50 protein-coding genes, 1 tRNA gene, 1 pseudogene and 1 other annotated feature (1 of these 53 running past the window's edge) are annotated in these 57,671 nt (G+C 27.5%); of the genes and pseudogenes, 11 read left to right on the forward strand and 41 right to left on the reverse strand.

The features are described 5' to 3' along the window. The 3 genes and pseudogenes from Q1J78_RS06040 to Q1J78_RS06050 all read left to right on the forward strand — a co-directional run. Nucleotides 1-242 (forward strand): annotated as a pseudogene (locus Q1J78_RS06040) (hypothetical protein); the annotation flags it as partial. Nucleotides 243-262: 20 nt separating this feature from the next. Then, complete coding sequence (gene ytpR, locus Q1J78_RS06045) at nt 263-877, forward strand: YtpR family tRNA-binding protein (RefSeq protein ID WP_300277595.1); 615 nt, start codon at nt 263-265, stop codon at nt 875-877. Nucleotides 878-906: 29 nt separating this feature from the next. Beyond that, nucleotides 907-1,446 (forward strand): hypothetical protein, encoded by a 540-nt coding sequence (locus Q1J78_RS06050; RefSeq protein WP_300277598.1) that lies wholly within the window; start codon nt 907-909, stop codon nt 1,444-1,446. A gap of 264 nt (nt 1,447-1,710) precedes the next feature. On the opposite strand, the gene Q1J78_RS06055 is transcribed toward Q1J78_RS06050, so the two are convergent. After that, nucleotides 1,711-3,261: an ABC-F family ATP-binding cassette domain-containing protein gene (locus Q1J78_RS06055; RefSeq protein ID WP_300277601.1), complete on the reverse strand. Its 1,551-nt coding sequence runs from the start codon at nt 3,259-3,261 to the stop codon at nt 1,711-1,713. A 208-nt stretch (nt 3,262-3,469) separates the two neighbouring features. Here Q1J78_RS06055 and Q1J78_RS06060 point away from each other — a divergent pair, with 208 nt between their 5' ends. Further along, on the forward strand, nt 3,470-6,148 hold the full coding sequence (locus Q1J78_RS06060) for a transglycosylase domain-containing protein (RefSeq protein ID WP_300277604.1): 2,679 nt from the start codon (nt 3,470-3,472) through the stop codon (nt 6,146-6,148). A gap of 146 nt (nt 6,149-6,294) precedes the next feature. On the opposite strand, the gene Q1J78_RS06065 is transcribed toward Q1J78_RS06060, so the two are convergent. Next, nucleotides 6,295-7,908: a DEAD/DEAH box helicase gene (locus tag Q1J78_RS06065; protein WP_300277607.1), complete on the reverse strand. Its 1,614-nt coding sequence runs from the start codon at nt 7,906-7,908 to the stop codon at nt 6,295-6,297. 470 nt (nt 7,909-8,378) lie between these two features. Between Q1J78_RS06065 and pflB the strand changes: the two genes are divergently transcribed. The 3 genes from pflB (at nt 8,379) to Q1J78_RS06080 (ending at nt 12,086) form a co-directional block, all read left to right on the forward strand. Next, nucleotides 8,379-10,613, forward strand: a complete 2,235-nt coding sequence (gene pflB, locus Q1J78_RS06070; protein ID WP_300277611.1) for a formate C-acetyltransferase — start codon at nt 8,379-8,381, stop codon at nt 10,611-10,613. Between the two features lie 48 nt (nt 10,614-10,661). Further along, nucleotides 10,662-11,402, forward strand: a complete 741-nt coding sequence (gene pflA, locus Q1J78_RS06075; RefSeq protein WP_300277614.1) for a pyruvate formate-lyase-activating protein — start codon at nt 10,662-10,664, stop codon at nt 11,400-11,402. A 135-nt stretch (nt 11,403-11,537) separates the two neighbouring features. Beyond that, complete coding sequence (locus Q1J78_RS06080) at nt 11,538-12,086, forward strand: nitroreductase family protein (RefSeq protein WP_300277617.1); 549 nt, start codon at nt 11,538-11,540, stop codon at nt 12,084-12,086. Between the two features lie 100 nt (nt 12,087-12,186). Here the strand turns inward: Q1J78_RS06080 and thiI are convergent, their stop codons facing one another. The 20 genes from thiI to Q1J78_RS06180 all read right to left on the reverse strand — a co-directional run bounded on the left by thiI (nt 12,187) and on the right by Q1J78_RS06180 (nt 33,619). Further along, nucleotides 12,187-13,362 (reverse strand): tRNA uracil 4-sulfurtransferase ThiI, encoded by a 1,176-nt coding sequence (gene thiI / locus Q1J78_RS06085; protein ID WP_300277620.1) that lies wholly within the window; start codon nt 13,360-13,362, stop codon nt 12,187-12,189. A gap of 19 nt (nt 13,363-13,381) precedes the next feature. Continuing rightward, nucleotides 13,382-14,536 (reverse strand): cysteine desulfurase family protein, encoded by a 1,155-nt coding sequence (locus Q1J78_RS06090; protein WP_300277623.1) that lies wholly within the window; start codon nt 14,534-14,536, stop codon nt 13,382-13,384. A gap of 435 nt (nt 14,537-14,971) precedes the next feature. Further along, nucleotides 14,972-15,697 carry an amino acid ABC transporter ATP-binding protein gene (locus Q1J78_RS06095; RefSeq protein WP_300277625.1) on the reverse strand — a complete coding sequence of 242 codons (726 nt, stop codon included), beginning with the start codon at nt 15,695-15,697 and terminating at the stop codon, nt 14,972-14,974. A 27-nt stretch (nt 15,698-15,724) separates the two neighbouring features. Then, on the reverse strand, nt 15,725-16,396 hold the full coding sequence (locus tag Q1J78_RS06100) for an amino acid ABC transporter permease (protein ID WP_300277628.1): 672 nt from the start codon (nt 16,394-16,396) through the stop codon (nt 15,725-15,727). Between the two features lie 32 nt (nt 16,397-16,428). After that, nucleotides 16,429-17,244, reverse strand: a complete 816-nt coding sequence (locus Q1J78_RS06105) for a transporter substrate-binding domain-containing protein (protein ID WP_300277631.1) — start codon at nt 17,242-17,244, stop codon at nt 16,429-16,431. Nucleotides 17,245-17,300: 56 nt separating this feature from the next. Further along, complete coding sequence (locus tag Q1J78_RS06110) at nt 17,301-18,131, reverse strand: transporter substrate-binding domain-containing protein (protein WP_300277633.1); 831 nt, start codon at nt 18,129-18,131, stop codon at nt 17,301-17,303. Between the two features lie 212 nt (nt 18,132-18,343). Further along, nucleotides 18,344-18,555, reverse strand: a binding site (T-box leader). Between the two features lie 81 nt (nt 18,556-18,636). Continuing rightward, nucleotides 18,637-20,508, reverse strand: a complete 1,872-nt coding sequence (locus tag Q1J78_RS06115) for an ATP-dependent helicase (RefSeq protein ID WP_300277636.1) — start codon at nt 20,506-20,508, stop codon at nt 18,637-18,639. 50 nt (nt 20,509-20,558) lie between these two features. Continuing rightward, nucleotides 20,559-22,163: a ClC family H(+)/Cl(-) exchange transporter gene (locus Q1J78_RS06120; RefSeq protein WP_300277639.1), complete on the reverse strand. Its 1,605-nt coding sequence runs from the start codon at nt 22,161-22,163 to the stop codon at nt 20,559-20,561. A 106-nt stretch (nt 22,164-22,269) separates the two neighbouring features. Continuing rightward, nucleotides 22,270-22,363 (reverse strand) — tRNA-Ser (locus tag Q1J78_RS06125). 137 nt (nt 22,364-22,500) lie between these two features. Further along, complete coding sequence (gene hisJ / locus Q1J78_RS06130) at nt 22,501-23,283, reverse strand: histidinol-phosphatase HisJ (RefSeq protein WP_300277642.1); 783 nt, start codon at nt 23,281-23,283, stop codon at nt 22,501-22,503. A 465-nt stretch (nt 23,284-23,748) separates the two neighbouring features. Beyond that, nucleotides 23,749-23,940 (reverse strand): hypothetical protein, encoded by a 192-nt coding sequence (locus Q1J78_RS06135; protein WP_300277644.1) that lies wholly within the window; start codon nt 23,938-23,940, stop codon nt 23,749-23,751. 228 nt (nt 23,941-24,168) lie between these two features. Then, nucleotides 24,169-25,029: a bifunctional 5,10-methylenetetrahydrofolate dehydrogenase/5,10-methenyltetrahydrofolate cyclohydrolase gene (locus Q1J78_RS06140; protein WP_300277647.1), complete on the reverse strand. Its 861-nt coding sequence runs from the start codon at nt 25,027-25,029 to the stop codon at nt 24,169-24,171. Between the two features lies 1 nt (nt 25,030). After that, the gene (locus Q1J78_RS06145; protein ID WP_300277648.1) at nt 25,031-25,663 is read right to left on the reverse strand and encodes a cyclodeaminase/cyclohydrolase family protein; all 633 of its coding nucleotides are present in this window, start codon (nt 25,661-25,663) and stop codon (nt 25,031-25,033) included. Between the two features lie 205 nt (nt 25,664-25,868). After that, nucleotides 25,869-26,387 (reverse strand): hypothetical protein, encoded by a 519-nt coding sequence (locus Q1J78_RS06150; protein ID WP_300277651.1) that lies wholly within the window; start codon nt 26,385-26,387, stop codon nt 25,869-25,871. Nucleotides 26,388-26,400: 13 nt separating this feature from the next. Beyond that, entirely contained in the window at nt 26,401-26,916 is a 516-nt protein-coding gene (locus Q1J78_RS06155; RefSeq protein WP_300277654.1) for a YcxB family protein, read from the reverse strand. A 143-nt stretch (nt 26,917-27,059) separates the two neighbouring features. Further along, nucleotides 27,060-28,736, reverse strand: coding sequence for a formate--tetrahydrofolate ligase (locus Q1J78_RS06160; protein WP_300277657.1), 1,677 nt, complete (start codon nt 28,734-28,736; stop codon nt 27,060-27,062). A gap of 138 nt (nt 28,737-28,874) precedes the next feature. Further along, nucleotides 28,875-29,795 carry a bifunctional enoyl-CoA hydratase/phosphate acetyltransferase gene (locus Q1J78_RS06165; protein WP_300277660.1) on the reverse strand — a complete coding sequence of 307 codons (921 nt, stop codon included), beginning with the start codon at nt 29,793-29,795 and terminating at the stop codon, nt 28,875-28,877. A gap of 168 nt (nt 29,796-29,963) precedes the next feature. After that, on the reverse strand, nt 29,964-30,647 hold the full coding sequence (locus Q1J78_RS06170; RefSeq protein WP_300277663.1) for a YczE/YyaS/YitT family protein: 684 nt from the start codon (nt 30,645-30,647) through the stop codon (nt 29,964-29,966). Between the two features lie 34 nt (nt 30,648-30,681). Further along, on the reverse strand, nt 30,682-31,827 hold the full coding sequence (locus tag Q1J78_RS06175) for a tetratricopeptide repeat protein (RefSeq protein WP_300277665.1): 1,146 nt from the start codon (nt 31,825-31,827) through the stop codon (nt 30,682-30,684). A gap of 37 nt (nt 31,828-31,864) precedes the next feature. After that, nucleotides 31,865-33,619 (reverse strand): B12-binding domain-containing radical SAM protein, encoded by a 1,755-nt coding sequence (locus tag Q1J78_RS06180; protein WP_300277668.1) that lies wholly within the window; start codon nt 33,617-33,619, stop codon nt 31,865-31,867. Between the two features lie 167 nt (nt 33,620-33,786). Between Q1J78_RS06180 and Q1J78_RS06185 the strand changes: the two genes are divergently transcribed. After that, complete coding sequence (locus Q1J78_RS06185; protein WP_300277671.1) at nt 33,787-33,990, forward strand: hypothetical protein; 204 nt, start codon at nt 33,787-33,789, stop codon at nt 33,988-33,990. A gap of 12 nt (nt 33,991-34,002) precedes the next feature. Here the strand turns inward: Q1J78_RS06185 and Q1J78_RS06190 are convergent, their stop codons facing one another. The 4 genes from Q1J78_RS06190 to Q1J78_RS06205 all read right to left on the reverse strand — a co-directional run bounded on the left by Q1J78_RS06190 (nt 34,003) and on the right by Q1J78_RS06205 (nt 39,784). After that, a complete protein-coding gene (locus Q1J78_RS06190; protein ID WP_300277674.1) occupies nt 34,003-34,929 on the reverse strand; it encodes a hypothetical protein in 927 nt (308 codons plus the stop codon). 63 nt (nt 34,930-34,992) lie between these two features. After that, entirely contained in the window at nt 34,993-36,690 is a 1,698-nt protein-coding gene (gene argS, locus Q1J78_RS06195) for an arginine--tRNA ligase (RefSeq protein ID WP_300277677.1), read from the reverse strand. A gap of 160 nt (nt 36,691-36,850) precedes the next feature. Continuing rightward, nucleotides 36,851-37,324, reverse strand: coding sequence for a 2-thiouracil desulfurase family protein (locus Q1J78_RS06200; protein WP_300277680.1), 474 nt, complete (start codon nt 37,322-37,324; stop codon nt 36,851-36,853). An 81-nt stretch (nt 37,325-37,405) separates the two neighbouring features. Beyond that, nucleotides 37,406-39,784 carry an endonuclease MutS2 gene (locus tag Q1J78_RS06205; RefSeq protein WP_300277683.1) on the reverse strand — a complete coding sequence of 793 codons (2,379 nt, stop codon included), beginning with the start codon at nt 39,782-39,784 and terminating at the stop codon, nt 37,406-37,408. A gap of 291 nt (nt 39,785-40,075) precedes the next feature. On the opposite strand from Q1J78_RS06205, the gene Q1J78_RS06210 reads away from it, so the two are divergent. Continuing rightward, nucleotides 40,076-41,536 (forward strand): aminoacyl-histidine dipeptidase, encoded by a 1,461-nt coding sequence (locus Q1J78_RS06210; protein WP_300277686.1) that lies wholly within the window; start codon nt 40,076-40,078, stop codon nt 41,534-41,536. 863 nt (nt 41,537-42,399) lie between these two features. Here Q1J78_RS06210 and Q1J78_RS06215 read toward each other — a convergent pair. From Q1J78_RS06215 to queG, 5 genes are all read right to left on the reverse strand, one after another. Continuing rightward, nucleotides 42,400-43,410, reverse strand: coding sequence for a BMP family ABC transporter substrate-binding protein (locus tag Q1J78_RS06215; RefSeq protein WP_300277689.1), 1,011 nt, complete (start codon nt 43,408-43,410; stop codon nt 42,400-42,402). 20 nt (nt 43,411-43,430) lie between these two features. Next, a complete protein-coding gene (locus tag Q1J78_RS06220) occupies nt 43,431-44,276 on the reverse strand; it encodes a DegV family protein (RefSeq protein ID WP_300277692.1) in 846 nt (281 codons plus the stop codon). A gap of 17 nt (nt 44,277-44,293) precedes the next feature. Continuing rightward, nucleotides 44,294-44,764, reverse strand: a complete 471-nt coding sequence (locus Q1J78_RS06225; protein WP_300277695.1) for a tRNA (cytidine(34)-2'-O)-methyltransferase — start codon at nt 44,762-44,764, stop codon at nt 44,294-44,296. Between the two features lie 82 nt (nt 44,765-44,846). Then, nucleotides 44,847-45,488 (reverse strand): endonuclease III, encoded by a 642-nt coding sequence (gene nth / locus Q1J78_RS06230; protein ID WP_300277698.1) that lies wholly within the window; start codon nt 45,486-45,488, stop codon nt 44,847-44,849. Next, complete coding sequence (queG, locus tag Q1J78_RS06235) at nt 45,488-46,414, reverse strand: tRNA epoxyqueuosine(34) reductase QueG (RefSeq protein ID WP_300277701.1); 927 nt, start codon at nt 46,412-46,414, stop codon at nt 45,488-45,490. The genes nth and queG overlap by 1 nt, the downstream gene beginning before the upstream one ends. Before the next feature lie 110 nt (nt 46,415-46,524). Between queG and Q1J78_RS06240 the strand changes: the two genes are divergently transcribed. Next, nucleotides 46,525-46,971 carry a RusA family crossover junction endodeoxyribonuclease gene (locus Q1J78_RS06240; protein ID WP_300277704.1) on the forward strand — a complete coding sequence of 149 codons (447 nt, stop codon included), beginning with the start codon at nt 46,525-46,527 and terminating at the stop codon, nt 46,969-46,971. A gap of 61 nt (nt 46,972-47,032) precedes the next feature. On the opposite strand, the gene Q1J78_RS06245 is transcribed toward Q1J78_RS06240, so the two are convergent. The 7 genes from Q1J78_RS06245 to Q1J78_RS06275 all read right to left on the reverse strand — a co-directional run bounded on the left by Q1J78_RS06245 (nt 47,033) and on the right by Q1J78_RS06275 (nt 54,263). Next, the gene (locus Q1J78_RS06245; RefSeq protein ID WP_300277707.1) at nt 47,033-47,860 is read right to left on the reverse strand and encodes a deoxyribonuclease IV; all 828 of its coding nucleotides are present in this window, start codon (nt 47,858-47,860) and stop codon (nt 47,033-47,035) included. Between the two features lie 69 nt (nt 47,861-47,929). Then, nucleotides 47,930-48,481: a helix-turn-helix domain-containing protein gene (locus Q1J78_RS06250; RefSeq protein ID WP_300277710.1), complete on the reverse strand. Its 552-nt coding sequence runs from the start codon at nt 48,479-48,481 to the stop codon at nt 47,930-47,932. Nucleotides 48,482-48,737: 256 nt separating this feature from the next. Further along, a complete protein-coding gene (locus Q1J78_RS06255; protein ID WP_300277713.1) occupies nt 48,738-50,399 on the reverse strand; it encodes a nucleoside kinase in 1,662 nt (553 codons plus the stop codon). 20 nt (nt 50,400-50,419) lie between these two features. Beyond that, on the reverse strand, nt 50,420-51,214 hold the full coding sequence (locus tag Q1J78_RS06260) for a sugar phosphate isomerase/epimerase family protein (protein WP_300277716.1): 795 nt from the start codon (nt 51,212-51,214) through the stop codon (nt 50,420-50,422). 15 nt (nt 51,215-51,229) lie between these two features. Next, nucleotides 51,230-51,883, reverse strand: coding sequence for a signal peptidase I (gene lepB, locus Q1J78_RS06265; RefSeq protein WP_334304968.1), 654 nt, complete (start codon nt 51,881-51,883; stop codon nt 51,230-51,232). Nucleotides 51,884-51,959: 76 nt separating this feature from the next. Then, nucleotides 51,960-53,261, reverse strand: a complete 1,302-nt coding sequence (locus tag Q1J78_RS06270; RefSeq protein ID WP_300277719.1) for an RsmF rRNA methyltransferase first C-terminal domain-containing protein — start codon at nt 53,259-53,261, stop codon at nt 51,960-51,962. Nucleotides 53,262-53,429: 168 nt separating this feature from the next. Next, entirely contained in the window at nt 53,430-54,263 is an 834-nt protein-coding gene (locus tag Q1J78_RS06275) for a MerR family transcriptional regulator (RefSeq protein ID WP_300277721.1), read from the reverse strand. An 84-nt stretch (nt 54,264-54,347) separates the two neighbouring features. On the opposite strand from Q1J78_RS06275, the gene Q1J78_RS06280 reads away from it, so the two are divergent. Next, nucleotides 54,348-54,974: a GNAT family N-acetyltransferase gene (locus tag Q1J78_RS06280; protein WP_300277724.1), complete on the forward strand. Its 627-nt coding sequence runs from the start codon at nt 54,348-54,350 to the stop codon at nt 54,972-54,974. A gap of 77 nt (nt 54,975-55,051) precedes the next feature. On the opposite strand, the gene Q1J78_RS06285 is transcribed toward Q1J78_RS06280, so the two are convergent. From Q1J78_RS06285 to Q1J78_RS06295, 3 genes are all read right to left on the reverse strand, one after another. Continuing rightward, nucleotides 55,052-56,038, reverse strand: a complete 987-nt coding sequence (locus Q1J78_RS06285) for an ornithine cyclodeaminase family protein (protein WP_300277727.1) — start codon at nt 56,036-56,038, stop codon at nt 55,052-55,054. Nucleotides 56,039-56,072: 34 nt separating this feature from the next. After that, on the reverse strand, nt 56,073-57,110 hold the full coding sequence (locus tag Q1J78_RS06290; protein WP_300277729.1) for a DUF4118 domain-containing protein: 1,038 nt from the start codon (nt 57,108-57,110) through the stop codon (nt 56,073-56,075). A 129-nt stretch (nt 57,111-57,239) separates the two neighbouring features. Beyond that, nucleotides 57,240-57,671 carry the 3' portion of a threonine/serine exporter family protein gene (locus Q1J78_RS06295; protein ID WP_300277731.1) on the reverse strand. Its footprint extends 48 nt past the window's final position, so 432 of the gene's 480 nt are visible here — the last part of the coding sequence; its start codon lies beyond the right edge, outside the window — the gene reads right to left on this strand; it ends in the stop codon at nt 57,240-57,242.

Raw genomic sequence — 57,671 nt, forward strand, 5'->3', positions numbered from 1 at the left:
CAGCAGAAACGCATGGTATTCCTTACCAGTACTTTGTCTCTAAAGGTGGAACAGACGCAGGTGCAGCTCATCAGTTAAATGAAGGGATACCTAGTGCTGTCATAGGGATGTGCGCGCGCTATATTCACACACATCAAACAATGTTCCGTATTGATGATTATGACGCAGCTTTAGAAATGATAAAGCAAATAATCTTAACATTTGATCAAAGCACATTAGAAACAGTACGACCAAAAAATTAAACTAAAAAAGAGGGTATAAGATGTTAGTCACAAGTTATAATAATCAAGCATTTGAAGATTTATTAGTCATTCAATTAAAAAATACAACAGTAGAAGAACAATCATTTGAAAGAAAAGGTGATATTACTCGTCTGGCAAATAAAAAAACTGGTGAAGCAGTAGGCTTCAACTTTTTTAACGCCTCAAAATGGTTAAAACTAGATGAAAGTGGACCAGTAATCTTATCAGAAGAAGAGGTAAACTCTTTAAACAAAGCATTAGCAGAAGCAGGTTTTGAAGATGAGCTTGTTGCAGATCCTTCACCTAAGTTTGTTGTTGGATATGTTCAAGAGTGTGAGCCAATGGAAGATTCAGATCATCTATCTATTACGCAAACAGAGATTGATAATGGAGAAGTATTACAAATTGTCTGTGGAGCAGCAAATATTGCCAAAGGACAAAAAGTTGTGGTTGCCAAACCGGGTGCAACGATGCCAGATGGAATGGTTATATGGCCTGGAGAACTTAGAGGAACAAAGAGTGTAGGAATGATTAGTTCTGCTAGAGAATTAAATATCGATGTTCCAGAAGAAAAACAAGCAGGTATCTTAGTACTCGATGAAGAGTTGGAAACTGGTTCAGCATTTGAATTTTAAAGAATAAAAATGGAAAGGGGAGTTTACAGATGAACTATGATGGGCCGAGTTTCTATAAGAAAAGAGAGCGAGAACATTCAGAGGAAAAGAGTCAAGAGATTGAAACTCCTCTAGACCGCCTAAATAAAGAAGAGAAAAGAAGAAATCGATTGAGTGAAGAAAAATTGAGTAAGAAAAAAATAAAAGAGACACGACCAGCGAGTTATTATTTTAGAAGTACACAGATCCCTAAGAGCTTACAAAGTAGAGAGGGCTGGAAAAAAGAGACATGGGACCAAGAGTTAGTCGGTGAGTTAGAAAAGCGCGTAAGAAAAGGACCAGCAGACTATTTATTGTTTTCAGATAACCCAAAACCTGAAGAAATGATCGGAAATAAGGAAAAAAGGACAGTAGATACGTCTGCCAAGGCTATGCGAATTAAAGAGATGGTTGCTGAGATTGAGAGTACATTAGATACGGTCGCTCTTGTTCAACAGGATATGAAACCTGATTTGACCAAGCCAAATACTGGACTGCATCGAACTTTATCCAATCTGAATGAAGAGCATAAGAATAAATTAAAAGGTTAGAAATGAAAAGTACTGAAATAAAGGAAACTAAAAATAAGAGGTTAGGCAATTCATTTCTAGCTATTAGCTAGTTTTTGCTTTAATATTAGACCTTGAAAAAATAAGCCAGTATAATTATTGGAGGAATTAAAATTAATCACGAATCAATTTATAATTTTGTATTAATTAAATTTTAAAAGGTACTCTTTATACAACTAAGTATATTGAGTACCTTTAATTTTATATCTTAATTTTATTTGTTATTGTATTATCTGACTAATTTAATTATACTATTTTAGTTGTAAAATCTTCAATATTCCATACATCATCTACAAAGTCCATATAAAATTCTGGTTCATGTGATACTAGTAAAACTGTTCCTTTAAATTCTTTAATCGCTTTTTTAAGTTCATCTTTTGCATCTACATCTAAATGATTTGTAGGTTCGTCCAGTACAAGGAAGTTTATTTCTTTTAACATGATTTTACATAATCTAACTTTTGCAGCTTCTCCTCCACTAAGAACTCTAACTAAACTTGTTATATGTTCATTAGTTAATCCACATTTTGCAAGAGATTGTCTTACTTCATAATTTGTTAGTCCAGGATATTCTTGCCATATTTCTTCCATTGCAGTATTATTATTTTCACTTGAGCTTTCTTGTTCAAAATAACCTACTTCTAAATAATCCCCTAATTTAACTTCTCCATCATAAGGTTTTATCATTCCTAAAAGAGTTTTTAATAGTGTTGATTTACCTATACCATTCATACCTTTTAGAGCTATTTTTTTTCCTCTTTCTAATTGGAAATTAAGAGGTTTTGTAAGAGGTTCTCCATAACCTAAAACAAGATCTTTTGTTTCAAAAACAATTTTTCCTGATACTCTAGCATTTTTAAATGCAAATGTAGGTTTTATTTTCTCTTTTGGTCTTTCAAGTATTTCCATCTTATCTAATTGTTTTTGTCTTGAGTTTGCCATACCTCTTGTAGCAACTCTAGCTTTATTTCTAGCTATAAAATCTTCTAATTTTTCTCTTTCTTTTACTTGTTTTTCATATGCTTGTTCTTCTTGTCTCTTCTTAATTTCATTTAATCTTTCAAATTCATCATAATTACCTTTATATCTATTCAATTCTCCATTTTCAAGATGATAAACTACATTACAAGTGTCATTTATAAAGTTTATATCATGAGAAACTAAAACAAATGCATTTTCATATTCTTGTAAGTATCTAGTAAGCCAAATTATATGTTCTTCATCAAGGTAGTTTGTCGGCTCGTCTAGTATTAGAATTGTTGGATTTTCAAGAAGTAATTTAGTTAAAAGTACTTTTGTTCTTTGACCTCCACTTAAATCAGTTACATCTCTATCAAGTCCTATTTCTCCTAGTCCTAATCCATTTGCAACTTCTTGTATTTTGGCGTCTATTGTGTAAAATCCACTATGTTCAAGTATTGTCTGTATTTCAGCTGTATCTTCCATAAGAGCTGACATTTCTTCATCAGATGCCTCTCCCATTTTTTCATACATCTGTAACATTTCTTGCTCTAAATCAAACATTGGTTTGAAAGCTTCTCTAAGAACTTCTCTTATTGTTTTTCCTTGGCCTAATACAGTATGCTGGTCTAAATATCCAACCGTTACTCTTGAAGACCATTTTATATTTCCAGCATCAGGCATTAATTTTTTAGTTATTATATTTAAAAAACTTGATTTACCTTCTCCATTAGCTCCTACTAGTGCTATATGCTCCCCTTTTCTTATTCTAAATGATACATTCTCAAGTATTACCCTAGCACCAAAGCCATGACTAACATTTTCTACTACTAACATTTTTTCCTCCTCAAATAATTCTTTATATCAATTTCATATTTTCAAAATACATATATATTGTATTAAATAATTCCTAACTTACATTATAATATATTTTTTTTGGCTTTATTTCAAGACTTACAGTTACTTTATTTGTTTTTCTCTTATAATACCAATCATTTTATATTTATGTTATAATATTATCCTAGAGTAAGGAGGTAAACTACTTATGAAAAACGATAATAATAATGATAATAAGATAAGAAAGAAAAGAGTTAGTTCTTCTAATTCTCAATCTAAATCTACAGTTAGAAAGTCTTCTTATACTAGAAGTAGTGGTAGTAGCTCTTCTTCCAAAAGTAGTAGAGGGTCTAGTACTGTAAAAACTTCTAATGTAAAAAGAAAAAGAAGAGTTCCATCTCGCAGAAAAAAAAGAAAATTTTCAAAAACTAAAATAGCATTTTCAGTATTTTTTGCGGGTATAATTATTTCTTTCTCAATTATTTTAGCAGTAATTTTCTCTTCTCTTAGAGATGTTAAACCTGTGACACTTGCAGATTTAAACAAAAGAACTTATGTAACAACTACTCTTTTATACTCTAATGGTGAAAAGATGTCTACTGCCCCTAGTATAGGTAAAAAGACACCTGTACCATTGTCAAAAATGTCACCTTACCTAAAAAAAGCTATTGTATCTATAGAAGATGAGCGTTTTTATGAACACCATGGATTTGATTTTAAAGGTTTAGTTCGTTCTGGTGTTATGACACTTTTAGGAAAAAGACAGGGTGGTTCTACAATTACTATGCAGGTATCTAAAATGCTTTTAACAAGTACAGAACAAACTATAGATCGTAAAATTAGAGATCTTTATTATTCTACAGAGCTAGAAAAAAAACTTACTAAGGAACAGATTCTTGAGCTATATTTAAATAACTTCTTTGTAGGTAAAGGTCTTTCTGGTGCTGAAGCTGGTGCGAGGGGATATTTTGATAAATCTGCAAAAGATCTTACTTTAGCAGAATCTGCTCTTTTAGCTGGGTCAACAAAAAATCCAGCTGCATATTCAGCTTATAAAAGTGATAAATTAGATGGTACTGAGTCAAAAGAAGACTTAGATCATCGTATTCTTACTTTTGTAAATACAAAAGATGATAGTTTTGATGATCCTTCTGAAACTGAGTTAAAAATGATAGATAAACTTTATAATTGGGGTCTTATAAATGAAGGTGTTTATAAGCAAGCAAAAAGTGGAGCTATTGTAATAAGAAAAGCTGTAAATAATCCTAAAGCTAAAGAAAGACAAGAAACTGTTCTTGGAAAAATGAAAGAATTAGGATATATTACTCAAAAAGAATATACTGAAGCTTTATCAGAAAAAATAGTTATAAAATTACCAGAAGAATCTAAAAAAGTGTCTAATTCTGTTGAAGATTTAGTTGAAAGTGAAGTTATTTCTTCACTTATGGAACAAGGTAATACTAGAGAAGAATCTGAGAATATGTATTACAATGGTGGTCTTATAATAAATACTACTATTGATCCAAAAATACAGGAAGCTATAGAATCAGAGTATAATAATTCAAGTAATTTCCCTGGAAATATTTTAGGACCAGATGGAGTTTATCAACCTCAATCTGCAACAGTTATTATAGATTATAAAACTGGACAAATAAAAGGTCTTGTTGGTGGTAGAAATATTTCTGGTAGAAAAACTTTAAATAGAGCTACTACTCCTAGACAGCCTGGTTCTACCATAAAACCTCTTGCAATATATACTCCTGCAATAGATACGTTGTCTATAACTCAGGCAACTGCATTTAGTGATGCTAGAGGTGGATATAGATTTGAAGAAAATAGAAAATGGAACCCTAAAACAACTACTAATGGTAGTGGTTCTATGAGTTTAAGATTGGGACTTGCTAAGTCATCTAATACTGTTGCTGTAAAAGTTGCAGAGCTTCTAGGTAATTCTTACGATGAATCTGTTGATATTATGATTGATTACCTTAAAAACTTTGGTATAACATCACTTGCAGATAATAAGGCAACTTCAGATTCTAATAATACTGATAGACGTTTCCCTGCCCTTACACTTGGTGGTCTTACTTATGGTATATCACCTTTACAATTAACTACAGCATATGGTGCTTTAGCTAATGGTGGACAGTATATAGAACCTACAATATTTACAAGTATTAAATCATTTGACGATCAATCTATTGTACAAAGTAACCCTGAAAAGAAAAGAGTTGTCGATCCTCAGGTTGCATATGTCATGACTGATATGCTAAAAGCTGTTATAACAGAAGGTACTGCTGGTAAAGCTGCACTTCCTAATAAGATGCCTACTGCTGGTAAAACTGGTACTACAAATAGTTCTAAAGAAGCTTGGTTTGTTGGTTATACACCTTATTATGTTGCTGCAACTTATATTGCCGATGACGCTGGTGTAAGAACTCCTGATGGAAAAATAGTAAAAACAAGAAATATCGGTGGTGGTAGTTCATCTTCAGCTATATTATGGCAAAAAATAATGTCTAAAATTCATAAAAATTTAAAAGTAAAGGATTTTGAAAAACCAGATAAAATTTACTTTACAAAAATAAATTTAAGAGATGGTGGTGCTTCATCATATGGTGTAAATGCTGCATTCATAGATGGAACATCTACAGATAGAGTTTCAACTGCACCTATCGAATCAAAAAAAGAATATAATCATGAATCAGAAAATAAACCTTCTGGAAATAATGATGGTAATTCAGGTGATGGTAATAATAGCAACAATGATAATAAACCAGCTCAACCTGATAATAACAATAAGCCAGCTCAACCTGATAATAACAATAATCAGAATAATGCTGGAAATAATAAACCAACTCAACCTGATAATAACAATAATCAATAAAACTAATAAAAAAAGGCTAAATCCCAAAAGATTTAGTCTTTTTATTATATATTTAAACTATCTTTAATATACAAAAAGAACACTATCTAAAACAGTGTTCTTTTTATTGTTAATATCTCGATATATTTATTAAAATTTATATTTAATTATTTTTTCTTTTTATTTGCTTTTTCAATATTTAATTTGTTACCTTTGATTTTTTTATTTTTCATTTTTTCAATTATAACTTTTGCTTTTTTCTTTGGTACTTCAACAAAAGTAAATTTATCATATATATCTATAGTTCCTATTGTTTTTCCAGGTACTCCAGCTTCTCCTGCTATTGCTCCAAGAATATCTTTAGCCTGTACTCTCTGTTTTTTACCTACATTTATAAATAATCTAACCATTCCATCTTTTCCAGAAGATTCATCTCTTCTTCTATTTTTCTTTGGTTTTTCTTCTATTATTTCTTCTTTTTCTTCTTCACCCATAGATAATTTTAAAAGTGCTGCAGCTATATCTACTATAGAATATTCTGTTTCTTCATTTTCACAGAAGTTTTCTAGCCATTGTATTTGTTTTGCAAGTTTACCTTCTTCTACTACTCTTTTAACTTCTTCAAAGTAAGCTCCAACTTTCTTTTCTTCAACATCTCCTACTGTAGGTATTGGATGTTTTTCTAATTTAGATTTAGTATATCTTTCTATATCTTTCATTTTTCTCATATCTCTACCATATACAAATGAGAATGAAAGACCTTCTCTACCAGCTCTACCAGTTCTACCTATTCTATGAACATAATACTCTTCATCCTGTGGAAGATCAAAGTTAAATACACATTCAACATCATCTACATCTATTCCTCTAGCAGCAACATCTGTAGCAACTAATATGTCTATAGTACCATTTCTAAATTTATCCATTACTATATCTCTTTGTACCTGTTTTAAATCTCCATGTAAGGCATCTGCAAAATATCCTCTACCCTGTAATTCACCTACAAGTTCATCCGCACCTTTTTTTGTATTACAGAAAACTACAGAAAGTTTTGGATTATATACGTCTATTAATCTTGAAAGAACTTCTATTTTATTAGATGATCTAGTTTCTATATAATACTGTTTTATATTTTCAACAGTTAATTCTTTTCTAACTACCTTTATATGTTCCGGTTCATTTTGATATTTTTTAGTAAGTTCTAAGATAGCTTTTGGCATTGTAGCTGAGAAAAATGTAGTCTGTCTATCTTCTGGTACATTTTCAAGTATAGTTTCTATATCTTCTCTAAATCCCATATCTAGCATTTCATCTGCTTCATCAAGTACTATCATTTTTACATTTTCAGGTTTTATTGTTTTTCTTTTTATATGATCTATTGTACGCCCTGGAGTTCCTATTATAACTTGTACTCCACCTTTTAATGCTTTTATCTGTCTATCTATAGGCTGACCACCATATATAGGTAGAGTTTTTATTCCATGCATATATTTAGCAAGTTTTCTTATCTCCTGAGAAACCTGTATTGCAAGTTCTCTTGTAGGACAAAGTACTATTGCTTGAAGTGATTTATCTTTTGGGTCAACTTTTTCAAGTATTGGTATTGAAAATGCTGCTGTTTTACCTGTACCTGTTTGTGCTTGACCTATAACATCTTTTCCTTCTAAAATAACTGGGATTGATTTTGACTGAATTGGAGATGGCTCTTCAAATCCCATTTCAGCTATTGCTTTTTTTATATTTTGATTTATCTCTAAATCTTCAAATTTTTTTATTTCCATTATGTAATTCCTTTCCGTCTCTAATCTAAATACTAACTTTTCTATTATATACCCTTAATTAAATTGTGTAAACCTAAAACAAAAATATAACTTACTCTTTATGTACTTATTTATGTTTTATCAACAAAATAATATTATTTTTCTTTATTATACTATGCTTTTTCATTTGATTTTATTTATCATTTATCTTTTATTTATGTTTTATTTTATTTTTTTGGGGTATATTAGAAGTACAGTTATATTATTATATAAGATTATGTTCTTTACATATCGAATATTAGTTTGATTTTTTAGATACAATACATTTATTTTACTAGTATTGTTTAATACAATATTAATAAGTAGATAAATTTAAAAAATTTATAAAAATATTTACATTTTCTTGTATACAATATATTCTTTTTATGGTAATATAACAATTGCAGATTATTTTATTTTTTATATAAATTTTTTATTATGGAGGTAACTATATGACTACAGCTTGGAATGGTTTTAAAACTGGAAATTGGTCTAAAGAAATAGACGTTAGAGATTTCATACAGTTAAACTATACTCCTTATGAAGGAGATGCTTCTTTCTTAGCAGGAGAATCAGAAAGAACTAAAAAATTATGGGATGAGGTTGCTGATCTTTGTAAAAAAGAAATAGCTAATGGTGGAACTCTTGATGTTGACACTAAAACTATAACAGCAATAGATGCTTATGCACCAGGATATATAGATAAAGATTTAGAACAGATAGTAGGTCTTCAGACAGATGCACCTTTAAAAAGAGCTATAATGCCTTATGGTGGTATAAGAATGGTTGAAAATTCTTGTAAAGCTTATGGATATGATTTAGATCCAGAAGTATCAGAAATATTCACTAAATATAGAAAAACTCACAATCAGGGTGTTTTCGATGCATACACTAAAGAAATGAGAGCTTGTAGAAAATCAGGTATAATAACTGGTCTTCCAGATGCTTATGGTAGAGGTAGAATAATAGGAGACTACAGAAGAGTTGCTCTTTATGGAGTTGACAAATTAATAGAAGATAAAATAGCTCAGAAAGATTCTTTAGAGCTATCAACAATAGATGAAGATACAATAAGATTAAGAGAAGAAATCTCTGAACAGATAAATGCTTTAGAAGCTTTAAAAAGAATGGGTGAAAGCTATGGATTTGATATATCTAGACCTGCTGAAAACTCAAAAGAAGCTGTTCAGTGGTTATACTTTGGATATCTTGCAGCAGTTAAAGATCAAAATGGTGCTGCAATGTCATTAGGTAGAACTTCTACTTTCCTTGATATATACTTTGAAAGAGATTTAAAAGCAGGTACAATAACTGAAGAAGAAGTTCAGGAATTAATGGATCATTTCGTTATGAAATTAAGAATGGTTAGATTCCTTAGAACTCCAGAATATAATGATTTATTCTCAGGAGATCCAACTTGGGTAACAGAATCAATAGCAGGTATGGGTATAGATGGTAGAACTTTAGTAACTAAAAACTCATTCAGAGTTCTTAATACTCTTTATACATTAGGACCATCACCAGAACCAAACTTAACAGTACTTTGGTCAACTAGACTTCCTCAAGGATTCAAAGATTTCTGCTCTAAAGTATCAATAGATACTAGTTCAATACAGTATGAAAATGATGATCTTATGAGAGAATACTGGGGAGATGATTACGGTATAGCTTGTTGTGTATCTGCTATGAGAATAGGTAAACAGATGCAGTTCTTCGGAGCAAGAGTTAACGTAGCTAAAACTTTACTTTACGCTATAAATGGTGGTGTCGATGAAAAATCAGGAGTTCAGGTAGGACCTAAATTCGAACCAATAACTTCTGAATACTTAGACTATGACGAAGTTATGTCTAAATTCGATTTATTCACTGATTGGTTAGCTAAATTATATGTAAATACATTAAATGTTATACATTATATGCATGATAAATATTCTTATGAAGCTCTAGAAATGGCACTTCATGATAGAGATATATTCAGAACTATGGCTTGTGGTATGGCTGGTTTATCAGTTTGTGCTGACTCATTATCAGCTATAAAATACGCTAAAGTTAAAACTATAAGAAATGAAGATGGAATAGTTGTTGATTTTGAAGTTGAAGGAGATTATCCAAAATACGGAAATAACGATGATAGAGTTGATGATATAGCTGTATTCATAGTTAAAGATGTTATGGAAAAAATTAAGAAAAACAAAACTTATAGAAACTCTTACCCAACTCAGTCAATATTAACTATAACTTCTAATGTTGTTTATGGTAAGAAAACAGGTAATACTCCAGATGGTAGAAGAGCTGGTGAACCATTTGCTCCAGGTGCTAACCCAATGCACGGAAGAGATAATAGTGGTGCTTTAGCTTCACTTGCATCAGTTGCTAAACTTCCATATGAATATTCACAGGATGGTATATCAAACACATTCTCTATAGTTCCAAAATCACTTGGTAAAGATATGGATGAAAGAGTAACTAACTTATCATCTATGTTAGATGGTTACTTTGCTCAGAAAGCTCATCATCTAAATGTTAACGTATTTGATAGAGCTACTCTTGAAGATGCTATGGAACATCCTGAAAAATATCCTCAGTTAACAGTTAGAGTTTCTGGATATGCAGTTAACTTTATAAAATTAACTAGAGAACAGCAGTTAGATGTTATAAACAGAACATTCCACAACAAAATGGCTTAATCAGAAATATAATAAATCCTTTCTGATTAGCAGAGAGGGTTGATTAATATGATAAAAGGAAAAATACATTCAATAGAAACTTTCGGGACCGTAGATGGTCCCGGAATTAGATATATAGTATTCTTACAAGGCTGTCCTTTAAGATGTAAATATTGCCATAATAGAGATACTTGGAATAAAAATGGTGGTACTGAAAAAACAGCCGAAGAAATAGTACAAGATGCTTTAAAATATAAAACATATATGGAATTTTCTGGTGGTGGTATAACTGTCTCTGGAGGTGAAGCTACTGCTCAACCTGAATTCCTATATGAAATATTTAAATTAGCAAAAGAAAATGGTCTTACTACTTGTTTAGATACATCTGGTTGTACTAAAGCATCTGATATTAGTGATATTTTAGATATAACTGACACAGTGTTATTAGATTTGAAACATATGATACCTGAAGAAGCTAAAAATTTAGCTGGAATTGATATAAATACAGCTATTGATTTTGCTAGGTATTTAGATGAAAAAAATATTCCAGTTTGGATAAGACATGTTCTTGTACCTGGAGTTACTGATTCAGAAGAAAATCTTAATAAAATGGGCGAATTTGTATCTACTCTTAATAATGTAGAAAGATTTGAAATACTTCCTTATCATACATTAGGTGTTCATAAATGGGAAGAACTTGGATTAAAATATCCTTTAGATGGAATACCACAAGCTGAAGATGAGGATGTTAAGAGAGCCAAAGATATAATTGAAAAATACGGCGTTGAAATATATAATAAATTAGATTAATTTATAAAACCCCTACTTTATTTGCAGTAGGGGTTTTTAAATATGTTAATTATTTGTATTTTTAAATATATAATAGTTTTAAAATCAAAAATATTATATAATAAATTTATATTATATAAAAGGGAGGAACTTTATATGAATTTCGAAAATTGTATAAAAGAAAGAAGAAGTGTTAGAAAATTTAAAGAAGAAAAAATATCTCATGAAGTATTTGAAAAAATAATAGAATTATCTAGATTTTCTCCATCTTGGAAAAATAGCCAATCAACTAGATACCATATAATAGAAAGTGAAGATAAAAAAAATAAATTAGCTGATGAAGCTGTTTTAGATTTTGTATTTAATGCAAAAACAATAAAAAGATGTGCTGCATTAGTTGTTCTTACTTCTGTTGGAAAAGTAAGTGGGTATGAAGAAGATGGAAGCTTCTCTACTCCAAAAAATACTCATTGGGAATCTTTTGATGCAGGTATAGCTTGTCAGACATTCTGTTTATCTGCTTATAATGAAGGTCTTGGTAGTGTTGTTTTAGGTATATTTGACGATGCAAAAGTAAAAGAAATATGCTCTATCCCTGAAGAAGAAAATGTATCAGCTTTAATAGCTGTAGGTTATAGAGATGGCGATGCAAAACCAGCTCCAGAAAGATTAGAAGTTAAAGATTTACTTTCTTTTGAAAAATAAGTAAATTATTTATACATATATAAAAGGTGCTATCTATTAAAAATCCTTAATTTGATAGCACCTTTTTGTTTGATATAAGATTATTTGTATATTATTTTAATTATTCTACTTCACAAACTATTGTTTCTATTGTAGCCATTGCACCTTCTATAAGTGCTTCTACATCAAGTTTTTCTTCAGCTTTTTCTATTCTTTCTAATTTTGGTTTTGTTATAGGTTTTTTAGGAGCAAATACACTACAACAATCTTCTTCTGGAACTATAGATAATTCATAAGTTCCTATTTCTTGAGCTATATCTATTATATCTGATTTATCCATAGCAATAAGTGGTCTAAATACTGGTAATGAACAAACTGCATTTGTACAATTAAGACCATATATTGTCTGAGAAGCAACTTGACCTATACTTTCTCCTGTTACAATAGCTTGACAATGTCTTTCTTCTGCTAATCTTTGAGTTATCATCATCATAAATCTTCTAGAATGTATAGTAGTTTCTTCTCTATTTAATTTTTCAGTTATTTCTTTTTCTATTTCAAGTATATTACAACAATGAACTTTTATAGGACCACAATATCTTGAAAGAGTTCTAGCTAAATCTAACACTTTTTCCTTTGATCTCTCACTAGTAAAAGGATATGTATGGAAATGTATACATTCTATATCCATACCTCTTTTTGCAACCATCCAAGTTGCAACTGGACTATCTATTCCTCCTGATAAAAGTGACATAGCCTTACCAGCAGTTCCCATAGGAAGACCACCATAACCCGGCACAGAGTCTGTATATACCATAGTATTTAATTCTCTATATTCACATCTAACTTTAACTTCTGGATTTCTAACATCTACTTTTATTCTATCTTTTACATTGGAAAGTATATATCCACCTATATCTATACTCATTTCTTGAGATGTAAGTGGTAGAGATTTATCTCCTCTTCTTGATTCAACTTTAAAAGTTTTAGCACCTTCTTCTATCTTTTGTTCTATCAATTTTAATGCTGTTTCTTTTAAGACATCATAGTCTTTCTCAGCTTTTATACCTGGACAAACACCTACTATACCGAATACTTTTCTTACTTCTTCCATTACTTCTTCATAATTATCATCATTTACATCCACATATATTCTTCCATATTCTTTATATACATTGTATTCGCCTAATGGTTTAAGCATATTTTTTATATTTTTTATTAATTTATTTTCGAAAAGATATCTATTCTTACCTTTTACTCCAATTTCTCCATATTTAACTATTAATATATTATACAATATTAGCACCTCTTTTCATTTATTTTCTTATTCTTATTATTTTTCTTAAATCTTCTATTGATATTTTTAAAATTTCAACAGCTTTATATATTTCCTCTTCTGTATTCATTTCTGATAAGCTAAATCTTATTGCTCCTTCTATTTCATTAGATTTAAGACCCATCGCATTTAATACATGACTTCCTTTTTTCTTAGATGAACAAGCAGACCCTGTAGAAACATACATTTCTTTTTGCTCTAAATAGTGAAGTAATACCTCTCCTCTAATATCTTCAAATGAAATATTTAGTATATGACATACACCATTTTCTGGAGAATTTATCTTTATCCCATCTATATTCTTTGATATTTCTTCTTTTAATAAATCTCTTAAAGTAGATATTTTTGATATAGATGAATTTAAATCTTTAAATAATTTATCTATTGCTGTACCCATGCCATATATTCCTGGAACATTTTCAGTCCCAGATCTTAAATTATTTTCTTGTCCTCCTCCAGTTAGAAGTGGTTTTATTTTATTACCATCTTTAATATACATAAATCCTATACCCTTTGGTCCATGTAACTTATGTGCACTAACACTCATATAATCTATACCATATTTTGATGGCTTGAAATCTATTTTCCCATATGCTTGTACTGCATCTACATGTAAAAATATCTTTTCTTTTCTGTTTTTTAATATATTAGAAATTTCTTTTATCGGTTGAATACTTCCAACTTCATTATTAACAAACATTATGCTTGCAAATATAGTATCTTCTCGTAAACTTTTTTCAAAATCATCTATATTTATTAATCCTTTTGAATCTACTGGAAGATATGTAACTTCAAATCCATCTTTTTCTAAATCAGAAAGTGTATTTAAAACGGAAGGATGTTCAATCACTGTTGATATTATATGCTTTCCTCTATGTTTATTTAGATTTGCACAACTTCTAATTATAGTATTGTTACATTCTGTACCACCAGATGTAAATACTATTTCTTTTTCTTTAGCTCCAATAGTTCTAGCTATATTTTTTCTTATCTCTTTAATATTTTTTTCTATTTTCATACCCATTCTATGTGCAGCTGATGGATTTTCATAGTCTTCTGTAAGTGCCTTAGTCATACTTTCTACAACTTCTCTGTATGGTTTCGTAGTAGCACTATTATCTAAATATATTTTCATTGTACCACCTTTCTTTGCATAAATACTATTTATACATATATCTCTTTATTATATCATATTTTTTTGTTTTAAATATATATCAATATGAATTTTAATTATCATAAATATATTTATATTTTTTTATTCTTATTAAATTCATTTATTATAATTTTCCATGAATGCTAAATAAATCTTTTTTTATTCTTTCTATTATTTTTTCATTGATTTTTCAACAAATTTTTGTTAAACTTTAATTAAGGTTATCCCCCTGGTAACCCCAGTTAGTTAATATATCTATTCCCAAACCCTTTCAAAGGGATATATTTTATGTTTATTGAATTTAGTGTGAAGATTACGGAAGTTTTCGCACAATGAAAAAGGAGCTTACCCCGAGCTCCTTTTTTACTGCCTATTTTTAATTTGAGTTAGATTAAATTAGAACATATTTTGATATAATTAAGATAATACTTTTGCGAAAAATTCTTTTGTTCTATCATTTTTAGGATTGTTAAATACTTCTTCAGGAGTATCATCCTCTATTATTTTTCCTTCATCTACAAATATAACTCTATCTGCTACTTCTTTAGCAAATCCCATCTCATGAGTTACTATAGCCATTGTCATACCTTCATTAGCTAATTCTTTTATAACTTCTAAAACTTCTTTAACCATTTCTGGATCAAGTGCTGATGTTGGCTCATCAAATAACATCATATCAGGCTCCATAGCAAGTGCTCTAGCTATAGCTATTCTCTGCTTTTGACCTCCTGATAATTGAGATGGATATGAATCTTTCTTATCATAAAGACCAACTCTTTTTAAAAGTATTTCTGCTTTTTTTATAGCTTCACTTTTATTCATTTTTTTCAAAGTTATTGGAGCCAATGTTACATTTTCAAGTATAGTTTTATGTGGGAAAAGATTAAAGTTTTGGAATACCATTCCTATCTTTTGTCTAATCTCATCTATATTTGTATTTTTGTCAACTAAGTTATTTCCTTCAAAAATTATATCTCCAGATGTAGGTGTTTCTAATAAGTTCATACATCTTAATAGTGTACTTTTTCCAGAACCACTTGGTCCTATTATTACTAATATTTCACCTTTTTCTACTTCTAAATCTATGCCTTTTAGAACATGATGTTCTCCAAAAGATTTATATAAATTCTTTATTGTTATCATAATTATCACTTTCCTTTGTCTTTTACATTAATTTGATACAGACATTTTCTTTTCAAGTAGTCCAACTAGCTTTGATAAAGTAAATGTTAATACAAAATATATTGCTGCTGCAAATATATATGGTCCAAAACTATCATATGTAGCATTTTTTACTGTGTTTGCAGTAAACATTATATCTATTACACCTATAAATGATAGTATAGCTGATTCTTTAACTAATGAAACAAATTCATTTGCTAATGATGGAAGTATATTTTTCACAGCTTGTGGTACTATTACATATCTCATTGTAGACCAATAACTAAGTCCTAAAGATCTACTAGCTTCCATTTGACCTTTATCAACTGATTGTATTCCAGATCTCATTATTTCTGCTACATATGCTCCTGAATTTATTGATAATGCAAATGCACCTGCAATGAAATCACTTGGTATACCAAATATACTTGGGAAATTTATTCCAACTTGTGGTAATCCATAATATATAATTGATAACTGTACTAAAAGTGGTGTATCACGTATTATTTCTATGTATATACTTGATAATGCCTTTAATATGCCATTTTTTGACATTTTAGCAAGACAAAGTATTAATCCTATTATAAAACCGAAGAACAATGCTATAAATGAAATTTCTATAGTTGTCATTGTTGATTTTATAAATGTTGGTAAATATGGTCCTATAAAATCAAAACTCATTTTAATATCTCCTATTCTTTCTATATTATTTACTATTTTACTTCAGCTGCTAATGCTGAGTTATTTTCTAATGATTTTTGAAGATCATTTTCTTTGAAATCTTTTACTACTTTATTTATTACTTCTAAGTATTCTTTATTTTTTCCTTTTTGAACTGCTATTGCCATACTTTCTTCTATATCACTTTCTGGTAAAGTGAAGTTAGATATTGCTATACCATCCATCTGATTAACATTTATAAGTCCAACAGAATCATTTACTAAAACACCATCTACATTTCCATTTTTAAGTTCCATCATTAAATCTGGCACTGCTTCTAATGCTTTTACACTTTTACAACCTATTTTTTTAGCATATACTTCCTGTATTGATCCTTTTTGAACTGCTATTTTCATATCTTTTACTTGATCTTCTGTTTTTATTTTATCTTCCTGTCCTTCTTTTACTATAAGAACTTCTTTACCTGTATAATATACATCTGAGAAATCTACATTTTTCTTTCTTTCTTCTGATGGTGACATTCCTGATATTACCATATCTACTTTATTAGCTTTTAAAGCTCCTACAAGCCCATCAAATTTCATTTCTTTAAATTCTGCTTCAATACCAATTTCTTTTGCTACTGCTTTTGCTAAATCTGCATCAACACCTACAACCTCATCTGAACCGCTTTTTGTTGAGTGGAATTCAAATGGTGGATAATCTGCTGATACTGCTACAACTAATTTTCCTTTTTCTTTTAATTCCTCTAATTTGTTTGCTGATTCTTTTTCTTTTCCATTACAAGCTACTAAACCTAAAGATAATATCATTGCCATTCCTAAACTTACTAATTTTTTCATTTTCATTTTTCTAATTCTCCTTTTCTTTTTTTATTTTATCTATCTTAAATTATTAATTTAGTCTATTTATTTTGTGTCGCTAAATCTGTATTTTCTTTTAATGATTTTTCAAATTGATTTGCTTTGAATTCTTTTACTGTTTTATTTATTTTTTCTAAATATGCTTTATTATCACCTTTTTTAATAGCTGCTGCCATACCTTCATCGGCATTATCATTAGGAAGTTCTAAATTTGCTTTAGCAAGCCCTCCCATTTCTTGCATATTTAAAATACCAACTGTATCATTTACAACTACTGCATCTACATTTCCATTTTTCAATTCAGTCATAACATCTGGTATAGATTCAAGAGATTTTATAGATTTACAACCTAATTTTGTTATATATGCTTCTTGAATAGACCCTTTTTGAACAGCTACTTTTAAATCTTTTAATTCATCAATAGTTTTTATTTTATTTTCTTCTCCTTCTTTTACAGCCAGTATATTTTTACCAACATAGTAAAGATCTGAGAAGTCTACACTTTTTTCTCTTTCTGGTGTTGGAGACATTCCTGATAATACAATATCTATTTTATCTGCTTTTAAAGCTCCTATAAGTCCATCAAATGTTATTTCTTTAAATTCTGCTTCCACACCAATTTCTTTTGCAATTGCTTCTCCTAAATCTTTATCAACACCTGCTATTTCATTTTTACCGCTTTTTGTTGAATGGAATTCAAATGGTGGATAGTCTGGATATATACCTACTACTAATTTTCCACTTTCTTGTATTTGTTCTAATTTTTCTGTTGAAGATGACGTTGAATTTTTATCTTCTCCTCCATTACATGCTACTAGGCCTAATGATAATATCATTGCCATTCCTAAACTCACTAATTTTTTCATTTTCATATGAAACACTCCCTCCTTAAAATTTCCCCTATTTATATAATTAATATATCTGAATCTAAATTCAATATATAAATTAACAATAAAAAAATCTCTTAGCTAATTTAATTAGCTAAGAGACGAATATACCGCGTTACCACTCTTATTGATAGGTTTAACAATATTTAAATAACAAGTATATTATTTGAAATTAAAAAAGTCTCTTGGCCAAATGACCAAGAGACGAATATACCGCGTTACCACTCTTATTGATAAGTAATTAAACCTACCCTCTTAAACCCTTAAGGCGGGTTACCTAATTCCATACTGCTATTTCTGGAATTATCCTCAAAAGCTCTCTTCACTCTATATTTCATTATTAGGCTCACACCAAATCCTAACTCGCTGAAAATCCATAATAGGCTACTCTCTTTATCATCGGATTTATTTGTTTTAACTTGTTGATGTAATTTATTATACTTTCATAAACATTTTTTGTCAATAAATTTTTTGAAAATTTTTTATTTATTTACTTTTTTGACTCCATTTCATCTAAAAATCTAGATTTTTTTATTTTTTTAGAATACCTGTTTTTAGGAGAACTTATGCACAAATTATTCTTCGCTCTAGTTATTGCAACGTACATAAGTCTTCTTTCTTCCTCGATTTGCTCAAATATTTTCTCTTTATCGTCAATTTCATATGTTTTTTCATGAGGAGAAATTCCTTCACTCGCTCCTATTATATACACATTTTCAAATTCCAATCCTTTTGCACTGTGCATGGTTGTAAATATAACTCCATTTTGTTGTGCATTTAAAGTATTTTCTTCTGACTTTTTCTTTATCATATCTATATGTTCTAAAAATTCTTTTATTGTCTTAAAATTGATTGCAGAACTCTCAAATTCATCCATTATTTCTACTATTCCAGCTGGTTTTATTTTCCTATTTTGACAATAATCTAAAATATATCTATCGTAATCTAGAGTAGATCTTATATAAGATATTGCATTTTTAGGATTCAAACTTTTAATATAGCTCATGTCTATATCTAATTCTTCTAGTGTTCTCGTTTGTATCTTTTTTAAGTCACAGTCTGAAATTAAACATCCTATGAAATTTTTTGATGTTTTAGCTTTTGCTATTGCCACCTTTGGAATATATCTTAAAGGTCTGTTTATTATCCTTTCCCAATCAGATATCAAATTAGGATCTAATGCTAATTTTAAATAAGATATAAGGTCACAAATTGCCCAATGACTATATATTGTAATAATAGAATCTTTAACTGTAAATGGTATTCTCATATTCATAAATACATCTATAAGTGCTCTAGATTGTATATTAGTTCTATATATTACAGCATATTCACTATACTCATCATCTTTTTCTTTTATATTTTTTTGTATTTCTTTTGCTATAAATGTTGCCTCTTCTTCAGGGTCATAAGGTTCTATATACTTTATATTTGCACCTTCTCCTATTTGGCATTTTATATTTTTTTCAAATCTATTTACATTATTTTTTATAAGATTATTAGAAATATCTATTATTTCTTTTTTAGATCTATAATTAATATCTAAAAATATTTTTTTTGTTCCTTTAAAAAATTTTTCAAAGTCTAGTAAAAAATCTGGTCTTGCACCTCTAAAGCCATAAATACTTTGATCTTCATCACCAACAACAAATATATTATTTAATGGGTTTGCAATCATTCTTATTATTTCAAACTGTACTTTATTTATATCTTGAAATTCATCTATCAATATATATTTATACACATTGCGTACAAATTCAAGTCTATTTGGATATTCCTTAAGCATATAATAAGTTTTTATAAGCATATCATCAAAATCTATTTTTCTAACATTCTCTTTGTATGACTCATACATAGAATAGATTCTATTAAAATCATCTCTTGTTAAAACTTCTGAATCAAAATCTATTGGATTTGTAAGCTCATTTTTTAAATATGAAATTTCAGTCATTATCTGAGTAATACTATCTTCATCATCCATATTTTCTATTTTTAAATTTTTAATTATATTTTTTATAGCATATCTTTTTTCTTTATCATCAACTATACTTTTTAATTGTAAATTTTCAAAATATCTTAAAATCCTAAAAAATACAGAATGAAATGTACCACATGTTACTTTTGATAATCTAATATCATTTGATATACTATTTAATCTGTTTTTCATTTCTATAGATGATGCTTTTGTAAAACTTATGGCAAGTATTCTAGTTGCTGGAATATTTTTTTGTAACACCATATTGGCTATTCTATACGTTATTACTCTAGTTTTTCCAGATCCAGGACCAGCTAAAACCATACAAGGTCCTTCAATATGCTCTACAGCTTTTAACTGATTTGTATTCAAGCTATTTAAATTCATATATTTAAGTCCTACTTTCTAAATTCTATATTATTTTGACTAACTTATTTTTAAATTTGAATCTTATTATTTTCTTCATTACTATATGTAAATGTTGATATTCGTTTTAATTCTTCTAATACATATGGAGATTTATCTTGAGATGTCATAACTGTTATGAAATCACCATGTATTAATTTTAAATCTCCTTTAGGTATAATTTCTTTTTCTCCTCTATTTACTGCAACTATCAATGATGTTTCAGGCCATTTTATTTCTTTTATTTTTTTGCCATCAGCCAAGCAGTCCATATCTATAGACACCTCTAAAAGTGTTTTTTGTTTTGAAGCTCCCTTATATTCATTTGTTTTATTGCTTCTTTCAAGCAGTCTATTTAATAAACTTTCGTATATTGGCTCTGATTTCAATATATCTGAAGTAAGTTGTGCTATAACTGTCACTATTGCAAGTGGTAATAAATGTACTAAAGAACTTGTCATTTCTGATATTAATATTATTCCTGTTATCGGTGCTTTTACAATCGCTGCAAAATGTCCTGCCATCGCAAGAACTACAAAGTTCATTATATATATACTCGGTATTCCAAGATATCTAATAGATACAATGCCAACTATATTTCCTACAAGTGCTCCCAATACTAATAATGGGAAAAATATTCCTCCTGGAACACCTGAACCAAAACATATAAATGTAAGTAAAAATTTTATTATCAAAAATACTACAAGTGTAATAAGTATGAAATCACGATTTTGTAATTCCATTATAAGTTCATGTCCTCCACCTATAAGTATTGGAGATATCATACCAACTATACCTGTTAAAATAAATGGTATCATTATTTTTACATTTTTATCAATTTTACTTTCTTTAAACATTTTTTGAGTTTTTAATATACCACTATTAAATATTACCCCACTTATACCAACTGCTATCCCTAAAATTATAAGAACCCAATAATATTTTATTGGCATTACATTTAACTGTTGAAATTTTAAAGATGGTATTATTCCAAAAAATTGTTTTGCAATACAATCAGCAGTAAGGGATGCAATCATAGCTGACAATAAAATCATCGGTGAAAAATTCTTATGAGCTTCTTCAAGAGCAAACATTACTCCAGACATAGGTGCATTAAATGCAGCAGATAATCCAGCACTTGCTCCACATGTAGTTAAATAAACTTCTTCATAGTCTGGTTTTTTTGTTCTTTTTGATATTTTTTCTCCTATACATCCTCCCATTTGAACCGATGGTCCTTCTCTACCTACAGACAATCCTGCACCTAAACAAAGTATTCCACCTACAAATTTATAAAATAAAACTCTCCCCCGATTTATACTCAATTTTCTAGATAATATTCCTTCTAACTGAGGAATACCACTTCCCGATATCATAGGTTCTTTCTTAACAAATTCAGATATAATAAATGCAATTGATGCTAATAAAATAAATACAGCTGGAATCATTATTATATTTTGAGATGCTACAGCATAAAGTCTATTAAATATACCTGCTAGTTTCAATGCAAGTATTCTATATACTACTATAAAAATCCCTGTTACAGCACCAACTATTAATGAATCTACTATTAGTCTGTACTTTATATCTCTTGTTCTTTTAAAAATTTCAGATATTTTTAATCTTTTTCCTTCCATTAGGTCACTTCCTTATTAAATTTTTATATTATACACTATATAAGTATAACATAAGTTTTATATTTTTTATTTTTGCATAAAAAAAAGACCTAAATAGGTCTTTAACTGGCGGAGAAGGAGGGATTCGAACCCTCGCACCGGTGTTACCCAGCCTAAACCCTTAGCAGGGGCTCCTCTTATAGCCTCTTGAGTACTTCTCCATACTATATTAATATAATACATTATCGTATATAATAAGTCAAGTAAATACTCTTTTATAGTTTTATATTTTAGAAAAAAAATAATTTTAATTATAAAAAGTAACAATATATTAATATAATATTTAAAAATATTCTTTTTAGAAATATTTTCTATAATCATAAATAGTTGATGAATCGTGAGAATCTGAACCTAAAACCATTTTTATCTTATTCTTCTCAACTAATTCTTTTAAATATCCTGATATATATATTTCTCCACAATTAGCCTTTCTAAGTCCTGAAACATTATAATCTAATTCAAAGCCATTTTCCTTTATATTTTTAACCAAAACTTTTAATATTTTTTGTTCTTTATAATCATATGTAAAAATTTTACAATATTTTCTTATTAAATTTAAATGTCCTATTCTTTTAGGTTTGTATTCTCCTAAATCAGAAAATATCATATCATTTATTGTTTCATAGTATTTTTTATATAGGTTATCTATACCATTAAAATACTCAATTAGCTTTTCAAACTCTTCTATACTATAATCTATACATGAATATCCATAACTTGTTTTTAACATATGTATTGATATTATTGAATCATCTAAGAATTTTCCATATTTATTTAAATTTTCTTTTATTTCTTTTTCAAATCCCTCTATATAATCTACTTCTGCACCTATATTTATCTTTATTTTATTTTTATATTTTTCTTTTATATTTTTCGCTTCATTTAAATATTTTTCAAATTCTTTTTCTGTTGGTGCACTATCTTTTTTAGGTGAAGGGTCAATGAAATTTTTAGGTAATGGAAAATGCTCCGTAAAACTTATTTCTGTATATCCATTATTTATAGCATTTTTTATATATTTTTCAAAAGGATCTTTTGTCCCATGTGGGCAATAATGTGTATGTATATGTCCGTCTTTCATATTTTCTCCCTTCTTATTGATTAATTGATATAGGAATCTATATATTCTTTAATATCACAAGCTAAAATTAAATTCTTAGAAGAAACTAATACAGGTTTTCCATATCTATTAGAAAGCTCAATTAATAGTTTATGGTCTACTAGATTTTTATAAGCTTTTTTAGTCTACTAACAGGTAGATTTAAAGTTTTAGAAAGTGAAGAAAACTTAATTTCAACATTTGTACTGTTACAATCAATAACTAAGTCTATAATACTATCTGCTAGAGATATTTCTAAAAAATCAGGAACTAGACTAAATAAATATTTTTTAGCTATTTGAATATCAGTTATCCTATTTTTTTGCTTTTAAATTCATTTAAATAAATAACATTGGCCATAAAAAATCACTACCTTTGTAATTTTAAGTATATATGTGCTTTTTTATAGTGTCAATCTTTGAAATTTTAAAATATGCAAATTGGGTACTAACTAATACCTTCTAAAATCAATTTTAAAGACACTTTTAAAAAGTTTACGATTTTATCACAAGCTTCTTCTTCGTGTAGAACAAGATCTATTTTATTAGCTTTCATAGCTCCTGTTGTTACAGTATATTCTTTGTGTTTGATTTTTACTTCTAACTCATCTACTACCTTTAAATCTTTGATTACTAACATACCAACTTCTAAAAGTTAATTTTTATCCTTGTTAAGTACTGTTGTTTCTGTGTCTATTAACACAAATATTCTGTATTTTAAAAGCCTTTTTTATCCTCCCTTTTATAATATAAAGTTTTAAATTTAAATATAAAGTCTAGTATAAAATTATTTCTATTATTAATAATATTTAAAATCTAAGTTTTAATTTTGTATATAAAAAACCTGTATAAATTTATACAGGCTTTTTTAATCTATTCTATTTTGTTTTTTACAAGCTCTTATTACGTGTTCTGCAAGTACAGATGTTGTTACAGATCCTACTCCACCAGGAACTGGTGTAACCATTTTTGCTTTTCCTCTAACAGAATTTGTGTCAACATCTCCGCAAAGATTTCCATCTTTATCTAGATTTATCCCTACATCAATAACTATAGCATCTTCTTTTATATATGATTTATCTATTATTTTAGCTTTTCCTATTGCTGATATTAAAACGTCTGCTTTTTTTGCTTCTTTTACTAAATCATCCGTTTTAGAATGGCATATTGTAACAGTGGAATGTTCTTCCATCAGCATCATAGCTACTGGTCTTCCCACAATTAATGACCTTCCAAGTACTACTGTATTTTTGCCAACTAAATCTACATCATAATACTCTAATATCTTCATTACCGCTTCTGGAGTACAAGGAGCATATCCTTCTTTATCACCTTCAAATAATTTAGATGTATTCATAGGATTAAAACAATCTACATCCTTTTCAGGATCTATTATATTTTTTATTATATTCTCATCAATATTTTCTGGTAATGGTCTTAAACAAAGAATAGCATTAATGTTTTTATCTTTATTTAATTTTTCTATTGTTTCTATATATTTTTCTTCTGATACATCTTCATCTAAGACTATTCTTTCAGTATCTATCCCTATTTTACTACATCTAGATACTGCACCTCTTTCATAAGATATATCATCTGGTTTTTCCCCAACTCTCACTATTGATAGCTTTGGTATTATATTTTTTTCTTTTAATTCTTCTACTTCTTTAATTAATTTATCTGTTATTTTATCTGCAACTGGTTTACCTTTTATTATATCTGTATTCATATTATTCCTCCATGATTTCTAATACTCTATCAAATACTTGATCACATATATATATACCCTCTTCAACTATAGAATTTACTTCTTTAGAAATTTTATCTGCATATTCTCTATCTTTCATGGATTTAGTATTTATCTTTACATTTAATTTTGATCCAAGTAAACATGCTCTCAAACATTGTATACCAACACCAATATCGCTTATAACTAATCTAGATGATTTATCAACTATTTTTTCATGAATTTTTATAGCCTTAAAACAAGTTTTTGCTGATTTATATGGTATTTCACATGCTTGCTTTAATACTATTTCCATTTTTTGTGATTTATAAGCTCTTTGTTCTTCTGTTTCTGTAGGTAGCTTATATGCTCTAGAAAGTGGCATAAAATATTCTGCATCTTTATCAACCATAGATAATAATTCTTTTTCTATTTTTTTTGCCTCTATTAAAACTTCTTTAATTTCTTCCTCAAATTCTTTATATTTTTTCTTTCCAACTGTAAGATTTGCTACCATATTGCCAAGTGCAACACCTATTGCTCCAACAAAAGCAGCTCCTCCTCCCCCTCCAGGAACAGGTTCTTTAGAAGAAAGAACTTCTATAAATTCTACACAGCTTTTATCTACTATCTTCATTTATCAGCACCTTTTCTCTTATTTAAATTTTCTTATATTTTATTATATCAATTTCAAATAAATAATAATAGATTTTTACATCAAATCTTAAATATTTATATAAATCGAAATTTATATAAATCTCATAGAATCATTTCATTATTAAAATAAAAATATGGGCTAAAGACTAATTAAATCTTAGTCGATAGCCCATATTCTATTCAGTTTATTTCATTCCTCTTGCTTTATATATTATATCTTCTACTATATCGTAATTTCCATATGTAAACCCATCTTTTTTGAATGTTACAGCATAGTCTTTATTAAAAACTAATACAACTACATTTTCGCCTCGTCCCATTCTTTGAATTTTTCTATATTTTAATTCTGATTTAAGACCATTTTGATTGTTTATAACAAGATGATCTTTATAAAAATCTATCTTTAATTTTATTTTATCAGTTCCATTTTCTTCTACTACTTTCTTATAACTTTTAGAACCCAATACATTATATGATATAAACAGTTCCCAAATAAGCATAACAAATCCAAATATGGCAAATGCTATTCCATATGCTATACTTGCAGTTACAGCACCATATCCTCCAACTACAACTAAAATTATACTAAGAAGTATACTTACTGTTTTTATTTTTCTATTTGTAGATAGTTTTACAGATTCTACATAATCTTCTTTTGTTATATAACTTGTATTTCTAGCTTTTATAACTTCTGACTTAGCCACTTTTATTCCTCCATTAAGCTTTTTTTGAATTATTTTTTTCTATTATTGGTACTAGTAAATTTTTAAGATCATCTATATTACCTTCTTTAAATCCATCTTTTTTTATCAGCATTATTACATTTTTCCCAAAGATAATTATTAATTTATCCTTCATCTCTTTTAACATCTGCATATCAGAGTATTTTAATTTTATCATTTTTGAATCACTAGTTATCATTTCTGCATGGTTATTAAAGAAATTTACATTTTGTACCATTCCTCTACCATTTTGAGATTCTTTTTTACCTCTATACTGCATTTTCCCCATTTTTCTAGGTAAATAATAATATCTCCAAAAAACTATACCTATTGCAAGTGCTATAGATGCTATCCCTGTAAAAACTTTTCCATTTGATACTCCATAAATCCCCATTGAAATACCAAGTATACCAAAACCTATACTCATTATTGAATAAATTTTAGGTATTCCAAATTTCATAACTTCTATCATATCTTTTTCCGTTATTTCATTTCTCGTTCTAATTGTCATTTTATCACCTCTTATTAGTAATTTTCACAAAAATATTTCGTTAGCTATAATTTTACTATTAATTTTCTTTTTAACAACTATTATATTATAACATAAAAAATCCCTGAATTTTTAAAAATCCAGGGATTATACAAATCATATTTTTAGAATAAACCTGATATTACTCCATTTTCATCAACATCTATTCTTTCTGCTGCTGGAACTTTTGGAAGACCTGGCATTTTCATTATAGCTCCTGTAAGAGCTACTATAAATCCTGCACCTGCTGAAACTGTTAAATCTCTTACTGTTATTCTAAATCCTTCTGGTTTACCAAGTTTAGTTTGGTCATCAGTAAGTGAGTACTGAGTTTTTGCCATACATATTGGTAATTTATTAAATCCTAATCTTTCAAATTTAGCTATTTCTTTTTCAGCTTCTTTTGTAAAATCTACTCCATCAGCACCGTAAATTTTTGTAGCTATTGCATTTATTTTTTCTTTTATTGATAAATCTTCTTCATAACAATATTGGAAATTATTTTCTTCTTCTTCAATTAATCTTAATACTTCCTTAGCTACTTCTATTCCACCTTCTCCACCTTTTGCCCAAACTTCAGATAATGCAACATTTACACCTAGTTCTTTACATCTATCTTCTACTAATTTAAGTTCTGCTTCTGTGTCTTGTGGAAATCTATTTATAGCAACAACTGCTGGTAATCCAAATACTTTTGTTATATTTTCAACGTGTTTTAATAAGTTTGGAAGTCCTTTTTCTAAAGCTTCTAAATTTTCTTCATTTAAATCATTTTTAGCTACTCCACCATTATATTTTAATGCTCTTATTGTAGCTACTATTATAACTGCATCTGGCTTTAAATCTGCCATTCTACATTTTATATCTATGAATTTTTCAGCACCTAAATCTGCACCAAATCCTGCTTCTGTTAATACATAATCAGAAAAATGCATAGCCATTTTTGTAGCTATTACTGAGTTACATCCATGTGCTATATTTGCAAATGGACCTCCATGTACAAATGCTGGAGTTCCTTCTAATGTCTGAACTAAGTTTGGTTTTAAAGCGTCTTTTAATAAAGCAGCCATAGCACCATTAGCTTTTAATTCTCTAGCTGTTACAGGTTCATTATCATAATTATATGCAACTATAATATCTCCAAGTCTTTCTTTTAAATCTGATATATCATTTGCTAAACAGAAAGCTGCCATTACTTCTGATGCAACTGTTATGTCAAATCCATCTTCTCTAGTAACACCATCTACTCTTCTTCCTAAACCGTCTACAACATTTCTAAGCTGTCTATCATTCATATCGACACATCTTCTCCAAGTTATGCTTCTTGTATCTATATTAAGCGCATTTCCTTGATGTATATGATTGTCAAGCATTGCTGCTAATAAGTTATTTGCTGCTCCTATAGCATGAAAATCACCTGTAAAGTGAAGATTTATATCTTCCATTGGAACTACTTGAGCATATCCACCACCCGCAGCTCCACCTTTTATTCCAAAAACTGGTCCTAATGATGGTTCTCTAAGTGCAACTAAAGCATTTTTACCCATTCTTGAAAATGCATCTGCCACACCAATTGTAGTTGTTGTTTTTCCTTCTCCAGCAGGAGTAGGGTTTATAGCTGTAGCAAGTATTAACTTAGCTTTTTTACCTGTATCTTTTTTTAATAGATTATAGTCAACTTTAGCTTTATATTTTCCATAAAGTTCTATATCATCTTCTGTAAGACCTACTTTTTTTGCAACCTCTCTAATGTCTAAAGGTTTTGCTTCCTGTGCTATTTCGATATCAGATTTAAATCCCATAATCTTCCCTCCAACTAATAATTAAATTTATAGATAAAAAATTTTTTTCGTTCTTATATCTTAAATTATATGTAAAAACACGAATAATTTCAAGGAATTTTTTAAAATTATTCTTATTTTATCTTTGATATTTATTTTTTAGTTTTTGTTACTATTTTTTGATATTATTGCTCCATAAGCTATAGAGTATAATTTTGATTCATGAGTGTCTGCTCTTGAAACTAGTACTATTGGAGATTTTGCACCCATTATTATTCCTGCCGATTTAGCATTTGCCATATATGTAAGTGCTTTTCCTATTCCATTTCCTGTTTCAATATTCGGTACTAATAATATGTCTGCATCTCCACCAACTTCACTTTCATATCCTTTTATTCTACATGCTTGTTTTGATATAGCTAAATCAAATGCTATAGGACCTTCAACTATAATATTTTTTCCGAACATTCCTTGTTGATTCATATTTTTAAGTTCATCTGCATCTACAGTCCGCTTCATTTTAGGATTAACTTTTTCTTTTGCAGCAAGACATGCTATTTTTAGTGTATCTATTCCTAATGATTTTCCAGCTTTTATAGCATTTTCTATTATTTTTTTCTTTTGAGGTACATCTGGATCTATATTCATACCTCCATCTGTAAGAATTAATAATTTATGATAATTTGGAACTTCATAAATCATAACATGACTTAATAAACTATCTGTTCTAAGCCCATATTCTTTATTTAAAACTTCTTTTAAAATTATAGATGTATCTAATAAACCTTTCATTACATAATCTGCTTTTTTTGAAGATACTAATTTTACTGCTTTTTCAGCACATAACTTTAAATCTACTTCATTTATTATTTCAACTTCAGATAAATCAAAATTTATTTTTTTAGATATTTCTCTAATTTTTTTTTCATCTCCAATAAGTATTGCTTTTATTATATTCATTTTACAAGCATCTTTTACAGCTAATAAAACCTCTTCATCGTGTGCAGCTGCAACTGATAAAATAGGTTTTTGTTTACTTTCTTTAAGATTTAAAAAAATATCATCTAATTTTTTTATCATAAATTTTCCTCCTTTTAGTTTATTTTAACAATTATTTTATAATACAAAATTCTAATTCTTAGTTATATTATACTCTATATACTACTGATATACGAATTAAACTTATGTAAGTCATATAAAAAAATAGTGAATTAAAATTTTAATCCACTATTTTTATAATATTTATAATTATTCTTTATTTAATTTTTTCTTAGATATTAAAAATTCAATATATTTATGATTAACTTCTTTTGCATCGAATTTTACTATTTTAAATATAGTCTGCATTATAATCCCCATACCAAAAGCACTTATAATAGTCCCCAATCCAACTGGTCCACCTAAAAAATACCCTATTATTAAAACAACCAGTTCTATTAAACTTCTTATTACTCCTATAGGTTTACCACTTCTTTTGTGAAATAGCATCATCATTCCATCTCTTGGACCTGTTCCAAGCCCAACACCTATATAAAGCCACATGCATATAGAAAGAAAAATAAGCCCTGAAATTATCATAAATATACTCATTAATAGTCCAGTTGTATGTGGTACAAAATCTAAATATGTTATTAAATCTATAAACAATCCAAAGAATATTACATTTAAAACTGTTCCCCATCCAATATATTCTCCTGATATCTGGTCTAGTATTATTACCATAATAGAAACAGTTATAGATGCTTGTCCCATTGTAATTCCAAGATTTTTTGATACTCCCCGATGAAGTACATCCCAAGGACTAAGTCCGATATTTGCATTTATCATAAATACAGTTCCCATTGCACCTATAAAAAATCCTAAAAATAATCTAATAAGTTTAAATAGACTAATATTATTATTTATTTTTTTACCATCTAGTGATTTATTCAAAAAAACTCCCTCTTTTCACTTTGAAACTATTTTACTATCTATATTTATTAAGTTCTCTAAGACAAGCATTTGTAACTTCATCCATAGGATCTAATTCGTATGCTCTTTCAATATAATATCCAGCATCATCTATATTTCCATTATTAAAATATGCCATTCCTAAATTACAAAGTATCTCAGGATCTTCTTTTCTAAGTTTAGCTGCTTTTTCAAAATATTCTATTGCACCATCAAGATTATATTTTTGAGCTTCTAATAATCCCATTTCTACTAGTGTATCCACTTGTGTAGGTCTTAATACTAATATTTTTTCAAAATAATTTTGAGCCTTTTCTATATCTCCCATACCTTTATATCCAAGTGCTATCATAAATAATAAATTCCACCAATCTGGAAAATCATTTTCTAAAGGAAGAAGTTTTTCTATTCCTTCTTCACATTTACCAGAAAGTATAAGTGTATATCCTTCTTCGTATTGTACTTTATAGTCCATTTTACCTAAATTATCTTGTATTTCAGCTACTATATCATCATCTAATCCTAATTTTAATGCTTCTTCCCAAGTTAATTTTGATTTTATAAATTGGTCTTGATTGTAATAGTGATAGCCTAATTGATAATAGGCTGGTCCAAATTTATCATCTATATTTATTATTCTTTCTAATTTATCTAAAGCATCAAGTAAAAAATCATTAACAGCCTTTGCATCCTCATCTTTTTTATATTGTTCTGCTATCTGTTGGCAAATTATAGCATAGTGGTATAATCCATTTACATCTTCTGGATATTTATTTATAAGAGATTTCATATATATCAATGAATCTGTATATTCTCCTATCTCAAAATATTTATTAGACATATATCCCATATATGCTTTTAAATCTAAATCTAAATTTTTCGCAAGTGCTTCTATAAATTTATAATATTCTTCATTATATTTAAAATTAGAATCTATTCCTATTATATATATCATAGCATCTGCTATAGACATAGAATTTAAACTATCTTGAGCTGTTTTATCTTTTATTCCTTTTACAAGAACTTCATTTTTTATAGGAACATCTAATCCTTCTGATGGAATATTATATCCTTTTATTTTAAAATCTCCATCAGATTTAAGAGTTATAAACGCTAACTCATCAGTCTTTTTAAGAAGGTATTTTTCTATTTTATATTTCATATTTATCCACCTTTCTATTTAATATTTATTTTATAAATTAAATTTCTACTCTATATGACAATGACTTTTCAAATATTTTTGAGATATCATAATCAAACATTATAATATTATCTTCTTTTTTTGGATCTATCATTATATCATTTTTTAAACTTTCTATATCATATCTAAATGGTTCAAATTGAACATATTTAATTATCATTTTTGCTGGTGTATCAAAGTGTTTTGGTATATATTTTTTAACATTTTCGTCATTCTGTAAATATATATGACATCTATTTTTAAAATCTTCAGGATAATTTCTAACTAAGAAATCTGGTACATTACTAGTTTTTCCAAGTGATACATAATCATATTTTAATATATCTCTAAATAATTCTATTTTTTCACCAATTTTTTCCATATAAAAATCTAATAATATTTTATAATTTTGATTTTTACCTTGTGCAGCATCAAAATATCCATTTACATCATGGAAATTTGCAAATTCTTCATAGAATTTAAATGGTGAATCTTTATAATATCTTTTTACAATAAAGGATACTGACATTCTAAAGTTTCCTGAATTATAATATCTTTCTACCATTTCTTCAATATCTTTTAATTTCAATATCTCTTCATAAGATATATATCTATTAGATAATACTTCATATGGTGGATATGATTTATATTTAAATCCATGCATATCTGCCATACTTCTTATACCTGTACCTTTTATCATTTTTAAAAATCCAAGTTGTAATTGTTCAATTCCTAAATTATATACATCATTAAATGATTTTTCAAATCCTTCATAACTTTCATACGGTAATCCAGCAATTAAGTCTAGGTGTTGATGTATATTTTTATAAGATTCTATTTTTGTTACAACTCTTGATAATTTTTTAAAATCATCTTTTCTTCCACAAGCTTCTAAAACATTTTGATCTGTTGATTGAACTCCGATTTCAAATTGGAATAGCCCTGGTTTACATTCTTTTAAAAACTCTAACATCTCATCATCTATGAGATGTGCTGTAACTTCAAAATGATATGTTGTAAATCCATTATCATTTTCCATCAAAAACTTCATTATTTCCATTGCCGTTTTTTTCTTTGCATTAAAAGTTCTATCTATAAACTTTATTTGAGATACCCTAGCATTTATAAGGTTTTTTAAATCTTTTTTTACTCTTTCTAAACTAAAGTATCTAAGACCTTTTATTGCTGATGAAAGACAATATTGACAATTAAAAGGACATCCTCTAGATGATTCATAGTATACTATTCTATTTTCATATTCTTTAGTATCCATATTATCATATGGACTTGGTATTAAATCTAAATCTTGAAGATACGGTCTTTCTTCATTAACCTTTATATATCCTTTATCTCTCCAAACTAGTCCTTTTATATCTTTACTCTCCATCTTATTATTTAGCATAAGGCAAACTTCTCTAAATGTAACTTCACCTTCTCCATATAAAATGTAATCTATAAAACCATATTTTTTCATTAAATTTTCACTATCATAGCTAACTTCTGGTCCACCTAATCCTATTATTAAATTAGGCATTACTTTTTTTAAATTTTCACAAAGACTCATTATATCTAAAACATTCCAAATATATACTGAGAAAAATACTGCATCATATCCACCTTTGTATATATCTTTTAATATATAGTCTGCTTGGTTGTTTATTGTATATTCTCTTATATCTACTTTTTGAACATCTTTTGCAAATTCTTTTAAATATCTTATTGCTAAATTTGTATGTATAAATTTAGAGTTTAGGGTTGTTAATAATATTTTCAAATAATCCCCTCCTAAATAAATGATTTTAATTTATTGAAATATTTTTTTCTTTTATTATTTATATTGCAATGTTTTTATCTTTTCTTGTATTTTATTCGTTATTTTATTATTATTATAATTGTAATAATATATAATAACTCCGCCATTATGGCAGAAAGGATATTTCCATGGAAAATTTTAAAAACGTTTCACTTAATGATTTATCAATCCAAGATCTTCTTCTTATAATAAAAGCTCTTGAATATACTAATGAAAACACTAATCTCAATGTTTTTGGAGATCTTAGAAATAATATTGTAAAGGAATTATGTTTCTTAACTGAAACAACTGAAGAAGAATTTCTTTCTTATCTAGAATCAGCATCTGAATAATTTATTATTTTATTAATTCTTTTTTAAAAATTTGAAACAATATTCTCCTGACTTTGATAATACATCTATTTTTAATAAATTTCCATTTATCTTTTTAGATTTTATTGTGATTTTGTTTAATATAGGGTTTTTTGCAGTTTCTCCCTCATTTAGTGATATTATCTCTAAAGGATTTGATATATTATTGTATTCTTTTTTATTAATTTTATATTTTTTTAATTTAATAAGATATTCAGCCATAGAATTTATAAAGTCTGTATTCTCTATTTCTGTTGATGTATTTTGACCTAATAGTGAGAATAGGACTTTTTTTATTGATTCAATATCATTATTTTCTTTCCTTTCCTCTACATATATATCAAAAATTGCATCGAATAAATTTGTACAAATGTCATTATTTGAATTTCTATTCATGTCTTTATAATCATCAATAGTTTTTATTAAATTTATTCTATACATTTGAAACTTAACAACTTCTTTTTTTTCCATAGGTATATTTATAGAAATTACTTTTTCTTTTATTTTATCCATAACTTCTTGATACTCTACCTTAGAATTTTTTAAAATCAAATGTACTACTTCATTATAAACTAATGTAGCTATTACATATTCAGTATATTTTTCATCTATCTTTAAATACATTACATATTTTTTTACTAATTCTATCAATTCTGTTTCACATTTTTCCCCATTGTTATTACTTAAAATTACAGGTAAAAATATATTTAAAATATTTTCGCTTTTATATTCATTTCCATAAAATCTATAGTATTTTAATTCATCTCTAAGTCTATTATTGTCTATATATATATATCTTTGTTTATAATTATCTATTAAGCATTTCGTATTTATTAATGATAACTTTTTTATTACATCTAAGTTTGTATCAAATATGCTTATATATGCATTTTTTATAATATTATCAATTTGATTTTCCATAATTTCACCTCTTTATAGAAAAAAGAGAGGCTTATATAAATAAACCTCTCATCTAAATCTAAACTACATTTTCTGTGGTGCATGCATTCCTAATAGTGCAAGACCATTTTCTATTGACTGTCTTGTCGCTTCCACAAGAGCAAGTCTTGCTTTTCTTAACTCAACATCATCAACAAGAATTGGATTGTCATGATAGAATTTATTGAATGCTTGAGCAAGATCTAATACAAATCTTGTTACTATATGAGGTTCATTCTTCTTCATTGACGCAAGTATGCATTTATTAAATGATTCTATAACTTTTAGAACTTCTGAACTTCCTTCATCTGAAAGTAAGCTATAATCTATATCAGAAGTAACCTCTTCATTTGCTTTTCTTAATACTGCACAACATCTAGCATGAGTATACTGTACATATGGTCCAGTTTCTCCATCAAAGCTAAGTGTTTTATCCCAAGAGAATGTGTAATCTTTTATTCTACTATTTGATAATTCTTGGAATACTACCGCTCCAACACCTACTTGTTTTGCTATTTCATCTACATTTGCAGCATTTGGATTTTTAGTAAGTATTATTTCCTTAGTTTTTTCTATAGCTTGTTTTAAAACATCTTCAAGGAATACTACTCTACCTTTTCTTGTAGACATTGTTCCACTTTCAAGTGCTACCATACCAAATGGAACATGAATTAAATCTTTTGACCATTCGTATCCCATAAGTTCTATAACTTTAAACCATTGTTCAAAGTGTAGTATTTGCTGTGATCCAACTACATATATACATTTATCAAAATCATAAGTTTCTTTTCTGTATATAGCTGCTGCTAAATCTCTTGTCATATATAATGTAGAACCATCATTTTTTGTTATTAAAGCTGGTGGCATATTATATTCTTCAAGTTCAACTATTTTGGCACCTCTAGATTCTTTAAGAAGTCCTTTTTCTTCTAATTCATTTACTACCCTATCCATTTTATCTGAATAGAAACTTTCTCCTGCAAGAGAATCAAATTCTATTTCAAGAAGGTCATATACTCTAGAGAATTCTTTTAAACTTTCATCTCTAAACCACTGCCATAATGCTTTAGCTTCTTCATCTCCATTTTCTAATTTTGTAAACCAAGCTCTAGCTTCATCTTCCATTTCTGGATGAGCTTCTGCTTCATCATGGAATCTAACATATAGTTTTAGTAATTCTGGTATTGGATTACTTTCTACAGTTTCTTTATCTCCCCATAATTTAAATGCTACTATTAATTTACCAAATTGTGTTCCATAGTCACCAAGATGATTTATTCTTATAGTTTTGTAGCCTTGAGAATCATATATTTTATAAAGAGCATTACCTATAACAGTAGTTCTTATATGTCCTATATGGAAAGGTTTTGCTATATTAGGTGAAGAATATTCAACTATTACAGTTTTATCTTTACCTATATCACTTTTACCATAGTTTTCTTTTTCTGTAAGTACTTTATTTATTACAGTTTCAGCTAATTTTGATTTATCAACGAAAAAGTTAACGTATCCTCCTAGCTGTACAACTTTTGATATAGCCCCTTTTGGTTCTATTTTTCCTGCTATATCTTCTGCTATCATATTTGGAGCTTTTCTAAATACTTTAGCTAATTTGAAACAAGGAAATGCATAATCTCCCATTTCTTTATTTGGTGGTATTTCTATTAAACTTTGTATTTCTTCTAAAGTAAGATCTTCTATCTGTTCTTTTAGACTTGAAGCAACTTCAAATTTAAAATCCATTTTTATTTCCTCCTCATATATATTCGAATTTATAATATAATAACTATATATAATCTTTTTATTTAATATGTAAAATTCATATTTTTCTCTATTTTACACAATTACACTTATCTCTCTATGTTAAATCAAATTCAACTATTTTTCAAGATATTTGAATAATTTAATAAATTTTATTTTTTATACTTTGATTTTCTAAATCTTTTTCACTAATTATTTCAATCCCATTGATTTCAAATAATGATGCTGTTACTCCTTTACCACTTTTTTTAATTCCTTTAAATTCCCCATTATGTATTTTATTGACTCCACAAGATGGACTTCCTTCTTTTAAAATTGCTTCTTTTACATTATATTTTTTTACTTCTTCTAAACTTATTTTAGCTCCTTTTAGATATTCATTTGTTACATCTTTTCCAATTCTAGATATTACCTTGCTTCTGTTTTTTATTACATCTATACCTTCACCATCTATTATTTCCGCTGCTTCTCTTGGTGTTTCTAGACCTCCACTACATTCTGGGCATATTGTTATATACTCTTTTCCTTTTAAGTATTTTAATACTGTTTCATTCTTATTGTTTCCACCATTATATTTGCAATTTTCTCCTATTAAACAAGCTGATACTGCTATCATTTTTCCTCCTATATACATTAATATAAATTATAGACAGAACTAATTAGCCCTGCCTATAACTTATATATTCATATTTTTAATTTATTTTAATGTAACTATGGTAACCCCTACGCCACCTTCTCCATATCCACCTTGTCTTTTCTTTTTGACATGTTTATTTCTTTTTAATACATCTTGTATTCCTGATTTCAACACTCCTGTTCCTATACCATGTATTATTGTTACTTGTTCAAGTCCAGCAACAGTGGCATCATCAAGATATTTTTCAACTTCAAGAGTTGCTTCTTCAAGATTCATTCCTCTTAAATCTACTTCTCCTTTTACTCTTCCTGATTTAGCTTTTATAACACTTCTTGTTTTCTTTGTAACTGTAGATTGTTGTTGATTTTTTATTCTTTGAAGAGATTTATATGGTAAAGTCATTTTCATTATACCTATTTGTACAACTGCTTCTTTCTTTTTATCATCTGCAGATACAACAGTACCTTCTTGATTTAATGTGATTACTCTTATATCTTCACCTGCTTTTAGATTTTTAATTTCTTTTGATGCTACTTTTGGCACTATCATACTTTTAACTGTCGGTTGTAAACTTCCCATAGAATCCGTTAATTCTTTTCTAAGCTGTTCTATTTGTCTATTTTTTTCTTTTGATGCTCTTTGATTCTCTAATTCTTTTAGATGTTTTATAATTTCATCTACTTCCTCTTTTGCCTGTCTTGTTATAGAGAACGCTTCAGATTTAGCTCGTTCTATCATTTTTTCTTTTTGGTTTATTATCTTATCTAATTTTTCAGCTTCTTTATCTCTAATTTGCTGTATTTCTAATTTTAATTTTTCAGCTTCTGCTCTGTCTTCTTCTGCCTTTATTCTATTCTTTTCAACGTTTTGTAAAAGATCTTCAAGTTCTATATTGTCTGTATTTATAAATTCTTTAGCTCTATCTATTATATAATCTCTAAGACCTAATTTTTTAGATATTTCAAATGCATTTGATTTACCAGGAACACCTATTAATAATTTATATGTTGGACTAAGTGTTTCTATATTAAATTCTACGGCTGCATTTTCAACACCTTTTTTAGTAAGAGCATAGTTTTTAAGTTCACTATAATGAGTTGTTGCTATACATTTAGCTCCTGCCATTTTTACATCTTCAAGTATCGCTATTGCAAGAGCTGCCCCCTCTATAGGATCTGTTCCTGCACCAAGTTCATCAAATATAACAAGAGAATTTTCAGTAACATTTTCTAAAATCGATACTATTCTAGTCATATGAGATGAAAATGTAGATAAACTTTGTTCTATACTTTGTTCATCTCCTATATCTGCAAATACATTATCATACACACACATACTACTTCCAAAATCTGCTGGTATATGAAGTCCACTTTGTGTCATAAGTGCAAATAATCCAACTGTTTTTATTGTTACTGTTTTACCTCCAGTATTTGGACCAGTTATGACAAGTGTATGGAATTCATCTCCAAGATAAATAGTATTTGCAACAACTTTTTTAGGGTCTAAAAGAGGATGGCGTCCATTTTTTATAACAAATTTTTTATCTTCATTTAGTTTAGGATCTATACCTTTCATTTGAAGAGATAGTTTCCCTTTTGCAAATATAAAATCAATTTTTTCCAATATTTCTTGATTTGAAATAATCTCTCTAGATACTTCTCCAATCATTCTAGATAATTCTGATAATATTCTTTCTATTTCTTCCTGTTCATCTAATTTTAACTTTCTAAGTTCATTATTCATTTCCACTATACTCATAGGCTCTATAAATAATGTTGCCCCTGATGATGATTGATCATGTACTATACCACTTACAACAGATCTATACTCTGCCTTTACAGGTATTACAAATCTATCTCCTCTCATAGAAATTATACTATCTTGTAAATACTTTTGATATGTTGATGAAGATATTATAGAGTTTAATTTTGATCTTATAGATTGATTTTTTTGTACTATTCTTCTTCTTATATCTCTCAATGTAGATGAAGCACTATCCGCTATTTCAAGTTCACTAACTATAGCATTGTATATAGCATCTTCTATTTCTTTATGTATATATAAAGATGTTGTTAGTGATTGTATTATCGGATAATTAAAGTCTTCTTCTTCATCTCCAGAAAGACTATTTGAAAGAACTCTCGCTGCTCTTAATGTATCTGCCACCATTAATAGACTAGCTGGATCAAGAGAAGCCCCTATTTCTGCTCTTTTTACTTTATCTAAAACATCATGTATTCCCCCTAAATTTACATGACCTCTTTTTATTAATATTGATTGTGCTTCTGTAGTTTCTTGTAATCTATATTTTACTTCCTCAAATTCTGAACTTGGTTCTAATCTCTCTATTCTCTTAAGTCCCAAAGATGATGATGCTTTTGATTTTAAAATTTCTATAATTTTATCAAATTCAAGAACTTTAAATGATTTTTTATCCATTTTATCCCTTCTTTCTAAGAAAATTTTTAAATTTTTTTATTAATTATCATTTTTATAAATTATATAAATAAATATAAAACGTTGATTTTTCAAACATCTTAGGAAAATCGATTTCTTTTTCAAAAAAAGTTTTCCGATTTTAGATATAATTTTGACGTTTTCCAATGTTTTTTTTCGTATTTTGTATTATACTGTTAATGTAGCTATTTAATATTATACATAATCAGACTTTATTTGTATAATAAAAAGCAATTTTATTTATTCTTATTTTATTCAGGAGGACTTTATAAAATGTCAAACGTATTAGGACACTTAGAACCAAAAAAAGTTTTTGAAGCTTTTGAAGCAATGAACCAAATCCCAAGAGCTTCTTATCACGAAGAAGCAGTTAGTAACTGGTTAAAAGAATTCGGTGAAAAATTAGGATTAGATACTACTCAAGATGAAGCTGGTAACATAATAATAAGAAAACCTGCTACTCCAGGATATGAAAATTGTCCAGGTGTTATACTTCAGGGACATATGGATATGGTTCCTGTAAGAGGAAAAGGATCTAACCATAATTTTGATACTGATCCAATAGAAATGAAAATAGTAGATGATATGATTTACGCTAACAACACTACTCTAGGTGCTGATAACGGTATCGCAGTTGCTATGTCTTTAGCTATATTAGAAGACAATACTTTAAAACATCCAGCATTAGAAGCTGTTTTCACAGTAAATGAAGAAAGTGGTATGACTGGTGCTTATGCTTTAGATGCATCTCAATTAAAAGGTAAATACCTTCTTAATATAGACTCTGAAGAAGAAGGATGCTTCACTATAGGTTGTGCTGGTGGTAAAACTCCACTTCTAACTTTAGATAAAGAATACAAAGATGCTTGCAGTTGCAAAAAAGCATTAAAATTTGCTGTTACTGACTTACTTGGTGGTCATTCTGGACAGGAAATACAGTTACAAAGAGCCAATGCAACTAAAATTGTTGTAAGAATGTTAAATATGCTTTCAGTTGAATTTGATTTAGCTGACTTAACTGGTGGTACTATGCACAATGCTATACCTAACCATGCAGAAGCAGTTATATTAGTTTCTGATGTTGATGCTGCAAAAGCTGAACTAGAAGAATTATTTAACAAATTTAGAGCAGAGTTCTCTGTTTCTGAACCTCATATGAACTTAGTATTTGAAGATGCTTCAGTTGAAAAAGTATATACTGATGAATTTAAAACAAAATTATTAACATTATTAACATTATTACCACATGGTGTTAATTCTTACACTGTAAATGAAGATGGTAGCCTTGATACTTCATTACCTGAAAGTTCAACAAATATGGCTATAGTTGCAAATGACGGAGATCAAGTTAAAGTTACTTTCTCAATAAGAAGTGCTAGAGAAACTATAAAAGAAGAAATAGCTAAAAGAGTTGAATTATTAGCTGCTGATTTAGGATGCAAATTCGAAATAATAGCAGGATATCCAGCTTGGGAAGTTATACCTCACTCTACAATAGAAAAAATATGTACAGCTTCTTGGGAAAAATTAACTGGAAAAACTCCAGAAATAATAGCTATACATGCAGGTCTTGAATGTGGTCTTCTTCTTGATAAAATGGAAGGTGTAGAAGCTATATCTATAGGACCAGATATGTATGATGTTCACTCTGAAAAAGAACATTTAAATATACCATCAACTAAAAACTGCTACGAATTCGTTCTTGATGTATTAGAATCAATGAACCAATACTAAGATTTAGATACAAATTTAAAATTGAATAAATAATAGCTTAAAGAGATTGTGTAATTTTTTTTCACAGTCTCTTTTTTATATTTACAAAATAAAAAAATTATAGACACCACCTTGTCATCATCTGACTTTTCAAGAGGTGGTGTCTATAATATATCACCGTTTTTCTTTACCATTTTATTATTTGTCCTTTTTAATCTATATTAATTTTGTTTATTAATTATTATTTATACATCTAAATCGCGTTTAATATCTGTTTCTATATATATTTAGATGATTTAATCTATATAAACAATTGTTATATTACCCTATAACATATTTGATAGTTTATAACGAATCCATTTTCGGATCCACTTGCTTTAACCTTTAATTTTAAAATCCTTTTGCAAATTATTTTAGTTCTATTTTATAAATAATGTTTTACTACTTTTCCCAGAGGTTTTTATTTTTTAGAATAAAGTTTCAAATTGCTTTTGCTTTTTAGAGAATAGATTCTTATATCAGTATTTTACTTTTAATTTATATTGTAAATAATTTAAAATTTATAATACTAATATATTCGTTATATTTTCATTGGACTCACCACTTTCTATCTATATTTTTGGATTCTATCCAAATATTGTGTCTAGCTTTTTATTATTAATAAGTTAGGTTTTAAAAGCTTTTTTCTTTTTCTTTAATTGAATTATATCACCCTAAATGAAGGATGTCAATTATTTTTCAGAATATTTTTTTAATTCTTTCTTTTTTAATTTTTTTATTATTTTTCCATAAAAAAAGCAAGATATTTAATAATAATACCTTGCTTTTTGCCACATAATTTTTTTTATATATATTTTTTTAAAATATATTTAAACTTTTATAGTTTAATTTTGATTTGAATATTCTTCTTTAAGTGCTTTACTTAGAGAGCTTAATACATCTGGTGGAACTGTATTTTCAGTGGATGGAGATAATGCTATTGCTTTTTCTGCTACTCCATATTTTATATTTTGACCACCTTTAAAATCATTTCCTCCATCATATACCATTGAACAAAGATTATAAACTGCTTTTGAATAGCTTTTTGTTATTGAGGCGATTACTTTATCTTTGTTATAATGATACTGATCTTTATTTATCGCTATAACCTTTGAATAATTACTATTTACAGAATCTATTGCAATTTTTGAATCATCTTCTGTTGGTGAGAATACAATATCTGCACCATAATATTCTGAATCTACAATTGCATTTTTGGCATCTTCTTTGGAATCATATATATTTATATTTCTAACTATAATTTCTGGACTTTTATCATTTGATTTTTTTATCCCTTTTTCAAAACCTCTTCTATATAGTTTTTCACTACTTCCAGATATTCCACCTATATATGCTACTTTATTTTTTGAAGTCATTTTCCCTGCTATAAAGCCTGCTATAAAACCAGATCTTTCATCATCAAATGTTATAGTAGCTAAATTTTTAGGGATTTTTCCTTCAACAGTTCCATCAATTATAGCGAAATCTTGATTCGGATATTTTTCAGCATAAGCATTTATTATTTTTTCAAATCTAGGTCCAGCACCTATTATCAATGATGTTTTACCACCTTTGATAAGTACATCTATATTACTTTTTATATCATCTGTTCCTGAACACTTTATAATTCTACCGTCTATTCCTAGTTCAGATTCAGCCTCTGATAGTCCTTCTCTAGCTGATGAAATAAGTGTTTCTCCAGCTTCACCTTCTGTATCCGTCAATAGAGTTACATTTACTGTATCTGATACTATTTCTTCTTTTTCTTTACTTTTATCAAATAATCCACATCCAACAAGACTAGTTCCAATTATAATAGCAGAAATAGATGAAATTATAACTTTTCCTAATCTCATCTTATCCTCCATAAAATAATTTATTTTTTAAGACAAATTAATCCCATAGCTCCTGGACCTGAATGTGTTCCTATTCCTGTCCCTATTTGGAATAGTTCAACTTTGTCTGGATTAAGATTTTCTTTTATACTATTGACAAACTTATCTATTTCTTTTTTATCATTATCTGTATATCCTACATAAACAGTTTGTCCTGATAAATCTTTACATTCACTTTTTGCAAGTTCAACCATTTTAGATATTAAATTCTTCTTACCTCTAACTTGAGATAATTGTGATACTAAACCATCTTTTACATATAATATTGGTTTTATATTTAATATATTACCTATAGCTGCTTTTGTAGATGAAATTCTTCCGCCTTTTTGTAAATATTCAAGTGTATCTGCACAGAACATAACAAAAACTTTTTCTTTCATTTCTTCAAGTGAATTTAGTATTTCATCAATATTTTTTCCTTCATCTCTAAGTTTTACAGCTTCTACAACAAATCTACCTATACCATAGCAAACTTGTTGTGAATCAAATACTCTTATATCTCCATCTATGTCATTTTTAGCCATAACAGCACTTTGGTAAGTACCTGTAGCTGTTGATGATGCAGCTATATATAGTATGCTTGTTTCTTCATCAATGTATTTTTCAAAAACTTCTTTAAATTGTGCATATGTAACTTGAGATGTTTTTGGATATACATTTTCTTCTTTTAATTTTTTATAAAAATCATCTTTTGAAATATCTATTCCATCTTTATACTCTTTGTCTTCTATTATAACTGTCAAAGGTATCATTTCTATATCATTTTTTTTAGCCATATCTATATCTATATCAGAAAGACTATCGCATATTATCTTTATTTTTTTCATATATTTTCTCCTTTTATTTATCTCATTCCAGGGTAATCAAGCTGTCTCATAGCCTCATAAGTCATAACAGCAACAGCATTTGAAAGATTTAAACATCTAGCTCTTTCTAAATCGAGCATAGGTATTCTTGCACAATCTTCTATATGTCTTTCTATTATTTCTTTTGATAAACCTTTTGTTTCACTTCCAAAAACAAGAAAACATCCATCTTTATACTCTACATCCGTATGTGTTCTTTTTACTTTACTTGTTCCTAACACATACTGTGCATCTGGATATTTTTCTTCTAGTTCTTCAAAATTTTCATATATTTTAACATCAGCTATATCCCAATAATCTAAACCACATCTTTTTAAATGTTTATCTGTAAGTTCAAATCCTAATGGTTTTATAAGGTGAAGTTTTGCACCTGTAACTGCACATGTTCTTATTATATTCCCTGTATTGTGTGGTATTTCAGGTTCTACTAAAACTATATTAATCGCCATGTTTTATTCCTCCTAATTATAACTTTTTTAATTCAATTATTTAAAATAATATTATATCCAATTTAAAACTATTCTCAATGTTTTATTTTACTATCTCTAAAAAATAATTACAATGCTTTTTTATCGGGCAGACGGTACATTCTGGTTTTCTAGCCTTACATATTCTTCTTCCTAAAAATATAAATAAGTGGTGTGCTTTTGACCATCTTTCTTTAGGAAGAACTTCCATAAGTGCAAATTCAGTTTTTTCTGGTGTTTGAGTATGTACTATACCTATTCTATTTACAATTCTAAACACATGTGTATCTACTGGTATAGCTGGATGTCCAAATGCATTACTAAGAACTACACCTGCAGTTTTTCTTCCCACTCCAGGAAATTTGATTAACTCTTCTAAAGAATCTGGTACTTCTGAATTATAATTCTCATAAAGTATCTCCGATGTCATTTTTATTTTTTTAGCTTTACTTTTGTAAAGTCCACAGCTCTTTATCATTTCACCAATTTCTTCTTCTGTAAGATTTGCAAATTGCTTTGGAGTGTTGCAAACTTTGAACATTTCATCTGTCACTTTATTTACTCTAATATCCGTACATTGAGCTGACAGTATTGTTGCAACCAATAACTCAAATGGTGTTTTATAATTTAATTCACATTCTGCATTTGGAAATTCTATTTCCAATAAATCTAGAATTTCATTTATTTCTTTTGAACTTTTTGACATTAATCTTTTTCCTCCATAATTTCAAGATTTCTTTTTATAATTCCTTTTCCTCTCCAAGAAAATGCTCTATCAAAATATTTTCGTTTAAATTCTCTATTAGATATTTGATTTATCTCGTCTATGTTCAAATTTTTTATTATATTATTTTTAAACTCTTCAATATTCGTATATTCTATATTCTTATTGTGAGGGCATACTTTTTGACATATATCACAACCAAATATAATTTTATTTTTTTTCATAACATTTTTTTCTATTTCTGTTAATTCCCCTTTTTTTTGTGTTATATAAGAAAGACATTTTTTTGCATTCATATTATAATTATCTAAAAGTGCATTTCCTGGGCAATTTTTTATACATTTTTTACATTTTAGACAAGTTTTATTTATAGGTTCATCTTTTTCTATATCTAAATTTGTTACAATATAACCTATAAATACATAAGAACCATATTTTTCCGTTATTATACTTCCATTTAACCCAAAAAATCCTATCCCTGATAGATATGCTAAGTGCCTATCAACTAAAGGTCCATTATCTACAAATATTTCTGTTTTTAAGTTTTCCTTTTTAGTAAATTTTTCTTTAATTTTTGAACATATATTTTCCATTATACCCCTAACAACTATATGATAATCGTATCCTCTGCAATAACAAGATAAGTTTGAATTTTCTATTTCTCCTATATAATATGGAAAAGCTGCAACAATTAGAGATTTAGCATCTTCCATTATTAAAGTTGCATCCAATCTTTTTTCTATATCCTTCTCTTCCATTCCACTTAGAAATCCATCTTCTTCTCTTTTTTTTAGTATTTTTTTTAGATTTTCATCAAATTTTACTGGTGCTATCCCACAATATTCTATTCCATAATCTTTAAAAATATCTTTTATAATTTCATTATTTGATTTTTTTTTATTTGACAAAATGCTCCTCCTTTTATTATTTCAGAAACATTCAATTTGATTTAACAACATTAAAAAAGTATAATGTTATTATTAATATGATAACATAATTTAAATAAAGGTGGTAAGTTATGATAAAACTAGTAATACCAGGAAGGCCTATTAGCAAGTCTAATTTTAAGTTGCACAATATAAATGGTCAGGCTTGGATGCCTTCAAAAGGTAAATATTCAAAATATCTCGCTTATGAGAATATGATTGCAGGATATGTAAATCAACAGTATTTTGGCGAACAAATAGAAGAAAATTTAATAACTGTCTTAAAACTATATTTCCCAAATAAAAAAATGGGTGATTTACATAATTATCCTAAAAGTATTTGTGATGGACTTGAAAAAAGCGGAATTATAAAAAATGATAAACAGTTAAAACCCGTTATGCTTTTTGATTTTATAGATAAAGAAAACCCCCGTGTTGAAATAGAATTATATCCTGTATCTGAGTATTCTATAGAGTATAATATTTTTAAAAATAATCCTATAAATAACTCAGATAAAAAAACTAAAAATAATAAGTAATAAAATAAAACAGTATTTCTACTGTTTTATTTTATATCAATATTTTTTAATTTTTAATAATTTATATATTATTTTTTATCATCTCTATTTCTCTAGCATGACCATCTTCATCATAAGGTGTTTCTAAGAAAAATGGTATTTCTTTTAATTTGGGGTGATTTACAATTTCTAAAATAGCTTTCATTCCTATTTCTCCTTCACCTATTCCCGCATGTCTATCTTTATTATTATTAAAAGGCATCATACTATCATTTAAGTGTATAGTTTTTAGCCTTTCAAGACCTATTATCCTATCAAATTCCTCTAGTACACCATCTAAGTCATTTACTATATCATATCCTGCTGAAAATACATGGCATGTATCCATACACACACCAATTTTTTCATTATGTTCTACACCGTCTATTATAGCTTTTATTTCTTCAAAATTTCTTCCTATTTCAGTTCCTTTTCCAGACATTGTTTCAAGTAGTACTGTTATATTTTCTTCTCCTGTTATAGCTTGATTAAGTCCATCTACTATTTTTTTTATTCCTGTTTCTACTCCACTTCCTACATGACTTCCTGGATGAAAACAAATATACTCTACACCTATTGAATCCATTCTTTTAATATCTTCTTTTATTATTTTTTTTGCAAAATCATATGTATCATCATTTGCTGCTGCTAAATTCATAGTATATGGTGCATGAGCTAATAACTTCCCAAAGTTATTTTCTTTTCTTATATCTTGGAATGCCTTTAAATCCTTTTCGTTAAATTCTTTTGCATTTCCTCCTCTTGGGTTTCTACTGAAAAACTGAAATGTATTAGCTCCCATATCTACTGTAATTTGAGCTGCTTTTTTAAATCCCTTTGCAATCGAAACATGAGCTCCTATTGTAAACATAAATAACCTCCATTTTATATTGTTTTGCATAAAAAAAGAGGATTTAATATATCCTCTTTTTTATATCTATTATTTTTCTGGTATTGAAACAAATGCTACTTCGTAACATTCTCTATCAGATGATCTATTTTCTCTTGTTGATATTTCGTTTAATTTTTTATAAAGAGTTTCTCTAAGTTCTATAGCCTCTTCTTTTGTTAGCTCGACATTGTGGAAATCTTCTATATTTGAATTGTTTAACTTACCAGCTTCAGCTGCATTGAAAAACGCTTCACTTACATCTTCAAATTTTGTAACATAAAAATCATCATCTTTGTCTTCATTTTCTCTTTCTAAAGAAAAATTAAACACATTTTTACCTATCTCTATACATTTTGCTGTTGGATAGTAATATTTTTCAACTATTCCAGACTTTATTTTTTCCTCTACTAAATCTAATATACCTACTTTATAAAGCATTTTTATATGATAGTTTATTTTAGCATGAGGTTCTTCCAAAATTTCTGATAGCTGTTTTGCAGATAGCGGAGAATTTTTAAATTGGTTTAATATTTCTATTCTCTTTGGATGTGCTACTGCTTTTATGCATTCTAAATCTCTTAAAACCATTACCTCTTTCATTATTCTCTCTCCTAAAATTATAATATAAATCATTTAACTTAATTATAGCTTAACAAGAGTTAGCTTGTCAAAAAAATTATTATGTTATTAAATTTTTTGATAATTTAATTTTTCTTTATTTATATTCTTTTTTATATAACATTTCATATTAAAATTATTTAACTATAAATCCATTAATATAATTATTGTATTTGATTCTAACTATGAATTATTTAAAATATTTTTTATTAATAGTTTAAATTATAATTTTAATAGATTAAACTATTTTACTTCCACCTATAAATTCTCTAATAATTGATGTCGATGGAATATCAGAAGTATCTTCAATATTTGCAAAATACTGCATAAAACTTAAAATTCTAGCAGCTTCTAAGTACTCCTTACTTTCAATGTTCACTTCTTTTAATAGTGGATCCACAAATTTTTTTAGTACTGATAATTCATATACACAAGCTGAATTAAACATTACATCTGCTTCTTCTTGATAAGGGAAAATATTCTCTCTTTCTCCTTCTCTTACATTTTTCCAACTTTTTATTGTTTCCTCAGCACTATAACCTCTAAAATTAAAATCTCTGACTATTCTTCTAACCAATCTTAAATCAGTTGTCGGTATTCTATTATGTGAATCAAGATTTATTTGAGTAAGTGCACTTATATATATTCTAAATTTTTTTTCATTATCTATATGCTTTGTCAGCTCTGGATTAAGCCCATGTATTCCCTCAATTATTATTGATTCATTTTCTTTTATAGATAATTTTTCACCTGTGAAAATTCTTTTTCCTGTTTTAAAATCGTATTTTATTTTTTCTATTTCTCCACCATTTAATAAAATATTCATATCTTCATTAAATTTCTCAACATCTATAGCTTTTATCGACTCATAATCATATGATCCATCTTCTTTTTTAGGAGTATGCTCTCTTTCAATAAAATAATCATCTAGTGAAATAGCTCTTGATTTTACTCCACTTACCTTCATTTGAATTGAAAGTCTATGTGCAAAACTAGTTTTACCAGATGAGGATGGAGCAGCTATTAATATAACCTTACTTCCTCTTTCTTTTATCATATCTGCTATTTGTGAAATCTTTTTTTCATGAAGTGCTTCTACAATTCTTATAACTTCACCATAATTTCCCTGTTCTATAATCCTATTCAAATCTATAACATTCATTACACCTAGTTTAGTAGCCCACTCTTCTGATTCATCATATATATTGGATAATTTAGGTTGGTCTACAAATTTTTCAGGAACCGAAGCATCTTCAGAAGATGGCCCCATCAATACTACACCTTTCTTATATTTTACAATATCAAATACATCTGTATATTTAGTTGAAGGAGGCATCATTCCATAAAAATGATCTATATATCCTTCACATTCATATATTTTTGCTTTATCTTCATCTTTTTTTTCAATTAATTCTGCTTTATCAATTCTTCCAAGTATTCTAAAGATTTGACCTATTTCCATTTTATTTATTTCTACTTTTTTTATAGGACAATCTGCAGATATTATATTTCTCATTTTAGACTTTATATTTTCGATATCTTTATCTGTTAATTCTCTTCCTATATCTATTGTATAGTACATTCCATTTGACAAAGAATGTTCTACAGTAACTTTAGCTTTTTCAAATAATTTTCTACAAGCTGTTATAAAAACAAAAGAAAGTCCTCTAAAATATACTCTTGCACCATCTTCATTGTAAAAGTCTAAAAGTTCTATTTCTTCTCCGTTGTAAACCTTTTCATACAAATCGCAAAGTTTATTTCCTTTTAATGCAGCTGTTACAACACCATCGTGATTTTTACTTAATCTATCTGCAATATCAGATAAAAAAATAAAATCTTCATTTTTATTTTCAAATACTTCAATTTTATTATCAACTTTAATCTCTATTACTCCCATTTTAAAACCTCCAACAAAGCTTATTTAGGTTTAAAAAAATCTTTTACATTTTTTATACTTTCTTCAATATAATCATACTTAACTTCTATTACTGCATAATCTGGATTCATATCAATAGCTTTTTTTAAATCTACCTTTTTTAAACGTCCACAAAATATACCTAGATGATTATCTTCCTCACCATTACAGTCGCTTATATGTACAACTTTTGTCAAATCTTTTAATGAAAAATAATCATCTTTATTTAATATATAATGTCCTGTATCAAAACAAAAATATGGACTTTTATTTTTCAATCTAATTTCTTTTGTATTTTCAAAAATATATTTAAATTCTTCTTTTGTAGTTCCTGTGTTTATAACATCTCCTTTTGTTAAGTTATAAGAATTTTCTACAGTTACAATTGGTTTTATAGATAACTTTTCTAAATAATCATTTAATTTCAAAAAGAAATCTACACTATTTTTCATATATTTACAATTATTTTTTAGAAATCTATTCTTTATAGCATATCCCATATGAATATTAAAATATGATGGATTAAATTTTTCTAAGCTCTTACACATTTCAAAACAAAATTTAGCCCAATTTTCTCTTATAAACTCTATATTTTCAGATGTATTTATTTCCATTGCTAAATGAATCCCTATAGACAAGCCAAGCTCCTTTATCTTATCGATAAAAGGAGCTATTTCATCTATTTGATTAGCTGTATCTATACCTATTTCTATATGATTTATAAAATCTTTATTTTTTTCTATTATATTAAGTACTTTATCAATTTCATAATATAAACAAGCAACACCTATTCTCATATTTACTTTTCCTCTTTAGTCTACAGAACCGAAATCAGAAACTGGTAATAATCTTAACATTACATGTCCCATAACATCTTTTTTGTCAACAAGACCAACTTCTTGACTTCTACTATCAAGACTATTTACTCTATTATCACCCATTACAAATAATTTATTTTTAGGTACAGTTATATCAATATTTCCTTCTGTAACAATTCCTTCATCTAAATAAGGTTCATAAATTTCTTTTCCATTTATTTTTACTGTTCCATTTTCTATTTGAATATGGTCTCCTTCTACACCAATAACTCTTTTTACAAGATCTTTTCCTCTACTATCATCATGAAGAATAAAATCTACAGCTCTTCTTATTATTCCTCTTGTTTCTATTGATAAATCTGAAAATCCATCTATTGGCATATCAGTATCAAATATTATTATTTCGCCTCTCTTAGGATTTGATACTTTATATTTCATTGTATTTATTATTAAATAATCTCTATCATTAAGTGTAGAATACATTGATAGTCCATCTACTCTTGTAGGTCTAATAAATTGTACTGCTATGGCAGCTATTATTATAGCTGTTACCATTATACTTACCCATTCCTTTATTATCATACAATTTGTCTTTTTCTGTTCTTCTTTTTTTTGCTTATTTTTATCTATTCTTCCCAAACATTTCATCTCCTATCTTAATCATCTTTCTTTTTGAAATATAACTATACTATATCACTTTTTCTTAAATTAGTCTTATATTTTTCTAAAGTTGAACTTTTCTTCTAAGTCCTTTAGGATATCTGTTTTTTATAACTCCTCCAGATTCTTTTCCCCATCCTAAAGAAATACCTTCAACTCCTACTATTATCCATCCTCTACTTTCACCAGTATTTATAATATCACCACTCATATATGATTTTATTTCATTTGAATCAAATTTGAAATCAGCAAAGTTTTTAACATCATTTTTATTTAAATAATGTGCTAATGCATGAGATGGCTCAAACCTATTTTTCTTTAATTCTCCTAAATGTAGTCCTTGTCTTAATAATTTTAATTTTTTAGTATCTGGAGCATCTTTTGGCATAAGATATATATTTTCACCTCTTACAAAAAATTCTCCATCTAATTTTATATTCATAAATTTATTTTCAAATTCTCTATAAAGTTTTAATTCTTTATCTATCTTCTTAAATTTAGCTACTTTTGTAGAACATTCTTCATCATCATGCTTTATAATTTTTGCAACAAAATGACCTTCTCCTTTTATTTTATGAGGCCACAATCTTTCTTTTAGTACAATTTCAGCATTTTCATATTCTTTTTTTAGGCCATCTATTATCTCTTCATTTTCTTCTATAGAAAAAGTACATGTAGAATATACTAATGTCCCTCCATTTTTTAACATTTTATATCCATCTCTTATAATTTCATATTGAATATCTCTACACTCTATAACTTTAGAATAATTCCAATCTAATATAGCATTTTCATCTTTTCTAAACATTCCTTCTCCTGAACAAGGTGCATCTATTATCACCTTATCAAAATATCCTCTAAATACTTTTAAAAGTCCTTTTGAATCTGTATTTGTTATTATACTATTTGCTGAACCAAATCTTTCAATATTTTCTCCAAGTGCCTTTATTCTAGTATTATTTATTTCATTTGATACTAAAATTCCTGTATTGTTTAATTTTGATAATATATATGTGGATTTTCCCCCTGGTGCAGCACACATATCCAAAACTTTTTCTCCTTCTCTTATATCAGCCTTTGGTACAACACTCATAGCTGATGGTTCTTGCATATAATAAGCCCCTGCATCATGTAATGGATTTTTGCCTGGTTTATACAAATCTTCATCATAGTAAAATCCTTCTTCTGACCATGGTATATCTTCCATATTATAATTTAATATATTTTTTAATTTATCTTTTTCTATTTTCATAGTATTTACTCTAATTGCAGTAGTCTTTTTCTGATTATAACTTTTTATAAAATCATCAAATTCTTCTCCTAAAATTTCTTTAACATCTTTTAAAAATCTTTCTGGTAAATTCATATTATCTGCTACTCAAAATATAGACAAATGAATATTTTGTCGAGTAACTTCCTCCTCTTTTTTATTTATTCATTTTTTTTAATTTTACTTATTATATAATAAAATATTATCTTTTTTCTATCAACAAAATAAGATATATTTTGTCAATTTAATTATATAAAATACATCTTATCTTTCTATTTTTATCATAATTTTTGTAATATATTCATTCATATCTGAAATTGCAAAATCATTCATTCCAATTTCATAAGAATTTCCTACAAGATTTAATTTTTCTTTTTTTGCATATTCTATTATTTCTGAATATATATCTGGTAGATTATTCCAATTTCCAATTTGATATGCGCAAATATATTCTCCTTTAGGTTTTATCGTTACTCTATTTGAATTTATATTTGGGGGTATCTGTATAAAAAGTCCATCATAATCTTCCGTTTCCCCATTTAATATTTTATCTACTGAGATAAAACTTCCTATACCTCTACAATAATCTTCTATGCTCCATATACTATTTATATGCTCTGCTATTCTTTTTATATTTTCCTCTTCACTATAATCTTTAAATTCAAATGGTGTTAATAATAATTTTTCTTCTTCACAATTTATAATTTCTATATTATTATTTCTTCTAATTTCTTTACATTTTTCCAATTTTTTTATTTTGTCATAAATTATATCTTTTTTCTTTTTTAATATTTCTATACTTTTTTCTATATCTTTTAATTTTTTATTTGCTAAAAGACAGAAGTAATTTTCATTTGGATTATCTAAATATTTTTTTATATCTTCTAAACCTATATTTAATTCTCTAAGCATCTTTATATATTCAAAATCTACACCTTGTCTATAATCATAATATCTGTATCCATTTTCGCCTTTATATTTTGGTTTAAAAATTCCTATTTCATCATAATAATGCAGCGTCCTTTTATTTATTTTATGTAGTCTAGCAAATTCTGATACTGTCAATTTTATACTTTTATCTTTTTTTAAATTATTCATAATTCCCTCTTTACTTTACAGTTACTGTATACTTTATATTAATTATATAATAAAATTTTTAAATTTTTAATATAGGAGAAAATTATGAAAAAAAATATAACTTTTGAGGATTATAATGATAAGTATTTTAGAGAAATATCTAAGATAATAAATGATAATTGGCATTACAATGAATTAGCATCTCCAAAAACAGCAGAAATACTGTCATTTAGCTATTTGTATAGTTGTCTTTCAAAACAGACTTTTACAAAAGTAGCTTTAATAGATGATCTTCCTATAGGGATAATTGTTGCTAACAATAAAAATAAATTTAATTTTAATCTTTTGTATAAATTAAAATTGATAAAAAATATATTTCTTTTAGCAATAAGTTCTGAAGGTCGAAAAGTTTCAAAAATTTTTGGAAATGTAGATAATATCGACAATAATCTTTTAACTAATTTAGATAAAGATTATCCAGCAGAATTAGTTTTTTTTGCTGTTGATCCAAAATTTAAAGGTTTAGGAATAGGGCAAAGTTTATTTTTTAAAGCTATAGAATACTTTAAATTTAATAGTATCAATAGTTTCTATTTATTTACTGATACTACCTGTAATTTTGGATTTTATGAGCATTATGGTATGATACGAAAAGGAAGTTTTGATGAAACTTTAATTACTGATAAAGGAAAAAGAAAAATCTCTTTCTATATATATGATATTGATTTATAAGTATTCTAAAAAAAGTCAAGAATACTTTATATTACAAATAGTATCCTTGACTTTTATAAATATCTTTACTTATTTTTCTATTCCCAGTTAGTACCTATATTTTTTTCTACTGCTCTATCATATATCATTTTAGCTGTAACAACATCTTGTACACCTATTCCAACACTTTTAAATATTATTATTTCATCATCCGATTCTCTTCCTGGAATTTTACCACTAACAACATCACCTAACTCTTTATTTAAACTTTCTTTAGTAATAATTCCTTTTTTTAATGGTGTTATTATACAACCTGCTTCTTCTAAAACAGCATCGACAGAATCGCAGAATATTTTTGATGATCTTTTTATACTAATTTCATCTATTTCATGCATATTAGGCATATATGAACCTACTCCACTTATTAAAGCTCCATTTTTTACTAAATTTCCATCAATTACTGGTACTTGTGATGTCGTAGCGAGTACTATAACATCAGCATCACTTATCGCTTCTTCTGATGATTGTGATGCAATTATTTTAGTTCCATATGATTTTAATTCTGCATTCATATCTTCTGCAAATTTTTCTCTTTTTTCTTTATTTCTACTATATACTCTAACTTCTTCAAAATCTCTAGCAGCAAGCATTGCTTCTAGTTGAGCTGGTGCTTGACCACCTGTACCTATTAATGCTCCTATTTTAGAATCTTTTTTAGCTAGTAAGTCAATAGCTGCTCCAGATGCTGCTCCTGTTCTAACCCGAGTTATATAAGTTCCATCTAATATAGAAATAACTTCTCCTGTTGTAGCATCCATTAATATAACTGTAGCTGGTACAACAGGTTTTCCTTTTTTAGCATTTTCAGGAAATACAGATACAATCTTTACCCCAGCACTTTCTAATGATTTTACATACCCTGGCATAAATAGCATACTTTCTCCCGCTCTTTCTGTACCAATATTGGTTCTTATTGGTACTATTGCATCATTTTCACAGAATGATTGATAAGCTTTTTTATCCGCTTCAATTGCATCTTTCATTGTAAATACTTTTTTTATATCTTCTTTATTTAGTAATAGCATAATATACATCCTTTCTTGAATAATAATTTATTTACTAATCTTCATCAGATAATTTATTAACTGTACTATTATCATATAAAAAATCATCTAAAGTAGCATAATTACTTCCTGTTATTCTATTTATTTTTTGAACTAATTTTTCTCCTTCACCCTCTATAATAGCTCTATGTCTTCTTGTATATATATTTTCTCTTTCAAGTGCTATTGCTGTTTGTTCAGCTACTATTTTTATTATCTTCTTTTCTTCATCTGAAAGTATTTCTCTTTTATAACAAGCTACACCTATTACTCCAAGTGTTAAATAGTTTCCTTTTATCGGAACATAATATGCATTACTTTCAGATTTTAATAATTTATTTTCACAATCAGAAGATTTTAGTTTGACCCCTATACCTTTTGGCTTTGCTGTTCTAAAACATTCTTTTATAACTTCTCTTTCTTTTACAAGTCTAAATAAATTTTCACTTCCATTACTATTACAGATATACACATGTGGTTCCATAAGATTTCTTCTCTCATCAGCAATTGTTATTAATACAGTTTTACCAAGAATATTCACTAGATTTTCACCACAATTTTCAATAACCTGTTCTATATCTCGAGCTTTTAGAAAAGAACCATCTGTATTATATAGCATTTCCATTTTTTTCGCCTGTATTTTTTCTTGTTCTACTCTCTTTTTTAATTTTGATGTTATTCCTGATGCCAGCAAAGATACTGTTACCATTACTATAAAAGAAAGAGTATACATTTTTTGTTCAACTGAAAATGTGTATCTAGGAGCTATAAATAAAAAATTATATATAAATATTGATACTACAGATGCTATTGTTCCAAATATATATCCTTCAGTAAATCTAGCTGTTAATATAGCTGCCATAACATATAATACAATAATACTTGTATTATCCATTCCACTTTTTTCAAAAAATAATGCTATTGCAGTCATTGTTCCCAACGATATAAGAAGTCTTATTCCATTGCCAAATACATAAGATTTTAAATGTATCTCTTCTTCATTTTGATGATATAATTTCGCTTTTTTATCTTTATAAAAATTTCTTTCTATCAAAGTTCTCCCTCCTTTCAAATAATTGATAGACTCTTGTTTTTATTATACCTACATTATACATTAATATATATATTTGTAGGATAGAATTTATTCTATTTAATAGTTTTTAACATTTAAAATAAATTTAATTTATATATCTTTCTTTTTTAAATTTATATTGAAAGTTTTCTTTAAAAACTTTGATAAGTTAAAATTCCTAAAAATAGATGTTATAAATACTAAGGATAATGCTAATGCACCTGCTGAAGCTAGTGTTTCTGTAAGTAGATTTCCTGCTATTACATAATGTTCTAGTATAAATTCATATATTGTACGATAAACACCGAATCCTGGTACTAAAACTATAAGTGCACAAGCACTTAAAATAGTAGATGGTATCATATATATCCTTGCACAAATTTCACAATAAATATTAAACGCTATTCCAGCACTAAAAAATGCTGCTCCTGGAGCAAAATTCATATATACTACTGTAATTTTATATACAAACCATCCAATAGCACCCCCTATTCCTGCAATAATAAGTGATTTTCCTTTTATATTAAAAAGTATTCCGAATCC

It is taken from the genome of Peptacetobacter sp. (assembly GCF_029264495.1).
Lineage (GTDB): Bacteria > Bacillota > Clostridia > Peptostreptococcales > Peptostreptococcaceae > Peptacetobacter.

Bases quoted from the DNA above. Each gene is read 5' to 3' on its own strand.
- ytpR (WP_300277595.1), top strand. From the start codon at position 263: ATGTTAGTCACAAGTTATAATAATCAAGCATTTGAAGATTTATTAGTC.
- Q1J78_RS06050 (WP_300277598.1), top strand. From the start codon at position 907: ATGAACTATGATGGGCCGAGTTTCTATAAGAAAAGAGAGCGAGAACAT.
- Q1J78_RS06055 (WP_300277601.1), bottom strand. From the start codon at position 3,261: ATGTTAGTAGTAGAAAATGTTAGTCATGGCTTTGGTGCTAGGGTAATA.
- Q1J78_RS06060 (WP_300277604.1), top strand. From the start codon at position 3,470: ATGAAAAACGATAATAATAATGATAATAAGATAAGAAAGAAAAGAGTT.
- Q1J78_RS06065 (WP_300277607.1), bottom strand. From the start codon at position 7,908: ATGGAAATAAAAAAATTTGAAGATTTAGAGATAAATCAAAATATAAAA.
- pflB (WP_300277611.1), top strand. From the start codon at position 8,379: ATGACTACAGCTTGGAATGGTTTTAAAACTGGAAATTGGTCTAAAGAA.
- pflA (WP_300277614.1), top strand. From the start codon at position 10,662: ATGATAAAAGGAAAAATACATTCAATAGAAACTTTCGGGACCGTAGAT.
- Q1J78_RS06080 (WP_300277617.1), top strand. From the start codon at position 11,538: ATGAATTTCGAAAATTGTATAAAAGAAAGAAGAAGTGTTAGAAAATTT.
- Q1J78_RS06090 (WP_300277623.1), bottom strand. From the start codon at position 14,536: ATGAAAATATATTTAGATAATAGTGCTACTACGAAACCATACAGAGAA.
- Q1J78_RS06095 (WP_300277625.1), bottom strand. From the start codon at position 15,697: ATGATAACAATAAAGAATTTATATAAATCTTTTGGAGAACATCATGTT.
- Q1J78_RS06100 (WP_300277628.1), bottom strand. From the start codon at position 16,396: ATGAGTTTTGATTTTATAGGACCATATTTACCAACATTTATAAAATCA.
- Q1J78_RS06105 (WP_300277631.1), bottom strand. From the start codon at position 17,244: ATGAAAATGAAAAAATTAGTAAGTTTAGGAATGGCAATGATATTATCT.
- Q1J78_RS06110 (WP_300277633.1), bottom strand. From the start codon at position 18,131: ATGAAAATGAAAAAATTAGTGAGTTTAGGAATGGCAATGATATTATCA.
- Q1J78_RS06115 (WP_300277636.1), bottom strand. From the start codon at position 20,508: ATGAATTTAAATAGCTTGAATACAAATCAGTTAAAAGCTGTAGAGCAT.
- Q1J78_RS06120 (WP_300277639.1), bottom strand. From the start codon at position 22,163: ATGGAAGGAAAAAGATTAAAAATATCTGAAATTTTTAAAAGAACAAGA.
- hisJ (WP_300277642.1), bottom strand. From the start codon at position 23,283: ATGAAAGACGGACATATACATACACATTATTGCCCACATGGGACAAAA.
- Q1J78_RS06135 (WP_300277644.1), bottom strand. From the start codon at position 23,940: ATGTTAGTAATCAAAGATTTAAAGGTAGTAGATGAGTTAGAAGTAAAA.
- Q1J78_RS06140 (WP_300277647.1), bottom strand. From the start codon at position 25,029: ATGAATACAGATATAATAAAAGGTAAACCAGTTGCAGATAAAATAACA.
- Q1J78_RS06145 (WP_300277648.1), bottom strand. From the start codon at position 25,663: ATGAAGATAGTAGATAAAAGCTGTGTAGAATTTATAGAAGTTCTTTCT.
- Q1J78_RS06155 (WP_300277654.1), bottom strand. From the start codon at position 26,916: ATGACAATTAGAACGAGAAATGAAATAACGGAAAAAGATATGATAGAA.
- Q1J78_RS06160 (WP_300277657.1), bottom strand. From the start codon at position 28,736: ATGGGATTTAAATCTGATATCGAAATAGCACAGGAAGCAAAACCTTTA.
- Q1J78_RS06165 (WP_300277660.1), bottom strand. From the start codon at position 29,795: ATGATAAAAAAATTAGATGATATTTTTTTAAATCTTAAAGAAAGTAAA.
- Q1J78_RS06175 (WP_300277665.1), bottom strand. From the start codon at position 31,827: ATGAAATATAAAATAGAAAAATACCTTCTTAAAAAGACTGATGAGTTA.
- Q1J78_RS06185 (WP_300277671.1), top strand. From the start codon at position 33,787: ATGGAAAATTTTAAAAACGTTTCACTTAATGATTTATCAATCCAAGAT.
- Q1J78_RS06190 (WP_300277674.1), bottom strand. From the start codon at position 34,929: ATGGAAAATCAAATTGATAATATTATAAAAAATGCATATATAAGCATA.
- argS (WP_300277677.1), bottom strand. From the start codon at position 36,690: ATGGATTTTAAATTTGAAGTTGCTTCAAGTCTAAAAGAACAGATAGAA.
- Q1J78_RS06200 (WP_300277680.1), bottom strand. From the start codon at position 37,324: ATGATAGCAGTATCAGCTTGTTTAATAGGAGAAAATTGCAAATATAAT.
- Q1J78_RS06205 (WP_300277683.1), bottom strand. From the start codon at position 39,784: ATGGATAAAAAATCATTTAAAGTTCTTGAATTTGATAAAATTATAGAA.
- Q1J78_RS06210 (WP_300277686.1), top strand. From the start codon at position 40,076: ATGTCAAACGTATTAGGACACTTAGAACCAAAAAAAGTTTTTGAAGCT.
- Q1J78_RS06215 (WP_300277689.1), bottom strand. From the start codon at position 43,410: ATGAGATTAGGAAAAGTTATAATTTCATCTATTTCTGCTATTATAATT.
- Q1J78_RS06220 (WP_300277692.1), bottom strand. From the start codon at position 44,276: ATGAAAAAAATAAAGATAATATGCGATAGTCTTTCTGATATAGATATA.
- Q1J78_RS06225 (WP_300277695.1), bottom strand. From the start codon at position 44,764: ATGGCGATTAATATAGTTTTAGTAGAACCTGAAATACCACACAATACA.
- nth (WP_300277698.1), bottom strand. From the start codon at position 45,488: ATGTCAAAAAGTTCAAAAGAAATAAATGAAATTCTAGATTTATTGGAA.
- Q1J78_RS06240 (WP_300277704.1), top strand. From the start codon at position 46,525: ATGATAAAACTAGTAATACCAGGAAGGCCTATTAGCAAGTCTAATTTT.
- Q1J78_RS06245 (WP_300277707.1), bottom strand. From the start codon at position 47,860: ATGTTTACAATAGGAGCTCATGTTTCGATTGCAAAGGGATTTAAAAAA.
- Q1J78_RS06250 (WP_300277710.1), bottom strand. From the start codon at position 48,481: ATGAAAGAGGTAATGGTTTTAAGAGATTTAGAATGCATAAAAGCAGTA.
- Q1J78_RS06255 (WP_300277713.1), bottom strand. From the start codon at position 50,399: ATGGGAGTAATAGAGATTAAAGTTGATAATAAAATTGAAGTATTTGAA.
- Q1J78_RS06260 (WP_300277716.1), bottom strand. From the start codon at position 51,214: ATGAGAATAGGTGTTGCTTGTTTATATTATGAAATTGATAAAGTACTT.
- lepB (WP_334304968.1), bottom strand. From the start codon at position 51,883: ATGAAATGTTTGGGAAGAATAGATAAAAATAAGCAAAAAAAAGAAGAA.
- Q1J78_RS06270 (WP_300277719.1), bottom strand. From the start codon at position 53,261: ATGAATTTACCAGAAAGATTTTTAAAAGATGTTAAAGAAATTTTAGGA.
- Q1J78_RS06275 (WP_300277721.1), bottom strand. From the start codon at position 54,263: ATGAATAATTTAAAAAAAGATAAAAGTATAAAATTGACAGTATCAGAA.
- Q1J78_RS06280 (WP_300277724.1), top strand. From the start codon at position 54,348: ATGAAAAAAAATATAACTTTTGAGGATTATAATGATAAGTATTTTAGA.
- Q1J78_RS06285 (WP_300277727.1), bottom strand. From the start codon at position 56,038: ATGCTATTACTAAATAAAGAAGATATAAAAAAAGTATTTACAATGAAA.